The organism is Mesorhizobium sp. AD1-1 (assembly GCF_020164655.1).
In the GTDB taxonomy this organism is placed as follows: domain Bacteria; phylum Pseudomonadota; class Alphaproteobacteria; order Rhizobiales; family Rhizobiaceae; genus Mesorhizobium; species Mesorhizobium ciceri.
In genome coordinates, this window is record NZ_JAIUGP010000023.1 from 1 (window position 1) to 55,069 (window position 55,069).

The following is a 55,069-nucleotide window of genomic DNA, read 5'->3' on the forward strand; positions in this document are numbered from 1 at the left end:
ATTCCCCTATTCCCCTATTCCCCTATTCCCCTATTCCCCTATTCCCCTACCTCGCATTTTCGGGGTTACATCAGTCAAAACTCTTCCCTATAAGGCCCTCCTAGCCTGATACCAGAATCGCGAGCACAACCGGCCGGGTCTTCCCGTCCCGGTTTTTTGTGCAAGCCGCCCGCCGAACGGACCTTTGACATGCCAAGACGCACTGACATCAAGTCGATCCTGATCATCGGGGCCGGCCCCATCGTCATCGGCCAGGCCTGCGAGTTCGACTATTCCGGCACGCAGGCCTGCAAGGCGCTGAAGGAGGAAGGCTTCCGCGTCATCCTGGTCAATTCCAACCCGGCCACCATCATGACCGACCCGGAACTGGCCGACGCCACCTATATCGAGCCGATCACGCCCGAAGTGGTGGCCAAGATCATCGCCAAGGAGCGGCCCGACGCGCTGCTGCCGACCATGGGCGGCCAGACCGCGCTCAACACCGCTCTGTCGCTGCGCCGCATGGGCGTGCTCGAGCGCTACAATGTCGAGATGATCGGCGCCGATGCTACCGCCATCGACAAGGCCGAGGACCGCGCGCTGTTTCGCGAGGCGATGAAGAAGATCGGCCTGGAAACGCCGAAGTCGATGCTGGCCAACGCCACCGACGTCAAGAACACCGACCGCAAGACGCATGAGGCCGAGCGCGCGGCGCTCAAGGCCGAGAAGCCGGCCGATCTCGACGCCGCGCTCGATGCGCTGGAAACCCGCTGGAACCTCGGCGAAGGCGACCGCAAGCAGCGCTATATCAGCCATGGCATGGCGATCGCCGCCCAGGCGCTCGACCATGTCGGCCTGCCGGCCATCATCCGCCCGTCCTTCACCATGGGCGGCACCGGCGGCGGCATCGCCTACAACCGCGCCGAATTCTACGAGATCGTCCAGTCCGGCCTCGACGCCTCGCCGACCACCGAAGTGCTGATCGAGGAGAGCGTGCTCGGCTGGAAGGAGTATGAGATGGAGGTCGTCCGCGACAGAGCGGACAATTGCATCATCGTCTGCTCGATCGAGAACATCGACCCGATGGGCGTGCATACGGGCGACTCGATCACCGTCGCCCCTGCCCTGACGCTGACCGACAAAGAATACCAGATGATGCGCAACGCCTCGATCGCGGTGCTGCGCGAGATCGGCGTCGAGACCGGCGGCTCCAACGTGCAGTTCGCCGTCAACCCGGCCGATGGCCGCCTCGTCGTCATCGAGATGAACCCGCGCGTCTCGCGTTCGTCGGCCCTGGCCTCCAAGGCGACCGGTTTCCCGATCGCCAAGATCGCCGCAAAGCTCGCCGTCGGCTACACGCTGGACGAGCTGGAGAACGACATCACCGGCGGCGCGACGCCAGCCTCGTTCGAACCGAGCATCGATTACGTCGTCACGAAGATCCCGCGTTTCGCCTTCGAGAAATTCCCCGGCGCCGAGCCGGTGCTGACCACCGCCATGAAGTCGGTGGGCGAAGTCATGGCCATCGGCCGCACCTTCCAGGAATCGCTGCAGAAGGCCCTGCGTGGACTTGAAACCGGCCTCACCGGTCTGGACGAGATCGAAATCCCCGGTCTCAGCCATGGGGGCCTCGGTTCCGCCAACCATGCCGACGACCGCAACGCCATTCGTGCAGCGCTCGGCACGCCGACGCCCGACCGGCTGCGCATGGTGGCGCAGGCGATCCGCATGGGCACCTCGTTGGAAGACGTGCACGCCATGTGCAAGATCGACCCGTGGTTCCTCGAACAGATCGCCGGCATCGTCGCCATGGAAGCCCGCATCCGCGAGCACGGCATTCCCGAGGATGCCGTCAACCTGCGCATGCTGAAGGCCATGGGTTTCTCCGATGCCCGCCTCGCGTCGCTGACGAAGACCGACGCCGAAGTGATTCAGAAAGCTCGCGAAAAGCTCGACGTTCATCCTGTTTATAAACGCATCGACACTTGTGCGGCCGAGTTCGCCTCGCCCACCGCCTACATGTACTCGACCTATGAAGTGCCGTTCGCCGGCGCGCTGGCCAACGAGGCGCAGGTCTCGTCGCGCAAGAAGGTCGTCATCCTCGGCGGCGGCCCCAACCGTATCGGCCAGGGCATCGAGTTCGACTATTGCTGCTGCCACGCGGCCTTCGCGCTGCGCGATGCCGGCTATGAAGCGATCATGATCAACTGCAACCCGGAGACGGTCTCGACCGACTACGACACCTCGGACCGGCTCTATTTCGAGCCGCTGACGGCGGAAGACGTGCTGGAGATTCTGCGCGCCGAACAGGCCTCGGGCGAACTGGTCGGCGTCATCGTCCAGTTCGGCGGCCAGACGCCGCTGAAGCTGGCGGACGCGCTGGAGAAGGCCGGCATCCCGATCCTCGGCACCTCGCCCGACATGATCGATCTCGCCGAAGACCGCGACCGCTTCCAGAAGCTGCTGCACAAGCTCAACCTGAGCCAGCCGAAGAACGGCATCGCCTATTCGGTCGAGCAGGCCCGCCTCGTTGCCGGCGAGCTTGGCTTCCCGCTGGTGGTGCGCCCGTCCTATGTGCTGGGCGGCCGCGCCATGCAGATCATCCATGACGAGGGCATGCTGCAGACCTACCTGCTCGACACCGTGCCCGGCCTGGTGCCGGAGGACATCAAGCAGAAATACCCCAACGACAAGACCGGTCAGATCAACACGCTGCTGGGCAAGAACCCGCTGCTGTTCGACACCTATCTCAGTGGTGCCATCGAGGTCGATGTCGACTGCCTCTGCGACGGCAAGGCGACCTTCGTCTCCGGCATTCTGGAACACATCGAGGAAGCCGGCATCCATTCGGGCGACAGTGCCTGCTCGCTGCCGGTGCACTCGCTGCCTTCCGAGCTGGTCGACGAGCTGGAGCGCCAGACGGCGGCCCTTGCGCGCGCGCTCAATGTCGGCGGGCTGATGAACGTGCAGTATGCGATCAAGGACGGCACGGTCTACGTGCTGGAGGTCAACCCGCGCGCATCGCGCACCGTGCCCTTCGTCGCCAAGACCATAGGCCGGCCGATCGCGAAAATCGCCGCCCGCATCATGGCCGGCGAAAAATTGGAAGACGCCTTCGCCCATTACGGCGCCATGCCGGACCCCAGGAACCCCGGCCACATCGCGGTCAAGGAAGCCGTGTTCCCCTTCGCCCGCTTCCCCGGCGTCGACATATTGCTCGGCCCGGAAATGCGCTCGACCGGCGAAGTCATGGGCCTCGACCGCGACTTCGCGCTCGCCTTCGCCAAGAGCCAGCTCGGCGCCGGCGTCGACCTGCCGCGCTCCGGCACGCTGTTCGTCTCGGTGCGCGACGAGGACAAGAAAGGCATCCTGCCGGCGGTCAAGCGCCTCGCCGGCCTCGGCTTCAAGGTGCTGGCCACCTCAGGCACCGCCCGCTTCCTCGCCGAAAACGGCGTCGACGCCCAAAAAATCAACAAGGTGCTGGAAGGCCGCCCCCACATCGAAGACGCCATCCGCAACCGCCAGGTGCAGATCGTCTTCAACACCACGGATGGCCAGAAGGCGGTATCGGACTCCAAGTCGCTCCGCCGTGCCACGCTGATGCAGAAGGTGCCGTATTACACGACGCTGTCAGGTGCGGCGGCGGTGGCGGAGGCGATTGCGGCGCTGAAGGCGGGGAGTCTCGAAGTGAGGCCGCTGCAGGAGTATTTTGCTTAGCGTTATCTTCTCCTCGTTGGAAAGAGACAAGATGTAGACGTCGACGCAAAAGCAGGAAAGCGTATACCTAGCTCCTGCGTTGTCTTGCCATATCCCTCATGCTTTCACGACGTACTGCAGCCTGCGAACTTTGAACCGGCAACGATTTGTCGGTCGCTGAAATGATTGCCTCTACGGATTTGAAAATTAGATCAAACGCTGAAAATGCCTCGTCCGGCAACTTCGGCACGACAGTCTTGGCAAACACCATTTTTGAGTTTTCATCAATTGCTTGAACCTCAGTCCCTCCCTCTAGCGGGACTCTCACAGTCCCACTCCCTAACTTTCTGGACGCGGTCAGCGGTGTCAACACCAGCCGCCGACCATCGACAACCGTTGCTAAGTATTCATCGGAAAACAAGAATTCAATTGGAAGATTCTCATTTTCGGCACATGCCTTTCTAAACTCGGGAACAGGGAGGAGAAGACCAAATGAGCGACCGTTCTTGGAAGACTTTACATCCGAGAAAAGGTCATTTGCGACAAAGTTATTATCCAACTTCCACTCTTTAGCGCCAGCCTCATCTCGGTCGAATAACCCAATTACTACATGCGGATTATCAGCTGCAACAGCCCTCAGGCAAAGAGATAACTTGGATGCCCCAGCAGCACCACCGCCACTTCCGTCACCAGTGTCGCAACTCTTTATACGAAACGTCTGCTTCGTATTTCGGATTCTCTTCCAAGCTTCAACGAGCATGATCTCATCTGTTTTCCCTTCTGTAAGCAATATAGGAGATTTTATTTCGAACATTTCCTTACGGACATCGTCGATTTCCTCCTTAAATCTTATCATCTCCAATTGCTGCGCCGAATATGACTCAAGCGCCTTGGCCACTGCTGGCAGATAAAAGCCCTCTCCAACCGCAGCTGCCGCATCAAACCGATCAAGGTTCTTACCTTGGACAATTTTTGCAACACCGTCCTGCGTGTCTCTTGTTACATAAAATCGAGATATATTTTCGGAGGTTAAATTATAAAAGGAAGGGCTATGTGTCGTTGTAAATATTTGAACCCCGTCGCCTTCGGCAATTTTCAAAAGGCGAACAGCCTCCGCCTCCGCAGCAACAAAATCCAGGGAGTTCTCGGGTTCCTCAAAACCCCAGATATGGAACTGAAAACGATCTCTCTTTGAAATGAAGTTGAGCAGCTCAGGTATGTGGCGAGCTTTTATGCCATCACCTCTCTGCGTGGTGAGAGATTTTGAAATCCCGCCTGCATTACTAATCGTTTCGAAATCCAAAGTTTGAAAGAGCTCATCCATTCTGCTTGGGGAGGAAATTTTGGTCTCGTGAGCTATCTCCTTGGGAAGTCCCTCAAAAAGACTGCTAGTTAGACCCTGCACCCTGCCGGCAAAATCCCCAACTGTAGATACGAATTCGTCGGAATCAGACAGAGTTTCGTAAATATTGAAGAGCAAGCTTCTAAATATCGACGGGTCCTTTATGGCCGGTATATAGATAAATCTAAAGAGATTTATGAATCTCGTAACAATATGCCTCTGATTCTCACGGATGTGAGATGATACCTCTTCATGATAATCGCCGCCACGCGAAACAGTCCATTGCCTTTTTACATAAAAACTTTCACCGAGAGACCTTTGATAATTCTTCGGTGTTGCAAACGTTATTTTAACATATATAAATTTCCTAACGTCGTCAGAATTCTGCGATTCAACGAGGCGTCGATCGGAAAAATCAATACCAAAGTTGTATTCATTTATATGGTCAGTTTTATTGTTAAAAAATAAATTTAGAGCTCTGACTATGTTTGATTTTCCCACGTCATTTTTACCAAATATTATATTTAAATGGTTACACTTATATAAAGTCACTTTATAAAAGCTTCGAAAATAGGCAATTTCAATTTCTTGGATGAGATTCACGGCTGTTTCCCCTGCCATCGCCAAAATCAAGCTACTACACATTTTAGCCGTCGAACAACTCGCCCCGCCATATACAAAGGCCTATTTCTTTGTTCCATGCCGTTCGAGAGTCCCTGTTCTGCTATTCTGCAGTCCAAACGAGGCGTCAGCCCACCGCCACACACTCAACTCAATATCAAACTCCATCGGCCACGACGCCACCGGCACGAAACTCCGCGTCGGCGGGTTGACGCTGGAAATAGGCATAGACCCGGTTGATGGCGTTGTAGAAGCCGGCATTGGCGGCGTAGATGCGCCAGGGCCGAGACGGTTGAGGGTGTTCCAGCGGAGTGAGACGTTGGTGCTCTCTGGCCCTCTCATCTGACCGAGCTTCGCTCGGCCACCTCCCACAAGGGGACAAGGAAGATCAAGCCACAGCCACACACTCAATCTCGATATCAAACTCCATTGGCCACGACGCCACCGGCACAAAACTGCGCGCCGGCGGGTTGGTCGAAAAATACCTGGCATAAACACGGTTGATGGCGTTGTAGAAGCCGGAATTGACGGCGTAGATGCGCACCATCACCACATTGTCGAGCGAGGTGCCGGCCGCTTCCAGGCAATGTTTCAGCGCCTTCAGCGACGCCTCGGTCTGCACCTCGATGTCGCCGCGCACCATCTCGCCGGTCACCATATCCACCGGCGGCGTCGCCGAGATGAACACGAAGCCGTTGGCCTTGACCGCTGTCGAGCAGGGAAGGCCGAGCGCCCGCACCTTGTCCGACATGACGGGGACTTCGATGATTTCTTTCTTCATGGCAAATCTCCCTTGTTTGCAAGGAGCTTATCCCCGCACTGGCGGAACGCCAGCGCCGTTCTTCCCTTCTCCCCTTGTGGGAGAAGGTGGATCGGCGCGATAGCGCCGAGACGGATGAGGGGTGTTCCAGCGGAATGAGGCGGCGGCGTTCCCTGGAACACCCCTCATCCGACCTCGCTTCGCGAGGCCACCTTCTCCCACAGGGGGAGAAGGCCAGTGCGGCGCTAGAGAAATCCGATGAACCGTCCGGCGAAAAGCACCGAAGTCCACAGCAGTATCGAGAGCACAGCCAGGATGGCGCTGCCTGCCGGCTCGTCACCGCCTCTCGCGCGGCGAAAGCGCAGGAAGGCGAGGAAATTGACACCGGCGAGAAGGATGAGTGCCATCTTGGCGAGGAAAACCGGCATCGCCGCATAGGTGCCCGCCTTGACCGAAAACAGCAGCGAGCCGGTGACAAGCGCACCCGCGAACGCACTTAATGCAATGCGGCGCAGCAGCGCGACGAATGCGGCTTGCGGCAGCGAACGGAAGGCGCCGCAGATCCTGAGGTCCATGAGAACGACGCTGGTCAGCAGCGCACCGATCGACATGATGTGGAGCGCATTGACTATGGGATAGGCAATGAAGGAGGCCTTCAGCCACCGCACCAAGGCGAGTTGCTCGATGCCGGCGAGGAACTCGGCCATTTACGCCGGCGGCACTCGGTCGGGATAGACATCATAGGTTTTCCCGCCGACGATGACGCGGACAGCTTTCATGCGCTTTTCGCTCGCCTCCACCGAGCGGTTGCCGATCGCGGTCACCTCGTCGCCGACCTTGGCCACCTCCTCCGTGAAGCCGGCGGCGATCGTGCGTGATGGCGGCGCCATCTCCACCCGCCAGGCCTCACCCTCCGCGTCGACATCCAGCGTGGCGTGCGGATTGCCGATATAGATGGCCGTGATCTTGCCCTTGAGTTCGAAAAGCCCATCCTGTGTCCACGACCAGCCGTGATGGGCATAGGCCGCGGTGCCGGCGGCAAGCATCACGGCCGCTGTCAGCGCGACGCTGCGAATTGCGTTGAACTGCATCGCTCGTCTCCTCGGTTCATCCCGCAGGCACTTGAGAGTAGGACACGGCGCGGCAACGTCAAATCATATCGAGCGAAAGACCGGACCGCCAAGCGCCCGCCCAATCGCCGGCATGACGCCTTGTTAATGACACCCATGCGCGCCACTCTCTCTTTCCTGGCCGTTCTTCCCCTGGGCTGAAGATCGGACTCCCGTCGGAAACGAGGCGAACCATGAGCAGCATGAGAGACCGTCAGGAAGGCTTCGAAAAGAAGTTTGCGATGGACGAGGAAACGAAGTTCAGGGCCATGGCGCGCCGCAACAAGCTGCTCGGCCTGTGGGCCGCCGAACAGCTCGGCAAATCCGGTGCGGACGCCGACGCCTATGCCAAGGAAGTAGTGCACGCGGATTTCGAAGAGGCAGGCGACAACGATGTGTTCCGCAAGGTCCGCGCCGACTTCGACGCGGCAGGCATTTCTCTGTCGGATGCCCAGATACGCAGCGCCATGGAAACCCTGCTGGTGACCGCGGTCGAGCAGATCAGATCGCCCTGAGCATCGCTCAGCTTTGATCGGTATAGGGCGTGCCGTGCTTAAGGCACAGGGCCATATTGTGGTGTTGGTTGGCCAAGCGGGCTGGCTTCCATCGTAGCGCTCTACGGCGCCCCCCTCTGTCCTGCCGGGCAGGACAGAGGGGGGCGCCATAGTGAACCGCCCTCACCCCTGATGCGCGGCGGCCAGTTCCTTCACGTGTTTTTCGTGCATCTGCAGCGTCGGCAGGGTTTTCTTGGCGAATTCCTTCATTGCCGGGTCGTCGCCGGATTTCGCATAGCCGCTGAACAGCGCGACGGCTTCCTTGTGAGCGTTGGTCTGCATCTCGATGTATTTGGCCTGGAATTGATCGCCGCTGGCACTCTTCAGCTCATCGAGCATCTTTTGCTCCTTGGGCTGCAGGGCCGGACCGGACGGTGCGGTGGCCGAGGTTGTCTGGCCCTGGGCAAGCGCCGCCTTGAATTCCTCGCCGGCCTTGGTGTGATCGGCGATCATCTGTTTGGCGAACGCCTTGACGTCGGCGTCGGTTGCCTGTTGCTCGGCGAGCTTGCTGGACTCGATCTCGAACTCATTGGCGCTCGGCACCGTCTTGATGAAGGTCGAAGTGTCGACCTTCGTCGTGGCGGCGAGCGGCGTGGTCGTGGCGGTCGTGTTCGACTGGGCAAAGGCCGGCGCGCCGGCAAGCAATGCTGCTGCGGTCAGAATGGTAAGCGTCTTCATGGCATGTCTCCGGTTGGAATTGTCCCTCGGACAATCCAACGTCGCTTGGGCACTCCGGTTGCAGGTCATGAGGAAGAAGCCTGCGCGTGTCGCCTCGATTACCCGAACCGCGGCGGCTGACCAGAGCTACCTTTCAGTGGCAGCAAGCCTCGCCATATTGCAGCTGCTCGTTCCAGTTCGGGCGGCCTTCAGGCGTGAAATCCATCAGGTTCCAAAGCGTTTCGCAGGTGCCGAGGCCACGCGGATCCTGACCGGGCTCCGTCGGTGCGAAATCCAGTTCCGAACTCCAGAAATGGCGTATGCCGTCGGGGTCGCGGTGAAACACCGACAGCAGCGGGATCTGTGAGCCGTCGGCCGCCTCCGCATTGTAGTCGCGCTTGAAGCTGTTGGCCGCCGAAGACACCAGCCGCATGTTGCGCCAGCCCCGATCTCGACCGAGCGTGACCAGGTTTTCGAGCGCGGTCTTGCCCACCACCGCGAAATTGAAGCCGGCCGCCTGGAGATGCCCGACCGCGCCGTCGAACTGATCGAGCAATGCCGTGCAGGACGGACATGGCTGGTCCGGTCGGGCGAGCTTCGCCGTGCCGCCGCTGGTCGCCACATCGCGCTTCTCCTGCGGGTGGCGCGGGAACATCATGTTGTAGAGGATCAGGCTGTCCTTGCCGGGCGCGAACAGCTCCGACAGCCTTGTCTTCGCGGGCTTGCCCTGGGCATCCAGTGCGTCGAATTCATAGTCCTGGCGGATCGGCCCGCCCGGCGGCAGCGCGCGCCGGGCCTCGGCGACCTCTTCCATGGCGCGGCGCAGCTCGATTTCCTTCTTCAGCAATTTTTCGCGCGCGGTGCGGTATTTCGCGGATTCGTTGGGAAAGGTGATCATGATCGGCTCCTTCAAGTCGCGGCGCCGGCGTCCCGGCGCGGTTGCTCTGCGACCCAAGGACGTTTGGCGGTGATCGGCTCCGACATTTATTGCGCATGGTGATATGTCGTAATCCCTGTTCGGGCAGCGTGATCCGGGGGACGAAATGCACGACGACGAGACCGATCTGCGCTGCCCGCAAGTGGTGGCCGACAATGCCGCCAAGGGCCTCAGACTGCGCGGAGAATTCGGCCGCGGCGGCACCGAGATCGGCGTCGCCCGCGCCACCGAACTGAAGAACCGGGAAAAGCTCGCGCCCTCCACCATTCGCCGCATGGTCAGCTATTTCGCCCGCCACGAGGTCGACAAGCGCGGCAGGAACTACGGCAATGAGCAGAACCCTTCGGCCGGCTACATCGCCTGGCTGCTGTGGGGCGGCGATGAAGGCCGCACCTGGGCGCTTGATCTCAAGCAGAAGATCGGCAACGCGCCGGACATCTGACAACGGTCCGCACTACGCTGACCGCTCCTCACCCCTTGACCCCGCCGGCGGTCAGGCCGGAGACGATCTTGCGCTGGAAGATCAGCACCAGCACCACCAGCGGCACCGTGACGATCACCGAGGCCGCCATGATGTTGCCCCAGGGGATCTCGAACTGCGAGTTGCCGGAGAGCAGCGCGATCGCGACCGGCACGGTCCGCTGTGCGTTGTTGGAGGTGAAGGTCAGGGCAAACAGGAACTCGTTCCACGCACCGATGAAGGCCAGCAGGCCGGTGGTCGCCAGCGCCGGCCACATCAGCGGCAGGAAGACCCGGGTGACGATGATCCACGGCGTGGCGCCGTCGAGGATCGCCGCCTCCTCGACCTCGACCGGCAGGTCGCGGACGAAGGTGGTGAGCACCCAGACGGTGAACGGCAAGGTGAAGATCATGTAGGAGAAGATCAGCGCGAACAGCGAATTGTAGAGGCCGAAGATGCGGACCAGTTCGAACAGCCCGGCCAGCAGCGCCACCTGCGGGAACATCGACACCGACAGGATGATGAACAGCAGGGCCGAGCGGCCGCGGAATCGAATGCGCGCCAGCGCGTAGGCTGATGTGACGCCGAGCAACAGCGACAGCGCGACGACTGCGCCGGAGACGAAGAGCGAGTTCGCGAGGTTGCGCACGAAGGCGCCCTCGATCAGCACATTCCGGTAATTGGCGAAACTGATCGTCGTTGGCCACAGATCAGCCCGGAACAGATCGGTCCCGGATTTCAGGCTGGTGACGATCGCGTAATAGAACGGGAACACCGCGACGAAGACGATGACCGCGACCAGCAGGTAAAAGGCCGTGCGCTTCACGATCCACATCTCAGCGGTCCCCGTCCAGGCTGATCCGGCCGATCCGGATGGTGACGATGGTAAGCAGAGCGAGAATGAGGAAGAGCAGGGTCGAGGCGGCGGAGCCATAGGCGAACTTGTCGAACTCGAACAGGTTCTCGCGGGCGAACACCGACATCGACTTGGTGTGCACATTGTTGGGTGTCAGCACATAGACCAGGTCGAAGATACGCAGCGCATCGAGCGCGCGGAAGATCACCGCCACCAACAGCGCGGGGCGGATCAGCGGCAAGGTCACCCGCCAGAAGATCTGCCAGGGGTTGGCGCCGTCGAGCCTGGCGACCTCGATGATCTCCCTCGGCAGCATCTGCAGCGCGGCCAGGATGAGCAGCGTCATGAATGGCGTCGCCTTCCAGATATCGACGATGAGGACCGCCGCCATCGCGGTGTCGGCGTTAGCCGTCCAGGCGATCTTGGTGCTGATCAGGCCAAGATTGAGCAGCACCACATTGATGATGCCGAACTGGTCGTTGAGCATCCATTGCCACATCTTCGCCGAGACGATCGTCGGGATCGCCCAGGGGATCAGGATCGCCGCCCTGACGATGCCGCGGCCTGGGAATTCGGCGTTGAGAACCAGGGCAACGATGGTGCCGAGGATGGTCTCGCAGGTCACCGAAATGAGGGTGAACCGCACCGTGTTCCAGACGGCACGCCACCAGACAGGGTCGACCAGCAACCCGTCATAGAGGGTCCGGCCGCTTGGCATGTGAAGTACCGAAAAGTAATTGGCGAAGCCGACCCATTGGCGCGCGTCGAGATCGGCCAGTGAGGCGTCGGTGAAGCTGAAATAGACCGTGCGGGCAAGCGGCCAGCCGGCCGCCGCGGCGAGCACCAGAAGCATTGGCGCCAGGAAAAGCCACGCCGAGCGAACGCGCTGTGCCCTCAACGGCGCGTGCGCGGCCTTGGCTGTTTCCGGTTTCATCCCTGTCATCTCGCTCCGCTCGCTGCGGTCCCGCCGGCCGGCTGTCCCAGTATCGTCACCAGCCTCGGCCCTTCAGCTTGGTCAGCGTCGCTTCGAGGTCGGCCAGATTGTCGGCGGCAGTGCCGTCGCCCGAGAGCGTGTTGTGAACAGCGTTCCAGAACTGGCTCGACGCCTCGTTGTATTTGATCCTGGTGGCGGCCGAGGGGCGCGGCACCGCATTGAGAAAGATCTGCTTCCAGCGCGGAATAATCGGGTGTTCCATGGCAATGTCGGCATCGTCATACAGCGCCTGGATGGTCGGCAGATTGGACGTCTTCAGCGCGCGGTATTTCTGCATCGCGGGCGAGGCAATGAACTTGACCAGCTCGATCGCGGCATCCGGATGCTTCGAATATTTGGAGACCGCGAGGTTCCAGCCACCCAGCGTCGCGACCGGTCGGGCGCCTTCGCCGGTGCCGGCCGGCAGCGGCGCCACGTCGAACTTGCCCTTGATCGGCGAGCCCTCGCCGTTGCCGAGCGCATAGGCATAGGGCCAGTTGCGCATGAACACCGCGTTGCCGGTCTGCCAGACGCCGCGCGATTCCTCTTCCTGGTAGGCGAGCACGCCGGGCGGCGCGATGGTCCCAACCCAGCCCTTGACCATATCGAGCACCGCCGCCGCTTTTGGATTGCTGATGGAGATGGAGCCGTCCGGCTCGATGATCTGGCCGCCGCCATTCGACATCACCCATTCGAGCGCGTCGCAGGTCAGCCCCTCATAGGCGTTGCCCTGAAAGACGAAGCCCCAGATATCCCGATTGCCGGCTGCACGTTCCTTGTCCATGACCAGCCTGGCGGTGTCCGCCAGTTCCTTCCAGGTGGCCGGCACCTTGGCGCCATATTTGTCGAGGAGATCCTTGCGGTAGTAGAGCGCCGGCGCATCGGTGAAGATCGGCAAGGCGACGAGCTTGCCATTGACGGTCTGCGACCGGATGATCGACGGGAAATGCTCGGCCACGATCTCCCTGGTCGCTGCGGTCAAATCGACGAGCTGGCTGGCGAGCTGCGGCGCCCAGATCACGTCCGTCTGGTAGACGTCGATGTCGCTGTTTCCGGCGGCAAGCCACAGCCGGTACTGGCCGAACTGGTCGGTCCCGGACGTCGGCATGACGACGATGCTGACCTTGTTGCCGCTGTCTTTCTCGTAACGGTCGAGGATCTCGCGCAGCACCTTGATGCCGTCGCCGGTATCGCCCGACACCATCGACAGCTCGACGGCCCGCGCCGGCGTACCAACCAGCATGGCGGCGACGCCGAGCGCCAGGAATGCGTGAGAAAACTTCATGGTGATGGATGTCCCTCCGCAGCCGGCGACAGGAAACACTCCACGCGCCGGCAGCTTGTCGGACCCCGCCTTCCATTGAATGCGAAGCGGCGCTTTGGGTTCCCAAATCGCGCCGTTCCTGCGTGAGGCGACACCCATCAGGGGGTGTTGAGATTCAGGTCAGGCCGAGTCGAAAATGGTGGTTTCCGAGAACCGGAGCGGAGCGTACTTTTGGGCACGTGAGCACCGGAAGCGCAGGAAGCCATCATTTGCAGGCCGGCATCACCTGAATATCAGCACACCCTAGCCTTCCCAGGCGACAGGCATCATACCCAGCCGCTCATAGAGCCGGACGGCGGCGGGATTCTCGACCGTGTTGGTCTTGAGGTCGACATGGTCGGCGCCGCGTTCGCGAAAAACGGCGAAGGCGTGCCACATCAGCGCTTCGGCAACACCCTTGCCGCGCGCCTCGGGATGAACGGCAAGATCCTTGACGAAGGCGCGGGTCCAGCACAGCGCCGCCGCCGCCAGCCGGCCCTTGGCGTCGATGACGAGGAAGCACAGCGCCGGGTCGAATTCGGGATCGTCCGCGATACGCGGCCACCACTCGTCGAACGGACCATCGGCGCCGTCATCGAACACTTCCGTCAAAAGCGCATGCAGGGCGGGCGCGTCACCAGGCTCGAAACTGCGCATGACAAAGCCGTCGGGCCAGTGCGGCGGAACCAGCGTCTCGTCGAGGATCTTGCGCAGCCGGACGTCGTTCAGGGCCGGCGGGCGCGGTTCAGGCATCGCGCTCAGGCGTCGGGTTGCAGGCGACGGCGCTGGCGGTCGCGGCCAAGGCCGGTCGCCTCGAGCAGGCCCTTGCGCTTGGCGTCGTAATAATAGCCGGTCTGATAGAGCCAGTCGGCCTTCTTGGCGTTGCCGCCGGCCACCAGCCAGGCGCCGCGCAGATATTTGACCGCGTATTTCAGATTGGTTTCGGCGTCGAACAGGCCCTTGGCCGGTCCGTCATAGCCCATGCCGCGTGCCGTCGCGTGCTTGATCTGCATCAGTCCCCAATGGCCGTTGTTGTAGGCTTTCGGGTTGAAGGTGCTCTCGCGGTTGACGACATGGCGCACCAGGTCCACCGGCACCTGGTAGATCGCCGCATATTTCTCGATCAGCCGCTCGACATCGCCACGCACGCCCGTCGCGTGTTCTTCTTGCACGGGCCCTGCCGGAAACTGGACCAGGGCCGCCGGGTTCTGCGGCACGACATAGGCGACCTGCTGGACGCCGGGCATGCGGTCGCCCTTGGCGGTTGCCGGCACGATCAGCCCCGCGGTCGTATAAGTCTCGGCCGCCTTGACCGGTTCGTTCGCATTTGCCGGCGGCGGCGCCTGCCAGGCATTGGCGGTCATAACCGCAGGCACGGCTGGTGCCGCCGGTGTCGATCCGGCAAAAGCGGCGGTCGCCGCAGCCGGCTGTGCGGCGGGATCGGGCGGCAGCTCGGCCGTCTGAACGGGGGCGATCCCCGATGATTCCGGCAGCACCGAAACCGTCTCCGGCAGAGGCACGGTGAAGCCGGCATCAGCGCCGGCGGCGGTCGCTGTTTCGGTGAGAGCAGGCGCGGACTTCATCTGCGAGGTCGACGTGCAGCCGCTGATGCCGGCGGCGGCCAGGATTACGCCGATCGCGATAAGGTTGAGTTTTGCTGGCAAGCCGCGCTCGGGTCCGGTTTGTCGGGTTGTTAAGAAATCCCTTACACCAGCGATTCGGGCCGGGCAATCGGGGCGATCAGGTGGTTTTCGGGTGGCGAGACGCAGGCGGCGATGCCATATTGTTCCGGATATGTACTGGGACGAATCCCGGATTTCGCCACTTTGCGGGAAGGAACGCATCATGGTCACGACAGCTTCGATCACGGCCGGCCACGCAGTGTTAGAAACAGTGATCGGTTTCATGGGCATTGCCTGGAGCGAAAAGGGCCTGATCCGGCTCTGCCTGCCCGAACGCAGCCGCGAAGCGGTGGAACGGCGTCTGCTGCGCCATGGCGGTGTTTCCGCCTCCACGGCCCAGCCGCCATGGGTGGTCGAGCTGATCGCAGCGATCAAGGCCTATGCGGCGGGCGAGGATGTCGATTTCTCCGCCGTACCGGTCGATCTCGACGGCGTCGACGATTTCCGCCTCGCCATTTACGACGCGGCGCGAAAACTCTCCTTCGGCGAAACCACCACCTATGGCGAGCTGGCCAAGACCGCCGGCCATGCCGGGCTCGCCCGCGAAACCGGGGCCGCTCTTGGCGCCAATCCGGTGCCGCTGGTCATCCCTTGCCATCGCATCCTTGCCGCCGGCGGCAAGATCGGCGGCTTCTCGGCGCCGGGCGGCTCGGTCACCAAGGAGAAGATGCTGGCCATGGAAGGCGTGCGCGTCGGCCCGCCGCCCCCGGCGCAGGTATCGTTCGGGTTTTGAGCGGCGGCCGGCGCTGGAAGAAGGCCTGGATCAGTACATCGGTCGCTTATTGACCGGGTTGGCGGGCACCGGCTGCATCACGTCCCAATGCTCGGCGATCTTGCCGTTTTCAACGCGAAAAATGTCCACGATGACCGTCTCCGGCATGTTGCCTGCCTTCGGTTGAACGACCTGGGTCATGACGAGGTCGCCTTCGGCGATCACCCGCTTGAAGTCGACTTTTTGTTTTGGCCAATTGGCGACACCCATGCTTTCGAGAAGCTTTTTGACCGAGTCTCGGCCATCCGTCATCGTCGGGTTATGCTGAATGTAAGCCTCGGCCCAATAGCGGTCCAGCGCGGCAAGGTCATGGTCGCCGAACAGCGCCTGATAGGCTTTCAGGACAAGCGTCCTGTTTTTTTGAGTCAATTCATGCTGTTGCAGCACCTGCTTGACCGGCTTGGTGTTTCCCGCATGCGCCGCGGCCGTGAGCGCCGCGACGGCGAAAGCGGCCGCCGCGAAGGATTTAAGTTGCAGCACGGATGTCTCCCTCGGTTGCTTCGGTGTCAGGCCAGTGCGCGCGCAACGAGCACCGTATCGACATACTGCCGCATGCGGATGATCTTGCCGTCCCGCAGTTCGTAGAGATGAGCGAAGGGGGCCGTCATGGATTTTCCCGTCGCCTTATATGTACCGGAATACACGCCGAAGGCCGCCACCCGGTCGCCATCGGCAATGAAGCTGTGCACGTCGGCGTGGTATCCGATCCACTCCGAGCCGAGCCGCTTGAAGACCCCCTGCATCAGGGCCTCGATGCCGACATAGGTGCCGGCATAGGGGAATCCTTCCGCCTCGGTCCATTCGATGTCGGCGGAAAGAACGGCCAGCAGATTGCGGCCGTTCTCCTCGGAAGTTCCCTCGTAGGTTCCACGGATCAAATCGAGGTTCGTCGCCATATCAGCCCCACTTCATCTCGCCCTTGGCGACCTTGGATCCGACATCGAGGGCGACGCCCATACCGAGGCCGGGGAAGCGGGTCTCCATGGCGGCCTTCAACGCGGCGCTGTCTGCCGCCTTGTCCAGTTCTTCCTCGAAGGTGAGGAGATAGGACTTGGTGAACTCCACCGCCGAAGGGCCGATCGCGGCATCGGGGGCCATGTGGCCGGGCACCACGACAGCGGGCCTGCGGGCGGCAATCGCGTCCAGCGTCTTGATCCAGGCGGCACGGCTTTCCCTGGTCTGCGTGTCGGCGGTCCAGACGTGAACGCCCGAGAAGATCATCACCCCGCCGAAAACGGCATTGAGCGACGGCACGAACAGATAGCGGCGGTTGGCCAATCCTTCTTCCGCATTGACGATCTCTACAGTCTCGCCATCGACCGTCAGCGTTGCGCCGTCGAATGCCTCGGGGAGGACGATGTCGGAAAGCGCCTGCGGGCCATTTTCCTTCAGTTGCGGACCCCAGACGGCGAGCTTCTTCTCCACATTGCCCTTGATGGCTTCCAGCGTGGCGGAGGCAGCGATGACTTTTGCCTCCGGGAAGGCGTCCCTCACCGGCTTCAGGCCGAAGTAGTAATCGGGATCGGACTGAGTGACATAGATGGAGGTCAGCTTCTTGCCGGTGGCCTTGATGGCATCGGCGAGCGCCTTGCCGTCCGGATAGGTGAAGCCGCCGTCGATCAACAGGGCTTCGCTCGGCCCCGACAGCAGCACCGGCGCACGGAAGAAACCGTTTGGACCCGCCGGGAAGTGTTTCCAGCCAAGCTTGGCGCCGGCGGCCTGGCCGCTGTCGATGGGCGCGAAAACGGCGGTTGCGCCGAGGGCCAATGAGGTCTTCATGATCTGTCTCCTCGTGAACATGGAATATCTCCGTTGAATGAAAGGGGATCGGGTGCGGCTACGGGCCCGCAGGGCGGACGGTAGACGGCACGGTAAGCCCTCTGGATTAATCAATAAATTGGCCGTAATAATACAAACTGTATGTTGAAAGCTTACAATGAGCCTTCGTGGTGGAATCGATAAACCTCAATCGCCTCGCCTATTTTGCCACCGTGGTCGACGCAGGTTCCTTTACCCGCGCGGCCGAGCGGCTTGGCATCACGAAAACAGTCGTCAGCCAACAAGTCGCTCGCCTCGAGGCTGAGCTGCGGACCACGCTTCTCGTGCGCACGACGCGAAGGGTCGAGCCGACGGAAGCAGGCCGTCTTCTGCATGCACGCTGCGTTCTGATCCTGCGGGATGTCGAAGAAGCCGTCGCCGAGGTTGGCGAGGCCAACGCCGAGGTGGCCGGTGTGCTGCGTGTTTCCGCGTCCAATGACTATGGCGCGATCGTGCTGGCCCCGATCGCCGCCCGCTTTCGCCAGAGATTTCCGGCCTGCGGCGTCGAACTGGTCATTTCCGATGCCATAATTGACTTGATCGGCAACAAGATCGACCTGTCCATCCGGGTTGGCTGGCTGGATGACTCCAGCCAGCAGGCGCGACGCATCGGCACCTTCCGGCAAATCCTGGTCGCGTCGCGGGATTTCGCGGCCGGGATCAGGGTGGACAAGCCGGAAGATCTTTCTTCCTTGCCGCTCGTTGCCAATGCCGTGCTTCGCAAGCCGTTCACCTGGAACTTCACCCGAGGCGATTCCGAGCCGCGCACCATCACCCTGCGCGAGGCGTTCTCCATCAACTCGACGCCCGCCGTACTGGAAGCGACGCTCGCCGGCGGCGGACTGGCAGTTCTGCCGGACTATCTGGTCGTCGGCGATCTATCGCAAGGCCGCCTCGTCCACGTGCTCCCCGACTGGGCGCTGCCCTCCGGCGGCATTCACGTGGTCTATCCGGCGGCGCGCTTTCGCCCGCAAAAGGTGACGCAATTCGTGTCCATGCTCACGGAACATATCCGGGATTGAGAGCAATGGCTGCCGGTCGACAAGCGCTAGTTGTTATGGAAGAACCGCCGGCGGAAATGCCGGTCGTTGTCCGGCCGCTTGCAGTTGTAGACCGGGCAGGACGTTGTGTCGGCGCTCGGCACGTAGGCTCGTGTCCTCACCTCGCCCATGCTGCAGAATCGCTGGCTCTGCACATAGCGGTCGTAGAGCGGCAGTCCCGGCACCCGCTTCGACTGGTAGCGCAGGATGACCGCCCCCTGCCGGGCGATCGTCGCCTGAACCTTGCCGCAGCTCATACGCGTCGGGTCGTAGCGCGAGATCGCCTGAGCCTGAGCGGCGACAAGCGTCAGGCAGGCGGCAAGCAGAATGGTTTTCATGGTCCTCTCCCTGATCCGCCGCCCAGGGACGTCGCGATCCGTCGTGACGCTCTCACGCGATTGGGGCGGCCATTGGGCAGCGCCCTGATCACGGCTCTCTCACACAGTCTTGTTTTTTGTGCGAAAGCAGCCTATATGCCTTCCATTGATATTTCGGCCGATCGATCCGGGCCTCGCGATAATCGCGTTTGCTGACGTCTATCTCCAAAATCTCGATGCACACCGGCTGGACCTCGGTCCGGTCAATCTAAAGCAAATGTGAAGGACTATCTAAATGGCAACTGGAACGGTCAAGTGGTTCAACGCCACCAAGGGCTTCGGCTTCATTCAGCCTGACGCGGGCGGCGCGGACGTATTCGTCCACATCTCCGCTGTCGAGCGTGCTGGACTGTCGACCCTGGTCGAAGGCCAGAAGATCAACTTCGAGATCGAGCAGGACCGCCGCACTGGCAAGTCGTCCGCTGGATCTCTGAGCAAGGCAGCCTGATTTTGCGATAGCGCGCGCCGGGCGAGAGTTCGGGGCGCGCGGCAAGTCACGGATGTACTGACAGTCGCGCGAGAAGCGCGCTGGAGCGGAAAGACCCGACAAGCTGGATCAGCAGATAGCTGCCAGCCCGGACCGGACGCTCCCGATCAGGCTACCAAGCATGGGAAGGCGGGATTTATCCCGCCTTTTTTGCTGTCTGGGTTAGGTGGCGCAGCCTGCACTATGGTTCCAACTTGTGGTACTTTTAGCCCAGTGGTGGTACCATTCGGCCATGACCAAACTTGAGCAGATCGAAAAATCCGTCGCCGAACTGAGCCCCGAGGAACTGAAGGCGTTTGCCGCCTGGTTCGAGGCGCTCCAGGCGGATATGTGGGACCGGCAGATGGAAGCCGACGCGAAGGCGGGCCGTTTGGACAGGCTTGCCGAACAGGCGCTGGCTGACCATCGCGCTGGTCGGACGCGGCCTCTGTGAACCACGTCGCCTCTCCATCGTTCTGGGAGGCTTATGAAAAACTGCCATCGTCAATCAGAGCAAAGGCGGACAGGCGTTTTGCCCGACTGCGTTCGATCCTTTTCATCCCTCACTGCATTTCAAACAGGTCGGTCGCTATTGGTCGGCGCGAGTTGACGAAAACTATCGGGCTGTTGCCATACGCAACAATGAAGATGTGATCTGGTTCTGGGTCGGCACCCACGCCGACTACGACCATTTGTTGAAATAGCCCCTCCTTCAGGAGGAGAAGGCTACCCCACCCACTCGATCGGCACATGCCCCGGATCCGCTTCCACGCGGCCAAGCCATGCCGACACCGCCGGATAGGCGTCGAGCTGGAAACCGCCCTGCTCCGCCGTATGCGTATAGGCATAGAGCGCGATGTCGGCGACGCTGAGCGCGCTGCCGGCGAAGAAGGCATTGTTTTCCAGATGCCTGTTCATCACGCCGAGCGCCTTGTTGCCGCGCTCCAGCGTCACCGCCAGCCGCTCCGGGGTCGCATCCCCAGCACGTTCGGGAAAGGTCAGCAGCGCCTTGCGCACGGCGATGTAGGGCTCGTGGCTGTATTGTTCGAAGAACAGCCATTGATACGCGAGCCCACGCTCATACCTGTCCGCCGGCAGGAAGCGTGTGCCTTCGGCGAGATAGAGCAGGATGGCGTTGGATTCGGCCAGCCGCCGGCCATCGTCGAACTCGAGCAGCGGCACCATGGCGTTCGGGTTCTTGGCGACAAAGTCGGCTTTGCGTGTGTCGCCTGTGTGCGAACTCACCTCGACGTTGGTGAAGGCCAGGCCAAGCTTCGCCATCAGCAGGCGCGGCTTGTAACAATTGCCGCTGTCGATCATGCCGTAAAGTATCATGGCTGTTCCCCCGAGCACTGTCTCCGCGCGATTATCGCAGCGGCGGCGGACTCAACCAATGATTTGTTTTGTCGCGACGATCAGCGCCGCTGATGTGTGAATAGTGGCGCCCCTAGCCGAACAGCGGGACGACATTGCCGCCGGTACCCAGCAGCGTGTCGATGTTCAGTGGCTCTTCCTCGAAAACGGTCCCCGCCAAGGCTGGGCGGGCGAGGAGAAAACCCTGCAGCAGGTCGACGCCGCCTTCGAGCGCGACGCGCAGATGGGTGGGCTGCTCGATGCCTTCGACCAGCACCTTGGCGCCGCGGTCATGCAAGCTGGAAACCAGCGGGCGGAAGAACCGTTCAGCGGCAGCGTGGCGACAGAACTCCGCGAACCAGGTGCCGTCGATCTTGACGATGTCGGGCTTGAGCAGGCTCACCCGCTCCTCGGTCGAGTGCCCGGTGCCGAAATCATCGATGGCGATGCGGATGCCGTCGCGCCGCATTTCGCGCACCAGCCGCGCGAGAAGCGCGTCGTCCGCCGCCTGTTCGGTGATTTCGCAGACCAGCATGGCCGGCGCCAGGCCGAACTCGCCGAGATGCCTGGTCATCAGGCGAATCTCGGCCAGTGCCCGCCCGGCATGGTCGTTGATCAACGGATTGTAGTTGAAGAACAGGTCGAGCCCGTCGACGCCGATATTGCGAAAATTCCTGAGATGCAGCGCCCGGCACGTGGTTTCCACAAACAGCCGGTCCGAGACGGCAACGCTTTCGAAGAACATCTTTGGCGCGCCGGGGCGGCCCGCACGGTGCGGCTCGATCAGGGCTTCGGCCGCGACCGCGTGAAGGAACCGGCCGCGCGGCGCGAAAATCGGCTGATAGGCGCTGCGCAGCCGGAACTCGCCATACATGCCGTATTCGATGCCGACTTCGTCGACCCGGATCGCATCGCCGACATTGCGCCGCCGATCACCTCTCATGTCGCCACGCGGCGCCCAAAGGCCTTGACCGGCCGCGCCGAAGGCGTTGCCACGGCAGCAGCCGACGTGTCGACGGCGGCAGCGACAGGCGCCTGCCCGGCCTTGTCGAAGACGCCAAAGCTGGTCGGCGCCAATTCGGGTCGCGCCAGCACGAAACCCTGCACCATCGACGCACCCGATTTCTCGGCGAGCTCCAGTTGCCAGCCCTCCTCGATGCCTTCGAACACCGTATGGATGCCTTGCTCCTCGAAGTTCTTCACCATGGTGGTCAGCAACGCGAAGCCGGCGCCGGACTCCATCAGCTGCGTGATCCAGTAGGCATCGAACTTGACGATATCCGGCCTCAACTCCTTGACCCGGTTGATGTCGGAATCGTCGGCGCCATAATCGTCGACGGCGATGCGGAAACCGTTGGCTCTCAGTGCCGCGACGAAACCGTGCAAGGCTTCCTGCGACGCCGATCGCTGCTCGGTCACCTCGCAGACGACGCGGCGCGGGTCGATGCCGGCCTCGTGCAGCACGAGCCGCATTTCGCGCAAGGCAGCGTCGGCAACAGTGCGTTCGGTGAACACCGACGGGTCGAAATTAACAAAGATCGACGCTTCCCGCGGCAGGCAGGCACCGGCGTTGAGAAGATGCAGCGTCCTGGTCAGCGCCTCGATATGCAGCCGGTCGGCGGCCGGACAGGTCGAGAAGAAATTCATCGGCGATTGTGGCTCGCCGTCGCGGAACGGTCGGATCAGCCCTTCGAACGCGACCACCGACAGCTTGCCTTCCTTGAAGGCGAAGATCGGCTGGAAAGCGCTTTGCAACGTGTAGATGCCCCAGACACCGGTGGAGGTGCCGTCGTCCTGACGGATGATGTGGGCAAGCCCGACGCTGCGCGACACGGTTCCTCGCTCCGCAATTGGTCTGCGATCCTGCCACTCAAGCCTCTACCGCTCGTTAATGAATTTATTGTTGCCGACCCCGGGTCCGATCACAGCTCCTTGAGACCTGGATCAGCCGACAATGCTTGCGTTGCGCGAAATCATGCGACATGAGAAGCGCCGCGGTCGCTCCTGGCCGCGCCGATCTTCCATGGAGACGTCAAGCTCATGGCCTTTCTTGCCGACACCCTTTCGCGCGTGAAGCCTTCCGCCACCATCGCGGTCACGCAGAAAGCGCGCGAGCTGAAAAATGCCGGCCGTGACATTATTGGCCTCGGCGCCGGCGAGCCGGATTTCGACACGCCCGACAACATCAAGAATGCGGCAATCGAGGCGATCCGCCGCGGCGAAACCAAGTATCCGCCGGTTTCGGGCATCGTGCCGCTGCGCGAGGCGATCGCAAAAAAGTTTAAGCGCGAGAACAATCTCGACTACAAGCCCGAGCAGACCATCGTCGGTACGGGCGGCAAGCAGATCCTGTTCAATGCCTTCATGGCGACGCTGAACCCCGGCGACGAGGTCATCATTCCTCGCCCCTACTGGGTCAGCTACCCCGAGATGGTGGCGATCTGCGGCGGCACCTCCGTGTTTGCCGACACCTCGATCGACAACGGCTTCAAACTGACCGCTTCCGTGCTGGAAAAGGCGATCACGCCGAAGACCAAATGGCTGCTGATGAACTCGCCGTCGAACCCGTCGGGTGCCGCCTATACCGAGGCCGAACTGCGCGCTCTGGCCGACGTGCTGTTGAAGCATCCGCATGTCTGGACGCTGACCGACGACATGTACGAGCACCTGACCTATGGCGATTTCGTCTTCAAGACCATCGCCGAGGTCGAGCCTAAGCTCTACGAGCGCACGCTGACCATGAACGGCGTGTCGAAAGCCTATGCAATGACCGGCTGGCGCATCGGTTATGCGGCGGGCCCGGTCCAACTGATCAAAGCGATGGACATGATCCAGGGTCAGCAGACATCGGGCGCCTGCACCATCGCGCAATGGGCATCCGTCGAGGCGCTGAATGGCCCGCAGGATTTCATCGCCAAAAACAAGGCGATCTTTCAAGGCCGTCGCGACCTCGTCGTCTCGATGCTCAACCAGGCGCGCGGCATCACCTGTCCGTCGCCGGAAGGGGCCTTCTATGTCTATCCCTCCTGCGCCCAGTTGATCGGCAAGCAGACCAAGGCCGGCAAGCCGATCGACACCGACGAAACCTTCTGCTCGGAATTGCTCGAAGCCGAGGGCGTCGCGGTGGTGTTCGGCTCGGCCTTCGGCCTCGGCCCCAACTTCCGCATCTCCTACGCCACCTCGGAGACGCTTCTGGAGGAAGCCTGCACGCGCATCCAGCGCTTTACGGCTTCGCTGACCTGAGCGGCGCACTTTGAACGCAGAACCCGGCTTCACTGCCGGGTTTTCAATGGGCCGTCAGCCTCACGCCTCGTGCTTGGTCTCTTTGGCCGAGCGCGCTTCGGCCGGCGCCAGCACGGCAACCAGCAGTGCGGCGGTGAGGAACGCGCCGATCGCTGCCGCCAGCATGGCGGCATGGAAGCCGCCGGCATAGGCGGCAGCATAGAGTTCATGCACGCCGCTTACGCCCATCGCCGCATCGGTTGCGAAATCATGCCGCGAAATTGCAGCACGGGCGACCGCTTCCGCGTTGGCGACACCGGCATCGCCGAGATACCCGGTCAAAAGGTTGGTTGCCCGCATGCTCATCAAGGCGCCGAGCAAGGCGATGCCGATGGCAAGACCGCTCTGGCGGGTGGCATTGATGACCGCCGACACCATGCCCGAGCGTTCGCGCGGCGCATAGGACATGGCGGCAGCGCTGCCGGTCGGGATTGCAAGCGCATTGCCGAGGCCGCCGATGGCGAACAGAAGGCACAGCATCGCGTAGGACGTCGAAGGACCGGCCCAGCACATGCCGAGCATGGACAGGCCGATAGCAACATAGCCGATGGTCATCAGCGCGGAGTGACCATAGCGCGCGCTCAGCCTGCCGATCCACGGCGACACCACGATCTGGACGATGAAGGTCGGCGCCATGCGCAGGCCGGTCTGCGTCGGCGACCAGCCCTGCACCTGCTGCAGGAACATCGAGAAGAAGAAGACGCTGGAATAGGAGGTGAAGCCGAGCGCGAACGAAGCGACATTGGCGACGGCAAAGCGGACGTCACGGAACAGGCCAAGCGGCAGCATCGGCCGTGCCGTGCGCGCCTCGAAGCCGAGGAAAGCAGCCAGGCCGACGACACCTGCGATGAGCGCCGTGACCGTCCTTGGCTCGCCCCAACCATTCTCGCCGGCCGAGATCAGGCCAAAGGTCAGCGCCCCCAGCCACAGGATGCTGAGAGCCAGGCCGACGAGATCGAGATGGGCATGTTCGGGATGCGCCGTCTCGTTGATCGAAGCAGCACCGAGCGCGATCGTGATCAGACCAAGCGGCAGGTTGATCAGGAAGATGCTTTGCCAGCCGACGGTCTCGACCAGGATGCCACCGAGGACGGGACCAACGAGCAGAGAGGTGGCGGCGAACGACGCCCAGCCGCCAATGACGCCGGCGCGCTGGCGCGCATCGGGAAAGGCTTGCGTCAGGATCGACAGCGCGCCTGGAATGAGCAGCGAGCCGGCGATGCCCTGTACGACCCGGCCGGCCAGCAGCACCGGCAAATTGGGCGCGACGGCGCAGATCAGCGAGCCGGCCACGAAGATGCCGACGCCGGCCAGCCATGAGCGCTTGCGGCCATAGCGGTCGCCGATCAGGCCGGACGACAGCATGAAGGCCGACAGGCACAGCGTGTAGGCGTCGACCACCCATTGCAGGCCGCCGAAATCGGTTTGCAACGCCTGCTGGATGGTCGGCAGCGCGACATTGACGATGCTGACGTCGAGCAGAGCCACGAACGAACCAAGATAGACAGCGGCGACCAGGGGCAAACGGTGCTTTGACATGGCTAGTCCGGACGTGAGTTTCGCAAATTACTGACCGACGGTCAGTTGAACGGGCGGCATGGCGCTGTCGATCCGGCGATTGAGTATGGCCTGCGCGATGGTACGGGACTCGCCGCGAGTCGCCCTCTTCTAATAATATCGCGGCTGAATAGAAGCCGGGTTCCTGCGGACTGAGCATTCAGCCGTCATATTGTTCCGATGTCACCGCTTCCAGCCAGTCGGCATGGACATCGTCGAGCGCCTCCTGCATGGCGATATGCGTCATCGCCGATTTCGGCGCCGCGCCATGCCAGTGTTTTTCGCCAGGCGCGAACGAGATGACGTCGCCCGCCCTGATCTGCTGGATCGGGCCGCCCCACGTCTGGGCAAGCCCGGCGCCCACCGTCACGTAGAGCGTCTGGCCAAGCGGATGCGTATGCCAGTGGGTGCGCGCGCCCGGCTCGAAGCTGACCAGCGTGGCTCGTAGCCGCGCCGGCGCCTCTTTCTCGATGATCGGCGTCTGCAGCACCCGGCCGGTGAAGTATTTTTCCGGCGCGATGACGGTCGGCACGCTGCCGCAGGCAATGATCTTCATGGGTCGATGGTCCTTCAAAACAGCGGGCGACGGGTCGCCTGCTTCAGTTTCCGCCGATATCGGCCGACGTGCAACAGCTTCCGGCTGCCAGCCCCCTATATGGCCAGCACGGGTCCACGGCCGAGCAAAGGATTTCTATTTTCCTTGCCCTGCCGGCAAACAAGTGGGACGATAGCTTTGGGCAGGTGGACTTGAAAAGAACCCCGCCCGCGACGGTCGAACAGGCCGGCCGCCGCTCAGGACCGGTTGACCACGCCTGAACCATGCATGCCAGTCGGTCCTGCGGGAAACGCCTGAGTGGAGGTCAGTCATGGGTACTCGCGCCGGAGGACGACGCACGGGACCGAAATGCATTGCCATAGTCGGTCCCTTCGCAAGCGGTAAGACGACACTTCTCGAAGCCATATTGGCCCGTACGGGCTCAATTCCCCGACAAAATCCCGTTTCATCAGGCAACACCGTTTCAGATCATTCGCCCGAGGCGCGCGCCCACGCCATGAGCGTCGAGGCGACGATCGCCACCACCGAATTCATGGGCGAGCAGATCACCTTCGTCGACTGTCCCGGCTCCATCGAATTCTCTTTCGAAGCCGAACCGGTGCTGGCCGCCTGCGACCTCGCGGTAGTCGTGGCCGAGGCCGATGAAAAGAAGATCCCTGCCCTGCAACTGATCATGCGCAAGCTCGACGATCTTGGCGTGCCGCGCATCCTGTTTCTCAACAAGGTCGACAAGGCAATCACCGGCGTGCGAGACACGCTGAAGATGCTGCAGCCGGCCAGTGCCGTGCCATTGCTGCTGCGCCAGATTCCGCTGCGCAAGGACGGCGTCGTCATTGGTTCGATCGACCTGGCGCTGGAGCGCGCCTACATCTATCGCGAATATGCCGAAAGCGAGGTGGCGCAGATTCCCGGCGACGAGAAGGCGCGCGAGCTCGAAGCGCGTTTCTCGATGCTGGAGACGCTGGCCGACCATGATGACCAGTTGATGGAACAGCTGCTCGAGGAGATCGAACCGCCAAAGGACGCGATCTTCGACGATCTCGCCGCCGACCTGCGCGACGGCGCGGTGACCCCGGTGCTGATCGGCACCGCCGAGAAAGGCAACGGCGTGCTGCGTCTCCTGAAGGCGATCCGCCACGACGCGCCCGACATCGAGGCGACCCGCAAGCGGCTCGGTGCACCCGACGGCGCGGCTACCCTGGTCCAGGTGATGAAGACCATCCACACCTCGCATGGCGGCAAGCTGTCGGTGTCGCGCATCCTCTCCGGCCAGGTCGTCGACGGTTCCGAACTCTGGCTGCCCGGCGGCGACACGGCCAAGGTTTCCGGCATCTACCGGATGCTCGGCAAGGACCAGTCCAAGCTCTCCATCGCCAAGGCCGGCGATACGGTCGCGCTGGGCAAGCTGGACGAGGTCAAGACCGGCCAGACGTTGAGTTCGGCCAAGGGCGGCATCAAGCCGCTCGTCCAGTTCGAGCCGCCGCAGCCGGTCTTCGCCTTCGCGCTCCGCCCCAAGGAGCGCAAGGACGAAGTGAAGATGTCGGCTGCCATCCAGCGGCTGGCCGAGGAGGACCCCTCGCTCAGCCTGCGCCACAACCAGGACTCGGCTGAAACCGTGCTGTCGGGCCATGGCGAGATGCATCTGCGCGTGGTGCGCGAGCGGCTGGAAGGCAAGAACCAGATACCGGTCGAAGGCCATCCGCCGGCGGTGCCCTATCGCGAGACGATCCGCAAATCGGCGCAACAGCGCGGCCGTCACAAGAAACAGTCCGGCGGACATGGCCAGTTCGGTGACGTGGTGATCGAGATCAAGCCGCTGCCGCGCGGCTCCGGCTTCCAGTTCACCGACACCATCACCGGCGGCGTCGTGCCCAAGACCTACATCCAGTCGGTCGAGACCGGGGTGCGCGACTATCTGAAATCCGGGCCGCTGGGCTTTCCGGTCGTGGATGTCGCAGTCAACCTGTCGGACGGCTCCTACCATGCGGTCGATTCCTCCGACATGGCCTTCCAGATGGCGGCCAGGCTGGCAATGAAGGAAGGCATGGCCGCGTGCTTGCCGGTGCTCCTGGAGCCTGTGATGAAGGTCGAGATCGTCACACCCTCCGACGCCACCTCGAAGATCATCGCTCTCATCCCGCAACGGCGCGGCCAGATACTCGGCTACGACGCGCGGCCTGGCTGGCCAGGATGGGATGTCGTCGAGGCAACCATGCCGCAAGCCGAGATCGGCGACCTGATCATCGAGCTGCGCTCGGCGACCGCGGGCGTCGCCAGCTACCGTGCCGTCTTCGACCACATGGCCGAACTCACCGGCCGTCTGGCCGACGAGGCGATGAACACCAACGGCAAGGCTGCCTGATGGCGTGGCGTTCCTCTCGAACCTGATTCGAGGGGGACAAAAGAAAACGACGTCCGGCGGGGACCGGACGTCGTTTTGTTCGCGGACCGTTTCCTTGGGAGGTAAAACGGCAGGTCCGCCGCATTTGGTGCCGCCGAGTTCGGCGGAAAAAACGGTTCGGACGCGGTAGCCGCCTGAGCCCGGGCCGTACGAGTGATGCCCCCATCTCCCGTCCGAACCACACCGCGTCCTATGATCCACATAGCAGGTCGCGGGCGTCCGGGCTATGTTACCAGAGGTTACATGTCACCGTTACGTGGCAATTGTGATGGAATTTTTTGCCGGCCCAGCAGAGCACAGGCAACAAAAAAGCCGGATCAATGAAGATCCGGCTGAGTTTGATTGGAGTGCCTGTTAAGGCTAACCTCCAGAGGGGAACACTCGAGGGCGCTAATGGGAGGAGAACGCGCCCAGGAGATGATCTATATATGTGCTCATCATGCTCAAGAAACAAGCATCTATTTTGCAACACACGCATGCAAAAAGACGCAGGCTGTGGTCTAACCCATTCCAGAAGCCAATAGGACCAGCAGAATCGTCGAAATGGGCCGCCGAATCGGGCAATTGCAACTACAGAATCGCCGATCTCGGCTGGCTTTCGGCTCAAAATGCCAAAACCGGGCAATGATGTGGAAGCAGGCAGCAGGCGTGCATTTCTAAGGCAATCGGGGAGGAAGCAGCCAATGCGGACGTTTTCGGCGATCGCCGGCAGTGCGGCCTTCTTCATCGCGGCGCCCTGCGTGGTTGCCGGGCTGGTGCCCTGGCTGTTGACCGATCGCTGGGGCTTGCCGTGGTCTGGTCTGCCGGGCTTTGTCCCTGTCGGCGGGCTTCTGATCGCCGTCGCGATCGCAGCACTGCTGCATGCCTTCGGTCGATTCGCGCTTGAGGGCCTCGGCACGCCCGCTCCGGTCGCGCCAACCGAGAGGCTGGTGATCGGCGGCATCTACCGTCATGTCCGCAACCCGATGTATGTCGCCGTGCTGTCGATCATCCTCGGCCAGGCATTGCTGTTCTCGAGCTGGACGCTGGCCGCTTATGCGGTCATCGGCGCGATCGCCATGGGCTCTTTCGTGCGGTTCTACGAGGAGCCGACTTTGGCTCATCGGTACGGCGCCGAATACGACGCCTACCGCCGCAACGTACCGGGCTGGTTGCCTCGACTGTCGCCCTGGCGGGGGTAGGTGAAACCGGCAGCGCCGTCTCAGGGCATGTTGAGGCTCAGGTCGGGCCAGGCAATCGACATGTCCTTAGAATGACCAGCTTCTCGCCTTGGCGATGATAAAGTCCCGGAACACGTGCAGCTTGGCCTGGTTCTTCATCGCGTCCGGATAAGCAAAATAGGTGTCGAAAGACGGCACCTCGGTCTCCGGCAGCAGCTGCACGAGGTCGGAGTCCTTGCTGATCACATAGTCGGGCAGCATGGCGATACCGGCACCGCCCTGCACCGCCCGCTTGATCGACAATATGTCGTTGATCTGCAGCGTCGGCACCCTTTGCCCGCCTTCGAAATCACCGACCGTTTCCAGCCAGTTCAGCTCCGACAGATGCGACGGCACCGGCACGCCGAAGGTGACGATGCGATGGGCCTTCAGCTCGGCGACGGAAGACGGCCTTCCATGCTTGGCGACATAGGATGGGGCCGCGTAGAGGTGGAAATGCACGGTGAACAGGCGGCGCTGGATCAGGTCCGGCTGCTGCGGCTGGCGCAGCCGAATGGCGCAATCGGCCTGGCGCATGGTGAGATCGAGCTCCTCGTTGGCGAGGATCAACTGCAGGCTGATTTCAGGATAGAGTTCGATGAATTCCTGCACCCGCTCGGTCAGCCAGCCGGCGCCCAGCCCCACCGTCGTCGTTACCCGCAGCACGCCCGACGGGCGATCCTTGGTCTCGGTCAGCCGGGACTTGATGGTCTCCAGCTTCATCAGCACGTCATGCGCCGTGCGAAACAGCATCTCACCCTGCTCGGTCAACACCAGCCCGCGGGCGTGGCGGTTGAACAGCGGCACGCCGACATCATGCTCGAGCGCGCTGACCTGCCGCGAGATCGCCGATTGTGACAGATGCAATGTCTCGGCCGCATGGGTAAACGACCCCGCCTCCGCCGCAGCGTGAAACACGCGTAGCTTGTCCCAGTCCAACGCCATGATTCCCCTCGTTCTGTTTTGGCGTCTGAATGAAAAATCAGGCTTTTACACGGCGTTTCTAAGCCGCTCTCTGAACTCTCTACTCGGCCGCTTCGCGATGCACTTCGATGCCGGCCAGATACTTCTCCGCCTCGAGTGCGGCCATGCAGCCAAGCCCCGCTGCCGTCACCGCCTGGCGGTAGATATCGTCGGTCACATCGCCGGCCGCGAACACGCCCGGCACATCGGTGCGGGTCGAATCCGGCGCCGTCCACAGATAGCCGTTCGGCTTCTGCTTGAGCTTGCCGGCGAACAGTTCAACCGCCGGCGCATGGCCGATGGCCACGAACACACCGTCGATCTTGAGGTGCGACACCTCGCCGGTCACCGCATGCTTGAGCTTCAGTCCTTCGACCGAGGGCGGCAGCGGCGTCTTGCCGGGCCGACCGGTGATCTCGTCGACGATCGTGTCCCAGATGACGCGGACATTGTCCTTCTTCAGAAGCCGCTCGCGCAGGATACGTTCGGCGCGAAAATCGCTGCGCCTGTGGATGACCGTCACGCTCTTGGCGAGATTGGACAGATAGAGCGCCTCTTCCACCGCCGAATTGCCGCCGCCGATCACCGCGACATCCTTGCCCCGGTAGAAGAAGCCGTCACAGGTGGCGCAGGCCGAGACTCCAAAACCCATAAAGTCCTGCTCGGTCGGGATGCCCAGCCATTTCGCTTGCGCGCCGGTGGCGATGATCAGCGCGTCGGCGGTGTAGGTGGTGCCGGAATCGCCCTTGGCACGGAACGGTCGCACGTTGAGGTCGACCTCGGTGATGATGTCGTTGATGATGTCGGTGCCGACATGCTCGGCCTGTTTCAGCATCTGCTCCATCAGCCACGGACCCTGGATCGGGTCGGCGAAGCCGGGATAGTTCTCGACATCGGTGGTGATCATCAACTGCCCGCCCTGCTGCAGGCCGGCGACCAGCATCGGCTTCAGCATGGCGCGGGCGGCGTAGACCGCCGCCGTATAGCCGGCCGGGCCGGAACCGATGATGAGAACGGGCGCGTGCTTGGTGGTCATCTAAAGCCTCTGCGGAGGGCTGCCGGCAATTGCGGCATGGAAAACTCGATCATTGTCGCGCGTAATGTAAGTGTTGCCCACGACGCCAGCAAGGCAAGTTGGAGTTCGTCCCCGGAAAGCTTTGTCACACCCTGTCGCCCGCGGATCCCGCGAAATATTCCGGGCGAAGGATGGAATGGACAGCGAAGTCGTTTAATTACAAAATCACGCAAGATTCTTGCGTGTTGCCCCTCATGATCGAGAGCCCTCATGCCGCTCAAGGCCGACCTCGACGCCATCGACTGGAAGATCCTGCGCGAATTGCAGGGCGACGGCCGCATGACCAATGTCGAACTGTCGAACCGCGTCGGCATTTCGGCACCGCCATGCCTGCGCCGCGTCAAGCGCCTGGAGGAAGCCGGCATCATCCGTGGCTACCGCGCTCTGCTCAACGCACCAGCGCTCGGCCTTGATGTCGTTGCCTTCTGCCTGGTCGGCCTGCATCATCAAGCCGATGCCGAGCTGCGCACCTTTGCCGAGCGCACCCGCGGCTGGCCGATCGTACGCGACGCCTGGATGGTGTCGGGCGAATCCGATTTCCTGTTGCATTGCGTGGCGAGCGACCTCGGCGCCTTCCAGACCTTCGTCATCGAGGAACTGACCTCGACCCCGAATGTCGACACGGTGCGAACCGCGCTCACCATCCGCCGGGTCAAGGACGAAGGCTTGGTCTCGTTCACACAGCCTTGAGCTGGTTGAACCGCAACCGGCTTTCGCCGATGCGGCTTGAACGCCTCGCCATATCAGCGCCGCTTTAGCGTTCGATAGGCACTTCTGTGAGGCCGGATGTCCTGCCGTAGCCGCCTTGCTGGTTTCCTAGAGCAATTCCAGAAAAAGTGTGTAACGGTTTTCCTGGGAAAAGCGCATAGCGCTTTCGGGATTGCATAATACAGGTGGCGCAGGGCAGCCCAATTCCGAGAACAGTGTGCCGTGGGGTGGGACGATGACTCGATTTTCTAGCCCGGTTTCGGCGCTGGTCATCTGTATGAACGAGGCCGACATGATCGGCGAATGCCTGGAAAGCGTCGACTTCTGCGCCGAGATCATCGTCGTCGATTCAGGCTCGACGGACAGCACTCTGGACGTCGTCAATGGGTTCATCGCCAAGGGCTACCCGATAAGGCTGTTTCACAATGATTGGCCGGGCTTTCCTCGTCAGCGGCAATTCGCGCTCGATCAGGCCACGCAACCGTGGTGCCTTTCGATTGAAGCCGACGAGGCCATCGATGACGTTCTCAGGCAGTCGATCATGAGTGTGACGCAGCTTGGGAATGACGCTTTCGACGGATGGTATATCAGGCGCCGCGACAAGCTGAAGGGTTACGGCTATGCGCACCGCTGGGTGCTTCACAACAGGCTGCTGCGTCTTTTCCGGCGCGACAAGGCGACCATGGACCTCAATCTGCGGGTCCATGAGTCGTTCGAGGTGCCGGGCGAAACCGGCACCATAGAAAATGGCGTGCTGCTGCATCGCCGCGAAATGACTATTGCCGAGGATCTGGCGAGAGCCAACACCTACTCCAGCCTCAAGGTCGCCACGCTGGTCGAACGAGCCAAGAAGCCTGGCCTGATAAGACTGGTGCTGTCGCCGCTTGGCAACTTCCTGAAGTTTTACCTGGCCAAGCGCTACTTCCTGTGCGGCCGGCACGGGTTCGTCTATTCGATGCTGGTGATGGTGTATTCGTTCGCCACCGAGGCCAAGCTCTATGAAGCCTGGCGGGACAACGATCGGGTATAAACCGTTAGGGCGCGCCCGAGGCGGCCCCAAGTGCAGCTATTGCGGCGAGCAGGCCGTCGAAGTCCGCGCGGTCGCACCAAGGCCGAATTGTGAAGCCCCGTCGGACAGCCGCTTGCCCGTCCACCAGCCAGCCCTGCGAGAGGCCGGCGCGTTGTCCCGCCTCCATGTCGGCCTCCTTGTCGCCGACGATCAGCGAACGCCGCAGATCGAGCCCGAAGCGCCTGGCCGCCTCCAGCAGCATGCCCGGATTGGGCTTGCGCATCGGATGATCTGCGGCCGCGAGCGGGCCGGAGCCCGCCTCGTGATAGGCGCAGGCAAGGACCATGTCGACGAACGCATTGTCGGCGCGTAGCAGTTCGAGCACGCGGCCATTGACGGCGGCGAAATCGCTCCAGCCGAAATAGCCGCGCGCGATGCCGGACTGGTTGGTGACGACGATGACGGGAATGCCGGCCCCGTTGGCGGCGGCTATCACCGCGGCTATATCCGCGCGCAGCACCATTTCGCCAGGATCATCCGGATAGCCCGTATCGATATTGATGGTGCCGTCGCGGTCGAGGAACAGCGCCGGAGAGCCGGCGGCGAACACCTTTGAGCCGACCTGCTCGACCCACAGGCCCGGCTCAGCCAGCGGATAGCGGCCAGAGGTCGTGGGATCAGCCATTGCTGAGGCGCGCTTCGACCACCTCGCACAGATGATGATAAAGGCACAGATGCCCCTGCTGGATGATCGGCGTCGAGGTCGACGGAACGTTGAGCAGGATATCGGACAGAGGCTTCAGCTTGCCGCCGGTATCGCCGGTCATGCCGATCACCGTCATGTCCATCCTCCGTGCCTGTTCGGCGGCGGCGAGGATGCTCGGCGAATTGCCGCTGGTCGAGATTGCCAGAAGCACGCCGCCGGCCGCGCCATGTGCCTCGACCTGGCGCGAAAACACCGTGTCGAAGCCATAGTCGTTGCCCCAGGCGGTCAGCACCGCCGCATTGGCCGGCAGCGCGATGACATTGTAGGCCTTGCGCTCCTTGAGAAAGCGGCCGACCAGTTCGCCGGCAATGTGGATGGCGTCGCTGGCCGAGCCGCCATTGCCGGCGATGAGCAAGGCCTTCCCCGACGAAAGCGCCGTCACCACCGCGCTCGCTGCCCGCTCCATCTCACCGGTCAGGTCCCGTTCGACCATGGCTGATATGGCAGCCGCCGAGCGGACAAGGTAATCGTTCAAGTCGGACATGAAACCCTCAGTTTGTGGTGCCGCCGGCGCGTAATTTGCCAATGGTGTTGGTGGTGCTTTTTCCAGCGACGAGATCGACCAGCACGACGCGTCCGCCGGCCTTCTGCACCACATCGGCGCCGACCACGGTATCGAGCGTGTAATCGGCGCCCTTGACCAGTATGTCGGGCAGCAGCGCTTCGATCAGCGCCAGCGGCGTATCTTCCTCGAACACCACGACCGCGTCGACCGAGGCGAGCGCTGCCAGCACGCAGGCGCGGTCGTGCTGGTCGTTGACCGGCCGGCCGGCGCCCTTCAGGCGCCGCACCGAGGCATCGCTGTTGAGGCCGAGCACCAGCCGGTCGCACTGGCTTCGCGCCGCGTGCAGCAAGCTGACATGGCCGGCATGCAGGATGTCGAAGCAACCATTGGTGAAGCCGACGCTCAGGCCCTCTTCCTTCCACGCCGCCACCATGCGGGCGGCCGATGTGGCGTCGAGGATGGCGTCCTTGTGGGCGGTCGGCCCATGTGAACGGAACAGCGCGCCGGTGAGTTCCTCGACCGTCAGCCGCGCTGTGCCGCGTTTTCCCACAACGACGCCACCAGCGGCATTGGCGATCGAAGCGGCCATGACCGTATCGGCGCCTACGGCCAGCGCCAGCGCGAAGCTCGCGATGACCGTATCGCCGGCGCCCGAAACGTCGAACACTTCGCGCGCCTGGGTGGCGATGTGGCGCGCCTCGTCGGGGCCGACCACGCTCATGCCCTTTTCGCTGCGCGTCGCAACGACGAAATCGAAACCATGTGCCGAAATCAGCTGGCGCGCGGCAGCCACGATCTCGTCATCGGCGAACACCGCATGGCCGACGGCCTCGCCGAGTTCCTTGCGGTTGGGGGTGATGGCGGTCGCCCCGGCATAGCGCGCGTAATCGCGGCCCTTCGGGTCGACCAGCACCGGCTTTCCAGCCTCGCGGCAGATGGCGATCAAGTCGCCGGCGACGCCGTCGAGCAGGATGCCCTTGCCGTAATCGGACAGGATGACGATGTCGGCGTGCGCCAGCGCGGCGCGGAAATGCCGGATCAGGCCGGCTCGCTCCGCGGCGCCGAGCGGCTTGATCTCCTCTTCATCGAAACGCAGCACCTGCTGGTTGAGCGCGCTGAAGCGGCTTTTGGATGATGTCATGCGACCACGCTCCTGCGCGAGGCCCGCCGTATCGGCGCCAAGTTCCCGCAGCATCCGCACCAGACTGTCGCCCGCCAGATCGGCGCCGATTACGGAAACGGGGACAGCGGCGGCGCCGAGCGAAACGATGTTGGCCACGACATTGCCGGCGCCCCCCATGGTCGAGGTCTCGCCGCGCCCATGCAGCACCGGGATCGGCGCTTCCGGCGAGATCCGCTCGATGACGCCGTTGACGAAACGATCGCGGATGAAGTCGCCGACCACCAGCACGGTGGCTTGGCCGAACCGCGCAATGGCACGGTGCAATGGTTCTGGAGAAAGCGGATTGTGCTTGATCATGTCACTGGCAACGCGAGGGTGAGGCAAATCTCAATCGTGATGAAAATTGTCAATTTACGGGCCGGATCGTTCATGCCTGCCGATATACCGCAAATCCACGCAGCGCAACGTCAGGACATGACCCGCGACTGTCCGATGCGTCAGCTCTTCTGCAGGGCAACATGGACGCCCAGCCCGACCAGCACCGCCCCTCCCGCCCGCTGCATCAGCCGCTGGGCGCGGCTCGAACGCCGCAGGCGGCCGATCACGGCGCCCGCCAGGAACACGCAGACGATATCGGCCGAGGAGAACATCAGATTGACTATCGTGCCGAGCACGACGAACTGCAGCCAGACCGGAAACGCCGCCGAGGCGTCGATGAATTGCGGCAGGAACGCCATGAAGAAGATCGCTGTCTTCGGATTGAGCACCTCGACGGTGATGCTCTCGAAAAAGGCGCGCCGCGCCGATTTGCGCTCGATCGCGGGCAGCGCCGCATCGCCGTCTGCGCGCTTGCGAAACAGCGAGATGCCAAGCCAGATCAGATAGAGCGCACCGACCAGCTTGACCGCCAGGTAGAGCGTCGGCACGGCATGAAACAGCACCGACAGCCCGGCGGCCGCGGCGAAAACATGCACGTAGCCGCCCAGATGAATGCCCAGCGCCGCCGTCAGGCCGGACCAGCGGCCGCGCGCCATCGTCTGCGCGGCGGCATAGAGCATGGCCGGGCCTGGAATGTAGGCGAAGATCGCCGTGGTGGCGAAAAACGCGATGAGCAGTTCGGTCGATGGCATTTTTGGTCCCTCACGATCGTGCTCTGCCCTGTCGATTCAGTCCGCGCGCGGGATTGCTTTGGACTGACCCGTGCGGACAACCGCAGTAAAAGCGAACATAATTTTCTTGTGAAATGACGGGCTGAACGCGCCAATTCGCGCACCCGGCTCGAAATAGGCCGACGCTTCCAGGATATCATGATTGTACTCGTCGACCATGACCCAAAGGAGCATAGGATCGAGGCCCGCACGGTGGCGTTCAATTTCCGGGATGCTGACGGCAACGCGATCACGGCCCGGCTGTGTGGAAGTGATTGCAAGTATGAAGAGGTTGGTACCCCCGGCCTTCCCAGGAAGGACAGCCACAAAGGCCACAGGCCGTGACTTCCGGCCTTCGGTCTCGCCGTCTCCGTGTTGGCGATGCCAAAGATATGGATATCGCCAGACGTCCGCAGCAGCGGGTTTAATCACGGTCCAATTCCGCGGCGTACTCCTCGAGCATCTCGACATGTTCGGTCGGGGCGTCCTTCGCAGCGTAGACGCGGCGGCTGTCGTTGCCGAAGCGCGCTTCGTAGGCCTCGATGCTCATCAGGACGTATCTCGGCTTGTTGTGGCGAGTGATGGAGACCGGCTGCTGGCTGGCAGCTGCAAGCACATCTCCAAGATTCTGTTTCAGATCGGTCGACGGATAGTTTTTCATGGGATACCCTGTTTTGTCCATAATAGACAAAATGGACAAAACAGACAAGCGCATAAAATGGCAGGACAGGCGCATGCACCTGGCTTTGTCGACAGCCCGGCTAGCCTCCCCTATAAGGACCGGAATCGCAAAGCAACCAGAGGTCCTTCATGATCATCGTCACGGGCGGCGCCGGCATGATCGGCTCCAACATCGTCGCCGCGCTGAATGCCGAAGGGCATGACGACATCCTCGTCGTCGACGACCTTACCGACGGTCACAAGATCGTCAATCTTGCCGATCTCAAGATCGCCGACTATCTCGACAAGGACGATTTCCTGCCCCGCATGGAGGCCGGCTCGCTCGGCCGCATCGAGGCCGTGTTCCACCAGGGCGCCTGCTCGACCACCACCGAGTGGAACGGCAAATTCATGATGGAGGTGAATTACGCCTTCTCGAAACGGTTGCTGCATGCAAGCCAGAGTTTGCGCGTGCCTTTCCTTTATGCCTCCTCGGCTTCCGTCTATGGCGGCGGCTCGGAGTTCCTCGAGGATCCCGCGTTGGAACGGCCGCTCAACGTATACGCCTATTCCAAGAAGCTGTTCGACGACCATGTCAGGCGAACCGTGTTCGCCGGGCAGGCCGACCATTCACAGGTCGTAGGCTTGCGCTACTTCAACGTCTATGGCCCGCGCGAAGCGCACAAGGGCGCCATGGCCTCCGTCGCCTTCCATCTGTTCAACCAGGTCGAGCGAGGCGAGAACCCGAAACTGTTCGGCGCCTATGACGGATTCGGACCCGGCGAACAAAGCCGTGACTTCATCCATGTCGGTGATGTCGCCGACGTCAATCTGTGGCTGTGGAAACGGGGCTCAAGCGGCATCTTCAATTGCGGCACCGGCCGTGCCCAGCCCTTCCGCGCCATCGCCGAAACGGTGATCGACACGTTGGGTAAAGGGGAGATTGAATTCATCCCCTTTCCCGACCATCTCAAGGGCAGCTACCAGAGCTTTACGCAAGCTGATATGTCCCGTTTGCGCGCGGCCGGTTACAATGGCCAATTCCGGACAGTGGAAACCGGTGTCAGAGACTATGTCGAATGGCTGAAAGCCCAACGATCCTCGTGATCGGCCCACGCTGGGTGGGCGACATGGTGATGGCGCAGTGCCTGTTTTCGGCGCTGAAGGAGTTGCATCCCAACGCCGCCATCGATGTGCTGGCGCCGGCCTGGGCAGCACCGCTGGTCAAGCGCATGCCCGAAATCCGCCAGCAGATCGATTTTCCGCTCAAACCCGGCGCGCTCGAATTCACCCATCGCCGCCGCTTCGGCCGCCTGCTGCGCGGCCGCTACGACATGGCCTATATCCTGCCGGGCAGCTGGAAGTCGGCGCTGATTCCGTTCTTTGCCCGCATTCCGCGCCGTGTCGGCAATCTGCGCGAGATGCGCTATGGCTTGTTGACCGACGTCGTGCCATTGCCCGACAGCATCAAACGACGCACCGCGCAGGCCTATTTCGGCCTTGCCCAGGGCGGCAGTTTCCGGGCGCCCCGGCTTAGCGTGGACACGAAAAACCAGGTCGACCTGCTCGGCCGTTTCGGGCTGGCGCCGCAGAAATTCGTGGCCCTGATGCCCGGTGCGGAATTCGGCCCTGCCAAGCGCTGGCCCAGCGAAAGCTATGCCGGGCTTGCCAGCGGTTTCATGGGCAAAGGCTTGAAGGTTGCGCTGTTTGGCTCGAAGAACGACCGCGACGTGACGGCGGAGATCGCAGCCCTGGCCCCCGGCGTCGTCGACCTCGCCGGACAGACGCGGCTGGAGGACGCCATCGACCTGATATCCGCCGCCAGGCTGGCCGTGTCCAACGACAGCGGACTGATGCATGTCGCGGCCGCCGTCGGCACGCCGATCGTCGCCGTCTACGGCTCGACCTCGCCCGAAAACACGCCACCGCTGGCGGAGCGCCGCGAGCTGGTCTGGCTCGGCCTGTCGTGCTCGCCCTGCCACGAGAAGGTCTGTCCGCTCGGCCACCTCAACTGCCTGAAGACGCTGGAAGTCGGCCAGGTCGCGGCAGCGGCGGACCGGCTGCTGGAAATTCCGGCCGCGGCATGAAGGTGCTGATCGTCAAGACGTCGTCGATGGGCGATGTCATCCACACCTTTCCGGCGGTCGAGGATGCCCGTCGCCACCGCCCGGACCTGACCTTCGACTGGTGCGTCGAAGAGGCATTCGCCGGAATCGTCGCGCTTCACCCGGCGATCGACAAGATTCATACGGTGGCGATCCGGCGCTGGCGCAAGGCGCTGCTTGACGGCGCCACCTGGCGCGAGGCGGCCGCCCTGCGCCGCACCTTGCGCAATTGCCGCTACGATCTGGTCATCGACGCGCAAGGCCTGCTGAAATCGGCCCTGGTGGCAAGACAGGCGGGCTCCCCCATTGCCGGCTTCGACCGTTCGAGCGCGCGCGAACCCTCGGCCACGTTGTTCTACGATGCCACGTATGCCGTCCCGCGCGATCTCCACGCCATCGAACGGACGCGGCGGTTGTTTGGCCTGGCGCTCGCCTATCAACCCGATCTTTCGACGCTGGACTCCGGCATCGTGCCGCCCGCCGGCACCCTGGCGGGCATTTCTGGAAAAACCGCCTTCCTGCTGCACGGAACCAGCCGCGAAGACAAGAAATGGCCGGCCGAAGACTGGATCGGAACCGCCCGCCTCCTGATTGAGCGGGGGATGACGCCGGTCACGACCTGGTCGAACGAGCGTGAGAAAACCGTGGCCGAGGCAATCGCAGGCGCCGTGCCGTCAACGATCGTGGTACCGAAATCGCCGCTGTCCGAAATCGCCGCGACTATCGGCGGCTCGACGCTGGTTATCGGCGCCGACACCGGGCTGACCCATCTTGCCAGTGCCTTTGGCCTGCCGACGGTCGCAATTTTCCTGGCAACAGAGCCGGGTCTGACCGGCCCGCGCGGACGCTACGCATCGACACTGCTGGCCTCGCATGGGGGGCGTGTTGTGCCGGTGGAGGTAGTGGCGGAAGCAGAAAAGCTATTGGCACTTAAACTACAAGCGCCGGCATAGGACCTTTCAGAATTCGCTCTGGCGAGTCGAATAGCGTGGTTCTTCGAGAACCGGAGCGGCGCGTACTTAAAGTACGTGAGCACCGGAAGCGCAGAAAACCGCCCGCGCATGACCCCGAAAATCGTAATTGATTTTCGGAAAGGGATCATGCGCTAACTGAAAATCCTACAGCGTCCTTTGCGCGTCCGAGAGGACGCGCGGCGCTGTAGTCGGCCGCCACAGTAGAATTATCAAAGGTCCTAGATGAACTGCACCTGGACGATCTCATACCCCCTGGCGCCGCCAGGCGCGTTGACCTCGATGGCGTCGCCGACTTCCTTGCCGATGAGCGCACGCGCGATCGGCGAGGAGATCGAGATGCGGCCGGACTTCACGTCCGCCTCCTGGTCGCCGACGATCCGGTAGGTCTTCTTTTCCTCGGTGTCCTCGTCGACCAGCACCACGGTGGCGCCGAACTTGATCTTGTCGCCGCTGAGCTTGCTGACGTCGATCACCTCGGCGCGCGCAATATAATCTTCAAGCTCGTTGACGCGGCCCTCGTTGAGGCTCTGCGCCTCTTTGGCGGCATGATATTCGGCATTTTCGGACAGGTCGCCATGCGAGCGCGCTTCGGAGATCGCCTCGATGATGCGCGGCCGCTCTTCCTGCTGGCGCCAGCGCAGTTCTTCCTTCAATGACGCGAACCCCTCGCCTGTCATCGGGACCTTGTTCATGATGCCTGCCTTTCCTGCTGCCACCCCCGCGTATCGGGGAAAGCCTTGTCGATGGGTACAAAAAGAAAACGGGTCCGGCAGCCTCGAGCTTACGGAACCGTTTCACCGCAATTTCCCTGAATATAGCAATGTCAGCGGGTTTTTCACGCCCAAAAATCGGTTTTGCTAAAATCATCCCCGTTTTCATCAGTCGGGGGCGATGAATGAGACGGGGGGCAACAAAAAACGGCCGCGATCGCTCGCGGCCGCTTGGAAGAGCCCTGGGATCTTTTCAGCTTCTCATGAAATGGTCGATCTGCTCGGCCAGCATGCCATATTCACGCGAACCCTTGCCGGTCCGCTTCTCGATTTCCATCAACTGCTGCTGGGCGCCGGCCAGATCGCCGATCTGCAGATGCGCTTCGCCGAGATATTCGCGCACCAGCGTGTAGTTCGGATCGATGCGCAGCGCTTCCTCGTAATAGCCGAGGCCGACGGTGACGCGGCCGGAATGGCGGTGCGAATAGCCGAGATAGTTGAGGATGCGCGGATCCTGCTTGTTGGCGGCGAGGCTGAGCACGGCAATCGCCTCGTCATAGCGCCCGGCCATCGCCAGCGCGTGGCCTGCATCATAGATGCTGTCGTCGTCGAGCATGCCTTCCTGGGGCGCGACGCACTTTTTCTTCTTCTTGTCCCAGACCTGGCCCTTCTTGCACTGGGTGACGGTTTCGTCACCGCCGCTGCCGCCGCTGCCGGCGGCGTACACGGGAACAGCGAGGAACTGCAGCGCGAGAAGCGCGGTCGCAGCCTGGATCAGCATTCTTTTATGCATCGAAACCTCCTGGAGGGGTGAGAATGCAATACTAACGCCGGTCGGCTTGCGTTTCATCCCGGAAAAATGCGGGCGGGAGAACATCAGGTGACGGATGCCACGAATCCGCTATCATCCGGCAAACGACCTGAGGGAGACGGCCCTTGCAGCGGCGGCTTGAAAAGGACTGGGAGCTTTCGATCGGCCCCGACACGGTGCGCCTGTTCATCCTCAAGGCCAAGGCACTGAGTGCGGCCGTCAATGAAGACTATGCCGATGGCGCCGAGCACGAGGTCGAACTCGACGGCGAGTCCCATGTCAACCATCACCATGACGGCCTTGCCGAGGAAAGCTCCGAGAACCTGACCGAAGAAGAGCTGCGCGAGCTGATCAACGACCTCAATGTCGATGAAGCAGCCGAGCTGATCGCGTTGGCCTGGGTCGGTCGCGGCGACTACGACGCCACCGAATGGGCGGACGCGCTGGCCGCCGCGCGCGAACGCGCCAATAAGCGCACCGCGAAATACCTGCTTGGCATGCCGCTGCTCGCCGACTGGCTGGAGGAAGGGCTGGAAGCGATCGGTGCGTAACGGAGCGGTTACCGTTCGTGATGCGGCCAAGGCAACCACCTTGCGTCGGCGCCGTTGAGGGCGATGGGGTCGATCGTCTTTTCCCGAATATGCAGGATTGCGTTGACCGTGGCCGTCACGGCCTTGCTGGTGATGCCGGTCGAGGCGAGACATCGCCATTGGCATCATAAGCCCCCGACGCCGCGGGTCGAGCAGCCGCTGACACCACGAGCCGACCAGCCCCTGAAACCAAGGGGCGGAAAGCGTTTGAAACCACGGCGCCACCGGCAGGTCACGCCAAAGCAGACACAGCAGAAAACGCAGACATCGCTGCCCTCGCCTGCCGATGTTGCCGTGCCCGAACCCGGCACTCCGATAACCCAACCCGGCATTCCGGTGCCCGAACCACGCCCGGCGGACGCACCAAAGGCTGAAGCTGCAAAGACCGAGGAGCAAAAGCGCGTAGGGCCGAAGGCCGCGGAAGCGCCCGACCGTTTCAAGGAAGAAAAATCCCACCAGGAAAAGCAGGCACGTCCCGAGCCATTGGCTCCGGAGCCATCAACCGGGGAAAACGAGCCGGAGCCGCCGGACGTCGCGCCAACGCCGACACGAAAGCCTGACATTGCAGAACCCGAGGCCCAGCCGCCAACCGTCGCCCCGCAGCCACCGCAAAAGCCGGCGGACGCGGACGAGGAGAAGATGCTGCCCGATCCGCGCTCGGCCGACGTGCCAGATGAAAAAATGCCGGCCGAGGAAGTCGCATGCCGCGAACGGCTAAAGACGCTCGGCGTCGAATTCGAAGAGCACAAGGCGGAAAGCCAGCCCGAAATCGGCTGTTCGATTCCCTACCCCATCGTGCTGAAGACCCTTGGAAAGTCGATCGCGATTGCCCCAGGCACCGAGCTCAACTGCAAGATGGCCGAGGCGACGGCGCGTTTTGCCGCCGATGTCATCCAGCCGGCGGCAAAGGCCGAATTCGGTGCGGACCTGAAATCGATCGGCCAGGCATCGGCTTTTGTCTGCCGGCCACGCAACGGCACACGAAAACTGTCGGAACACGCGTTCGGCAACGCGCTCGACATCGCCAGCTTCACGCTGTCGGACGGCAAGAAGATCGAGGTCGGCCCGGCGCCGCCGGAGAAAGACGCCAAATTCCTCAACAATGTTCGCAAGGCCGCCTGCGGACCCTTCAAGACGGTGCTCGGCCCAGGCGCCGACGCCGATCATTCCCTGCATTTCCATCTCGATCTCGAACCGCGCCGTCATGGCGGAACGTTCTGCCAGTGATCATGGCTGATCCAGGCCGCGTGCCGCAATTCGGCCGCAGGCATGAACGCGGACGCTGAGTTTTCCTTTACCCTTGATCGTTAAAATGCCGGATATCCATCAACGGGATTCCGCCAATGGCCGGCAAATTTCGGGCCGTGTTTTTCGCCACCGCGCGCCAGTCAAAATATGCAGCAATGCTGACCGCCGGTCTGGCGCTGGCGGCGCTTTCCGCCTGCAACACCGGCAGTGTGCTGTCGCTGCAGCCGGCCGTCGACGTCGGCGCGCAGACGGCTGCCGTGCCGCAATATGCCGGCATGCAGAAGCTTGTCCCTTCCAATCCGTACATGACGCAGGCCGCTTATCCGCGCATGGACGAGCCGATGTCGCCCGTCGAGCAGATGCCGGCCAGCGAAACCGACTGCCGTCAGCAATTGAAGCGCCTCGATGTCGCCTACACCGATCTGGCGCCGATCCATGAAGGCCAGTGCGGCATCGATTATCCGGTCAAGGTCTCGGCCATCGGCAACATCCAGATGAAACCCGCCGCAACCCTGACCTGCGACATGGCAGCTACCTTTGCCGGCTGGACGAAGAACGAACTCGTTCCCTCCGCCCGCTGGCGTTATTTCTCCGGCGTCAGGACCATACACCAGGGCTCCAGCTATTCCTGCCGCCGGATTGCCGGCGAAGGCGTCCTGTCCGAACACGGCAAGGGCAATGCGCTCGACGTCATGAGCATCGAGCTCAACAATGGCGACGACATCGACGTGCGCAAGCCCGGCCTGTTCGCCTTCCGCACCCGTGGCTTCCTCAACAATGTGCGCGCCGACGGCTGCCAGTACTTCACCACCGTGCTCGGCCCCGGCTACAATTACGACCACCGCAACCATTTTCATTTCGACATCAAGAACCGCAAGAACGGTTATCGCGCCTGCCGTTAGATCGGTGCCGGGTATCCTTTGCCTGAATGCCATGACAACGCCTAATGTGATGCCGGAACATTTGAGCGGCATTCATGAGTCAACGAAGCGTTCGGCGACGCATTATGATCTGGGCGGCGACCTTGTTGGCCGCGTATCTGGCGCTCGCCTATTTCGCCGCACCGGAATTCTGGACGTTTCGCGATCGAGGTTTTCGCACGCATCGGTTCGAGATGCTGACGCACACGCCGCAAGGCATTCCGGGCGACCCGATCAATGTCGGCCTTGTCGGCACGCAGAAGGAGGTGGTCCACGCCTTTGCCGTCGCCGGCTGGGACACCGCCGACGCCGTCACCCTGAAGACCGCGATCGAGATCGGTGAAAGCGTGCTGTTCGACCACCCCTATCCCGATGCGCCGGTCAGCAGGCTGCTGTTCGATGGCCGTGCCCAGGATCTCGCCTTCGAAAAGCCGGAGGGCATCAGCGCCGACCGACGGCATCATGTCCGCTTCTGGCAGACCGATGCAAGCGGCGACGATGGCCGGCCGCTGTGGCTGGGCTCGGCCAGCTTCGATCGCGGCGTCGGCTTCAGCCACGACACCGGCGCCGTCACCCACCATATCGGCCCCGACATCGACGCCGAGCGCGATTTCCTGATGCGCGACCTGGCCACTGCCGGCATGCTGCTCTCGACCAGCGACATATCGGGCGTCGGCGCCACCAAGGCGGGACGCAATGGCGGCGGCGATCCCTATTTTACGGACGGCGAGGCAATTGTCGGCGTGTTGAAGCAGTTGCCATGACATCGCAAAAGTCAGGTCGTGGTGATCACGATCTTGCCGAACGGCCCTTTCTCCAGATGTTGCAAGGCCTGCGGCACCTCATCGAAGCCAAAAACCTTGTCGATGACCGGCTTGATCGCCAGCGCCTCGATCGCCTGATTCATGCGCTCGAAAGCACGGCGATGGCCGATCGACAGGCCCTGCACGGTGATGCGGTTGCGCATGAAGGGCAGGATGGGAAAGCTGAGCTCCATCGCGCCCAGCAGGCCGATGATCGACAGCCGGCCGTCGGCGGCCAGCGCGTTCAGCGATCGCCGTGCATTGTCGCCGCCGACCATTTCCAGCACGTGGTTCACGCCCAGCCCGTTCGTCAGCTCACGCGCGGCATCGTCCCAGGCCGGTTGCGTGCGGTAGTTGATCCCTTGCCAGGCGCCAAGCTTTCTCGCCCGCTCAAGCTTTTCATCACTGCTTGAGGTGACGATGGCGCGCAGGCCGAACGCAGTGGCGAACTGCAGCGCAAACAGCGACACGCCGCCGGTGCCCTGGATCAGAATGGTCTGACCCGGCACCGGTTTGGTCGCCTCGGCCATGGCGAACCAGGCCGTCAGCGCCGCGATCGGCAATGTCGCGGCCTCGATGTCGCCGAGCGACAGCGGCGCCAGCACCGCGGCGTCCTCGCCGAAGATGACATGATCGGAAAGCATACCCGACAGCGACGACCCCAGCGTGTGCTTATGCAGCACCGGCGGTGCGTCGCCATCCGGCCAATCGGCGATCACCTGGCCAAGCACGCGCTGGCCGACCTGAAAGCGGCTGACCGCACTGCCGACGGCCACCACTTCGCCCACCGCGTCGGATGTCGGCACGAAGGGAAAGGCAAGGTCGGGGATCAGCACGCCGTCCACGATCATCTTGTCCTTGTAGTTGAGCGATACGGCCTTGGTCCGCACCAGCAAATCGTGCGGCCCTGGCTCGGGCACCTTGCCTTCCACCTGGCTTAGCCTCGACAGGCCAAAACCGCTCATCTGCCAGGATCTGTTGATTGGGGTGCTCATGTCGTCTCGCGCTCCGTGCATTGATGCCAGGCGGGACATTTATGCCTTTCGACTATAGAAAATAGTGCTTCCGTGCGGTATAATTTGACACTGATTGCGGACTAAAAGTCGACAATAGGGAATCGCCATGGAAACGGCCGACCTGCAAGGCACCGTCGCGTTTGTTCAGGCGGTGGAGGCCGGCAGCTTCACTAGCGCCGGCGAGCGGCTGCATGTGACGAAGTCGGCGATCGGCAAATCGATCGCGCAGCTGGAGCAGAGGCTCGGCGTTCGCTTGTTGAACCGCACCACCCGCAGTCTCAGTCCGACCAGCGAAGGCATCAGCTACTATGAAGCCTGCGTCCGGGCCCTGGCCGAGATCGAAGCCGCACAGTCGCTGCTCGCCTCGCGTCGGCAGGTCCCGTCTGGCCGGCTTCGGGTCGACGTGCCGCTGGCCTTCGGCCGACGCTGCGTCGCTCCCGTGCTGTTCGAGATTTCGAGGAAATTTCCGGACCTGACGGTGGAAGTCTCCTTCAATGACCGCCGCGTCGACCTGATCGAGGAGGGTATCGACCTGGCGATCCGCATGGGCGAACTCGACGACAGCCTGTCGCTAGCGGCCAGGCGCCTCTACGCTCAGCGCTCGGCCATATGCGCGGCTCGCGACTATCTCGACAGGCATGGCCGGCCGCAATCGGTCGAGGATCTCGCCGATCACAGCGTCATTGGCTACGGTCGCGAGGGCATCGTCCGCCCCTGGGTGATCAGACATTCCGACGGCCATCTCGCAACCTTCGTGCCCAAGGCGCGGCTCGTTCTCGGCCATGGCGAACCGATGCTGGATGCGGCGCTCGCCGGCTGCGGCATCGCCTTCCTGCCGACATGGCTGGCCGCCGACAGCCTCAAAAGCGGCGATCTCGAAATGGTGCTGTCGGAATGCCTGGTCGAGAACATCGTCGTGCATGCCGTCTGGCCGGTGACGCGCGCGCTCACGCCAAAGGTGCGGGTTGTCGTCGACGCCCTCGTCGAACATTTTTCGGCGCCGCCCTGGGATGCCGCGTGAGCGAAATACCGGTCATTTCTCAAAAATCACGCCGGACTATTTTCGAAGACCGCGCCACAATGCTATTGACCGCTCATGTTATACGTCGAAATCGCTATCGTGGTCGTCCTCATCTGCGTGAACGGCCTTTTGTCGATGTCCGAGCTCGCCATCGTGTCGTCGCGCCCGGCCAGGCTGAAAGCGATGATCGACCGCGGCACCAATGGCGCCGGCCGCGCCCTTGATCTTGGCTCAAATCCCGGCAAGTTCCTGTCCTCGGTGCAGATCGGCATCACCTTGGTCGGCGTCCTCTCCGGCGCCTTTTCCGGCGCCACGCTCGGCGAACGGCTGGCGCAGTTCCTGGCTTCGACCGGCATCCGCGAGACTGTCGCCGACCCGCTCGGCGTCGGCATCGTCGTTGCTATCATCACCTATTTCTCGCTGATCGTCGGCGAGCTGGTGCCCAAGCAGATCGCGTTGCGTGATCCCGAGCGGGTCGCCGCCAGGGTCGCTCCGGCGATGACCATCCTCGCCACGGTGTCGGCGCCGCTGGTCTTCCTGCTCGACTTCTCCGGCCGTACCATATTGTGGCTGCTCGGCCAGCGCGGCGAAAGCGAGGAGAAGGTCACCGACGAGGAGATCAAGATGCTGGTCGCCGAGGCCGAGCATCACGGCACCATCGAATCCGACGAGCGGCGCATGATCGCCGGCGTCATGCGGCTTGGCGACCGCGCCGTGCGCGCGGTGATGACGCCGCGCACCGAAGTCGACTGGATCAATCTGCAATCCGACGAGGCGGCCATCCGCAAGCTGCTCATGGAAACCCAGCATTCGCGCCTGCCGGCAGGCGACGGCGGCGTCGACGTCATGGTCGGCGTCGTCCAGACGCGTGATGTGCTGGCCGCACTGCTTGCCGGCCGCGTGCTCGATCCGCGCAGGCATGTGCGCGCAGCCCCCATCGTCTACGACCAGGCCGACGCGCTCGATGTGCTGCAGAAGCTAAAGGAATCCGACGTGCCGATGGCGCTGGTGCATGACGAATACGGCCATTTCGAAGGCATCGTCACCCCGGCCGACATTCTGGAAGCCATCACCGGCGTGTTCCGCGCCGACACCGACGCCGGCGACGAGGAAAACGCGGTCAAGCGCGAGGACGGCTCGTGGCTGCTCGCCGGCTACATGCAGGCCGACGAGATGGCCGACATTCTCGGCATCGACCTGCCGGAAAACCGCGATTACGAAACCGTCGCCGGCTATGTGCTGTCGCACATGCACCATCTGCCGGCGACTGGCGAGTGCGTCGACGCGCAGGGCTGGCGCTTCGAGGTGGTCGATCTCGACGGCCGCCGCATCGACAAGCTGATCGCCACCCGCCTGGCCGGCGCCCCTCGCGAGGCGGTGCGCTGACGGTCGACGCGATTTGCGGCATTTCGCTCTATCGTTCCCAGAAGGACTTGGCGATCTCTCCCTCGACCTGCTGTATCGTCAGGCCGATATCGTCGATCAGATGCGGATTGTCCTTCGACATTTGCCTGAGCTGCCAGCGAAAGCGTATCCGCTCGCGCCAGGTCCGATCGTGCCAGCTCGCGATGATGCTTCGCAGGGTCTTTAGGAGCCGGCGCGATGCCGGCCGCACGGGCGTTCCCGGCCGCGCTGCACAAGTGAGGGTATTGGTCATGGCAACCTCCATATGGTTTGAGGGCCTAGGGCTCTCGATGAGGTTGAATTCTGCGCGATACGGACGGCGCCGTAATTAAGCCCTCCCAAATAGTTCCCAAAACTTCCAAACGAGCTAGAGCGGCCCTATAGATGCGCCTATGCAGGGATCGCGTTTTGCCTTTGGTCCGTTCGTGCTTGATCCGCATGCGGGAACGCTGCTTCGGAACGATGTCCCCGTTGCCGTCGGCTATCGCGGGCTGAGCCTGCTTGCGGCACTCGTCGGGCGGCCCGGCGAAATCCTCGGAAAAGCCGAACTGATGGACGCCGCGTGGCCGGGCACGGCCGTCGAGGAAGGCAATCTCACCGTCCAGATCGCGCAGCTGCGCAAGCTGCTTGGCCCCGTCGGCGACAACGGCGAATGGATATCCACCGTTCCGCGCGTCGGCTACCGTTTCACTGGGGCCGTCGAACAGCTGGGCGAGGCCAGGCGAAAACCCTTGCCGCTGCCCGACAAACCGTCGATAGCCGTGCTGCCCTTCGTCAATTTCAGCAACGATCCCGAGCAGGATCCCTTCGTGGATGGGTTGACGGAAGACCTGATCACCGACCTGTCCAGAATCTCCGGCCTGTTCGTCATCGCCCGCAACTCGACCTTTGCCTACAAGGGAAAAGCGATGGACGTGCGCGAGATCGCCGGGGATCTTGGCGTGCGCTACCTGTTGGAAGGCAGTGCAAGACGCGCCGCGGGGCGCGTGCGCATCAACGCACAGCTGGTCGACGCGATGAGTGGCGATCATCTGTGGGCGGAACGCTTCGATCGCGGCCTGGAGGATATCTTTGCCGTTCAAGACGAGGTGACGGCCAAGATCGTGGAAGCGCTGCTTGGCCGGCTGCGCGCGCCGCCGCCGCGCAATCGGCCGCGAAATCTGGAGGCCTACGACCTCTGCGTGCGGGCGCGAAAGCTGATCGACGACTCGCCGCAGATGGCGCAGGAAGCGCATCTGATGCTGACGCGCGCGGTGTCGCTCGATCCTGATTATGCCGAGCCCTATCGTTGGCTTGCCATGAACCACTGGATGGGACAGGTGCATTGGGGCGGACCAACCGAGGCTGCCCGCAGCGTTGCCCTGGAGCTGGCGCGCAAGGCGGTGGCGATCGATCCCAACGATGCCGGCTGTCGCTGGATCCTGGCTTATCTGCTTGCCTATGAGCGCAGCTTCACTGAAGCGGATGCGGAATTCGCCAAAGCGATCGAGCTCGACCCGAACGAGGCCGACACCTGGGCGGCATTGTCCGACATCGCGGTCCTGGCCGGACGGGTCGAAGAGGGCCTCGAGCACATCGGCAAGGCGTTCCGGCTGAACCCGTTTCCGGCGAGCTGGTACTATCTGACGCTCGGCCAGGCGCAATATGCGGCGCGCGACTACCAAGCCGCTATCGAGACGTTGCGCCGTGACGAGACCTATCGCACAAGCTCACGCCGTTTCCTGGCGGCAAGCATGGCCCAACTCGGCCGGCTCGACGAGGCGCGCGCAGAGGCTGAACTGTTCCTCGTCGGCAACCCGCATTTCACAACCCATCACTGGGCGACGACCGAGCCATTCCGCGACGCCGCTACGCTCGAGCATTTCGTCGATGGTTTTCGCAAGGCCGGTCTTCCGGAGTGACGCGCCGGCATCCGGCCCGCCCGCAGCAAAGGCGACGTGGTGCGCTAACCCAGTCTAGACGTCGGTATGATCTCGGTGGCGCGACACCTTCTCGCGGTTGCCGCAGGTGCGCATGCTGCACCAGCGCCGCTTGCCGCCTCGCGACGTATCGAGGAAAAGCCAGCCACAGCGAGGGCAGGAATGCAGCCTGTCGCGCGGCAGGGTGAAGAACGCTTCGATGGACAGCATGGCCAGCAACGCGGTGACGGCGTCCGGATCGCGCCACCGGCCAAGGGCAAGCTCCGGCCTGGTGCCATCCAGCTCGATAGACCCGGCGGCAAGCGAGCTTGCCGTGCGCGAGAACAACACGCCGAGCGGTTCGACCGCAGACGGTTTGCCCGCGGCGATTGGATCGAAAACCTGAAATGACGCCTCCCGCATTTCGCGGACCCCTTCCACGAACCGCCCATCCGCTATCTCGGCAACGGCCTGCGCCTGACGATCGTCGGCAAGCCCTGAGGCGCTGAACCAGTTCGCAACATCCCGGACGGACTTGAAGAGTTCATTGTCTGTTGCCGGCGCCCGCCGGTCGAACACGGCGTTCGACAGGTCCAAAGCGGGATGCCCGCCTATGAAGCGATCCGGTACCCATTCGGTGTATTCATCGCCCATGGAACATAACCTCATTAACCGGATTATACGGTTACATGATGTAACCACTATCATACGGATACGTGGTGTCAAAGCCAGCGCGTCGCCAGATCGGCGCGGAACCCCTGGGAGGGAGAGGATGTGCAGCAATCGTTACAAGACCCGCCACGAAACCATCAATGTCGACGGCCTCGACATCTTCTACCGTCATGCCGGCGATCCCGGCAGACCGGCAATCCTGCTGCTGCACGGATATCCGACTTCGTCGCACGTCTATCGCAATGTCATCGAACCGCTGGCGGAGACAGCCTATGTGGTGGCGCCGGATCTGCCCGGTTTCGGCTTTTCGTCCGCCCCTTCCACCGATGCCTATGACTACACGTTCGACAACCTGGCCAGCACGATCGAAGCCTTCATCGAGGCCCTCGGCCTCCAGCGATTCTTCCTCTACATCACTGACTTCGGCACGCCCGTCGGCTATCATCTCGCCACACGGCGGCCGGATTGCATCCTCGGCCTGATCGCCCAGGACAGCAACGCTCATGACGAGGGGCTGGGACCGGAATGGGACGCGCCGAAGGCGTTCTTCGCCGAACCGACTGAAGAAAACCGCGCCAGACTGCCGGACTGGATGAATTTCGAGGGGACCCGAAATCAGTATATCGGCGGTCTCCCCGAGCGTCTGAAAGTGTTGTTTCCGCCCGAGGGTTGGTATCTCGATACGGAGCGCCTGGCGAGGCCCGGCAACACCGACATTCAGTTCGAACTCTTCACCGATTATGGTTCGCACATCGCGCGCTTCCCGGCCATCCAGGCCTATCTCCGCGACCAACAGCCAGCATGCCTGGTGCTGTGGGGGCGCCACGACGCCTTCTTCGCGCTGGACGAGATCATGGCCTACAGCCGCGATCTCGACGCCGTCGAAATCCATGTCTTTGAGAGCGGGCACATGCTTCTCGAAACGCATCATCGCCAATGCGCGGCTCTCATCGCTCACTTCATGCACGAGGTGGAGACTGGGGTACTTCGCGATCCTGCGGGGCGTTGAACGTCGACGTTCAAACCGCCACTTCGATGGGCTCGGCAAGCCTGGGATTGGCCCGCGCGGCGATCAGGCAGCCGGCGACGATCAGGCACGCTCCCGTCAGCGTGGTCCAGGTCGCCTCCTCGCCGAAGAAGAACCAGCCAAGCGCGACCGCCCAGATGAAGGCCGAGTATTCCGTCGGGATCAGATATTGCGCTTCGGCGCGGGCGTAGGACCAGCTCATCAGGAATTGCCCGGCGAGCGACAGCACCGTCACCCCGGCCAAAGGAAGCCAAAGATCGCTCGGCAGGGCGACGGCAAGCCAGGGTGCCGCGAGGCCGAGCAGGATGGCAACGCAAAGGTTCTGGAACAGCATGATCTCGATCGGCTTGGCCAACTGCGCCTGTTGCCGGGCGAGGATCAGATTGTATCCGTAGAACACGGTTGATACGAGCACCGCTGCCGTGCCGAGCATGGCGTCCTGCGAATAGTCTGCCTGCCCGAACTGGCCGGCCATGATGATGGCGACGCCGGCGATGCCGGCCAACGATGCCCAGACAGCCTGGCGTCGGATCCGTTCGCCCAGCAGCAGCGCGGCGAGAAACAGCGCAAACAAGGGCGCCACGAAGCTGAGCCCGATCGCCTCCGCGAGCGGCAGCCTGGCCAAGCCCCAGAAGAAGGATATCAGCACGACGCCGACAATTGCGGCACGCAGCGCATGCAGCCTCAGCACCGGAATGGTCGGCTTTAAGCGTGGTCCCGCCAACCAGGCTGCGCCCGCGACCACGGCCGCGACCATGCTGCGCCACAGCAAGGTGTTGTAGACCCCGACCGCGATGACCAGGATCTTCATCGCCGCATCCATCCCGGACAGCAGGAAGATCGCAAGCGCGCATACGAGCACCGGGATCATCGGGGAAACGGCGCCGGTCGGGCTGGATGTCTTCACGGCTTCACTCATGTGACGGATCGCAGCCGGATATATCAGGGCAAAGGGCGCGACCAGATGGCAGCCCGGTCGATGTAGCAGTCCAACCCCGATTGGGCCGAGGCTATCGTGACATCAGGGTATCAGCACCATGCCGGCGAGTTGAACGAAACGGACCGCCTCGCCGACTGCATCATCCGGCCACGGCAGGCGACGCACGCACACATGGCACAGATCGAATTGACGGGGCGGGTTGCCGACGCAGCTGGCCCGTCGCATGTTGTCGATTGTCTACAGACGGATCGGAAAAAATGCACCGCATAGCTTCAGGCGGCCTTTATCAGACCTACAATCTTGGTGACTTGCGCATCATCTCCTTGCGCGATGGCTATGTCGACATGCCGATCGGACGGCTTCGGCAACGCGGCGACAAGCCATTTGGCGATGAATTGCCGCAACAAGTCACGTTGGTTGATGGTCAACTCAGGCTTTCCGTCAATGCCTTCGCGATCGACGATGGAAACGGGATCATCCTGATCGATACCGGCGCCTCGAACGCCTGGCATCCGACCATGGGCCGACTTCCCGAGGCACTGGACGAAGCTGACATCGATGCCGGACGAGTCCGTACCGTCTGCTTCACCCACACGCATCTCGACCACATCCATGGTCTTGTGCTTGCCGACGGCCGCGACGCTTTCCCGCGCCTGACGCGCTTGCTCGTTCCCGCGGAAGAGCTCGGCTTTTTTCGTGCCGAAGCGCGGCTCGAACGATTTCACGGCATGGCGGAACCCTTCGAAGCCGGAGACCGTATCGGGACACATGTCGACATTGTCGACGCTCATGGCCATGAAGCGGGACACAGCTGCTTTCGTGTTTCTGGCGGCGGCGAACGCCTCCTGATTTGGGGCGACACCGTTCACGTCCCATCGCTTCAGTTCGATCGACCTGAGGTGACGTGGGAATTCGATGCCGATCAGGACCAGGCGCGCGAAAGCCGGTTGCGGTTGCTGGCGCTTGCTGCCGACGATCATTGTTTCGTTGCCGGCGCGCACCTGGATTCGCCCGGTGTTGGCCGCGTCGTCCGATCCGGCGCCAGCTTTCGATTCGAGCCGCTATAATTGAAAAGGGCGGCGCAAGCGCCGCCCCATATCCTTGGGAGGATAAATCGAACCGGCGGTCAGGCCGCCTTGACTTCCTCGGCGACGGCATCGGCCTGACGCGCTGCCTTGAGCACCTTGGCCCACCACGCAACATCGTTGACCAGCGCCGTGGCG

General features: G+C 62.5%; 59 protein-coding genes and 2 pseudogenes (1 of these 61 cut by a window edge). 25 read left to right on the forward strand and 36 right to left on the reverse strand.

Going from position 1 to position 55,069, the window contains the following annotated elements; all coding sequences use genetic code 11:
• The first annotated feature begins 189 nt into the window (after positions 1–189).
• Entirely contained in the window at positions 190–3,696 is a 3,507-nt protein-coding gene (gene carB / locus LB519_RS29295; protein WP_027162088.1) for a carbamoyl-phosphate synthase large subunit, read from the forward strand.
• Between the two features lie 67 nt (positions 3,697–3,763).
• Here the strand turns inward: carB and LB519_RS29300 are convergent, their stop codons facing one another.
• The 5 genes and pseudogenes from LB519_RS29300 to LB519_RS29315 all read right to left on the reverse strand — a co-directional run bounded on the left by LB519_RS29300 (position 3,764) and on the right by LB519_RS29315 (position 7,489).
• Positions 3,764–5,620 (reverse strand): ATP-dependent nuclease, encoded by a 1,857-nt coding sequence (locus tag LB519_RS29300; RefSeq protein ID WP_224621782.1) that lies wholly within the window; start codon positions 5,618–5,620, stop codon positions 3,764–3,766.
• A gap of 145 nt (positions 5,621–5,765) precedes the next feature.
• Positions 5,766–5,915 (reverse strand): annotated as a pseudogene (locus tag LB519_RS31455) (RidA family protein); the annotation flags it as partial.
• Positions 5,916–6,026: 111 nt separating this feature from the next.
• Positions 6,027–6,419: a Rid family hydrolase gene (locus LB519_RS29305; protein ID WP_013530107.1), complete on the reverse strand. Its 393-nt coding sequence runs from the start codon at positions 6,417–6,419 to the stop codon at positions 6,027–6,029.
• A gap of 224 nt (positions 6,420–6,643) precedes the next feature.
• Positions 6,644–7,105 carry a DUF6644 family protein gene (locus LB519_RS29310; RefSeq protein ID WP_224621783.1) on the reverse strand — a complete coding sequence of 154 codons (462 nt, stop codon included), beginning with the start codon at positions 7,103–7,105 and terminating at the stop codon, positions 6,644–6,646.
• Positions 7,106–7,489: a DUF6152 family protein gene (locus tag LB519_RS29315; RefSeq protein WP_224621784.1), complete on the reverse strand. Its 384-nt coding sequence runs from the start codon at positions 7,487–7,489 to the stop codon at positions 7,106–7,108.
• Positions 7,490–7,701: 212 nt separating this feature from the next.
• Here LB519_RS29315 and LB519_RS29320 point away from each other — a divergent pair, with 212 nt between their 5' ends.
• Positions 7,702–8,022 (forward strand): DUF1476 domain-containing protein, encoded by a 321-nt coding sequence (locus LB519_RS29320; protein WP_224621785.1) that lies wholly within the window; start codon positions 7,702–7,704, stop codon positions 8,020–8,022.
• 162 nt (positions 8,023–8,184) lie between these two features.
• On the opposite strand, the gene LB519_RS29325 is transcribed toward LB519_RS29320, so the two are convergent.
• Entirely contained in the window at positions 8,185–8,739 is a 555-nt protein-coding gene (locus LB519_RS29325) for a DUF4142 domain-containing protein (RefSeq protein ID WP_013530103.1), read from the reverse strand.
• A gap of 133 nt (positions 8,740–8,872) precedes the next feature.
• Entirely contained in the window at positions 8,873–9,616 is a 744-nt protein-coding gene (locus tag LB519_RS29330; protein ID WP_224621787.1) for a DUF899 family protein, read from the reverse strand.
• 145 nt (positions 9,617–9,761) lie between these two features.
• Here LB519_RS29330 and LB519_RS29335 point away from each other — a divergent pair, with 145 nt between their 5' ends.
• Positions 9,762–10,097: a hypothetical protein gene (locus LB519_RS29335; RefSeq protein WP_024504134.1), complete on the forward strand. Its 336-nt coding sequence runs from the start codon at positions 9,762–9,764 to the stop codon at positions 10,095–10,097.
• A gap of 28 nt (positions 10,098–10,125) precedes the next feature.
• Here LB519_RS29335 and LB519_RS29340 read toward each other — a convergent pair whose 3' ends face one another.
• From LB519_RS29340 to LB519_RS29360, 5 genes are all read right to left on the reverse strand, one after another.
• Positions 10,126–10,950 carry a carbohydrate ABC transporter permease gene (locus LB519_RS29340; RefSeq protein ID WP_027162096.1) on the reverse strand — a complete coding sequence of 275 codons (825 nt, stop codon included), beginning with the start codon at positions 10,948–10,950 and terminating at the stop codon, positions 10,126–10,128.
• 1 nt (position 10,951) lies between these two features.
• On the reverse strand, positions 10,952–11,905 hold the full coding sequence (locus LB519_RS29345) for an ABC transporter permease subunit (RefSeq protein ID WP_032899369.1): 954 nt from the start codon (positions 11,903–11,905) through the stop codon (positions 10,952–10,954).
• A 55-nt stretch (positions 11,906–11,960) separates the two neighbouring features.
• Complete coding sequence (locus tag LB519_RS29350; RefSeq protein ID WP_224621788.1) at positions 11,961–13,229, reverse strand: ABC transporter substrate-binding protein; 1,269 nt, start codon at positions 13,227–13,229, stop codon at positions 11,961–11,963.
• Between the two features lie 282 nt (positions 13,230–13,511).
• Entirely contained in the window at positions 13,512–14,000 is a 489-nt protein-coding gene (locus LB519_RS29355) for a GNAT family N-acetyltransferase (protein WP_224621789.1), read from the reverse strand.
• Positions 14,001–14,005: 5 nt separating this feature from the next.
• Positions 14,006–14,911: a lytic transglycosylase domain-containing protein gene (locus LB519_RS29360; protein ID WP_013530096.1), complete on the reverse strand. Its 906-nt coding sequence runs from the start codon at positions 14,909–14,911 to the stop codon at positions 14,006–14,008.
• A gap of 181 nt (positions 14,912–15,092) precedes the next feature.
• Here LB519_RS29360 and LB519_RS29365 point away from each other — a divergent pair, with 181 nt between their 5' ends.
• Positions 15,093–15,662 (forward strand): methylated-DNA--[protein]-cysteine S-methyltransferase, encoded by a 570-nt coding sequence (locus LB519_RS29365; RefSeq protein ID WP_013530095.1) that lies wholly within the window; start codon positions 15,093–15,095, stop codon positions 15,660–15,662.
• Positions 15,663–15,692: 30 nt separating this feature from the next.
• Here LB519_RS29365 and LB519_RS29370 read toward each other — a convergent pair whose 3' ends face one another.
• The 3 genes from LB519_RS29370 to LB519_RS29380 are packed head-to-tail and all read right to left on the reverse strand — an operon-like array spanning position 15,693 to position 17,501.
• On the reverse strand, positions 15,693–16,181 hold the full coding sequence (locus LB519_RS29370; RefSeq protein ID WP_013530094.1) for a nuclear transport factor 2 family protein: 489 nt from the start codon (positions 16,179–16,181) through the stop codon (positions 15,693–15,695).
• Positions 16,182–16,207: 26 nt separating this feature from the next.
• Complete coding sequence (locus tag LB519_RS29375) at positions 16,208–16,597, reverse strand: nuclear transport factor 2 family protein (RefSeq protein WP_013530093.1); 390 nt, start codon at positions 16,595–16,597, stop codon at positions 16,208–16,210.
• A 1-nt stretch (position 16,598) separates the two neighbouring features.
• Entirely contained in the window at positions 16,599–17,501 is a 903-nt protein-coding gene (locus tag LB519_RS29380) for an MBL fold metallo-hydrolase (RefSeq protein WP_224621791.1), read from the reverse strand.
• 149 nt (positions 17,502–17,650) lie between these two features.
• Here LB519_RS29380 and LB519_RS29385 point away from each other — a divergent pair, with 149 nt between their 5' ends.
• Complete coding sequence (locus LB519_RS29385; RefSeq protein ID WP_224621793.1) at positions 17,651–18,541, forward strand: LysR family transcriptional regulator; 891 nt, start codon at positions 17,651–17,653, stop codon at positions 18,539–18,541.
• A gap of 26 nt (positions 18,542–18,567) precedes the next feature.
• Here the strand turns inward: LB519_RS29385 and LB519_RS29390 are convergent, their stop codons facing one another.
• Entirely contained in the window at positions 18,568–18,897 is a 330-nt protein-coding gene (locus tag LB519_RS29390; RefSeq protein ID WP_224621794.1) for a hypothetical protein, read from the reverse strand.
• 274 nt (positions 18,898–19,171) lie between these two features.
• On the opposite strand from LB519_RS29390, the gene LB519_RS29395 reads away from it, so the two are divergent.
• From LB519_RS29395 to LB519_RS29405, 3 genes and pseudogenes are all read left to right on the forward strand, one after another.
• On the forward strand, positions 19,172–19,384 hold the full coding sequence (locus LB519_RS29395; protein WP_010910991.1) for a cold-shock protein: 213 nt from the start codon (positions 19,172–19,174) through the stop codon (positions 19,382–19,384).
• 271 nt (positions 19,385–19,655) lie between these two features.
• Positions 19,656–19,856: a hypothetical protein gene (locus tag LB519_RS29400; RefSeq protein WP_013530089.1), complete on the forward strand. Its 201-nt coding sequence runs from the start codon at positions 19,656–19,658 to the stop codon at positions 19,854–19,856.
• Positions 19,853–20,106 (forward strand): annotated as a pseudogene (locus LB519_RS29405) (type II toxin-antitoxin system RelE family toxin). The gene LB519_RS29400 and the pseudogene LB519_RS29405 overlap by 4 nt, the downstream one beginning before the upstream one ends.
• A gap of 22 nt (positions 20,107–20,128) precedes the next feature.
• Here LB519_RS29405 and LB519_RS29410 read toward each other — a convergent pair.
• From LB519_RS29410 to LB519_RS29420, 3 genes are all read right to left on the reverse strand, one after another.
• On the reverse strand, positions 20,129–20,737 hold the full coding sequence (locus tag LB519_RS29410) for a glutathione S-transferase family protein (protein ID WP_013530087.1): 609 nt from the start codon (positions 20,735–20,737) through the stop codon (positions 20,129–20,131).
• 112 nt (positions 20,738–20,849) lie between these two features.
• A complete protein-coding gene (locus LB519_RS29415; RefSeq protein ID WP_064994528.1) occupies positions 20,850–21,698 on the reverse strand; it encodes an EAL domain-containing protein in 849 nt (282 codons plus the stop codon).
• Complete coding sequence (locus tag LB519_RS29420) at positions 21,695–22,588, reverse strand: EAL domain-containing protein (RefSeq protein WP_064994527.1); 894 nt, start codon at positions 22,586–22,588, stop codon at positions 21,695–21,697. The genes LB519_RS29415 and LB519_RS29420 overlap by 4 nt, the downstream gene beginning before the upstream one ends.
• Positions 22,589–22,795: 207 nt before the next feature.
• Between LB519_RS29420 and LB519_RS29425 the strand changes: the two genes are divergently transcribed.
• Positions 22,796–23,998 (forward strand): pyridoxal phosphate-dependent aminotransferase, encoded by a 1,203-nt coding sequence (locus LB519_RS29425; protein WP_224621796.1) that lies wholly within the window; start codon positions 22,796–22,798, stop codon positions 23,996–23,998.
• 60 nt (positions 23,999–24,058) lie between these two features.
• On the opposite strand, the gene LB519_RS29430 is transcribed toward LB519_RS29425, so the two are convergent.
• Positions 24,059–25,576 carry an MFS transporter gene (locus LB519_RS29430; RefSeq protein WP_224621798.1) on the reverse strand — a complete coding sequence of 506 codons (1,518 nt, stop codon included), beginning with the start codon at positions 25,574–25,576 and terminating at the stop codon, positions 24,059–24,061.
• A 178-nt stretch (positions 25,577–25,754) separates the two neighbouring features.
• Positions 25,755–26,150 (reverse strand): cupin domain-containing protein, encoded by a 396-nt coding sequence (locus LB519_RS29435; protein ID WP_024504148.1) that lies wholly within the window; start codon positions 26,148–26,150, stop codon positions 25,755–25,757.
• A gap of 310 nt (positions 26,151–26,460) precedes the next feature.
• On the opposite strand from LB519_RS29435, the gene LB519_RS29440 reads away from it, so the two are divergent.
• The gene (locus tag LB519_RS29440; RefSeq protein ID WP_013530081.1) at positions 26,461–28,512 is read left to right on the forward strand and encodes an elongation factor G; all 2,052 of its coding nucleotides are present in this window, start codon (positions 26,461–26,463) and stop codon (positions 28,510–28,512) included.
• Between the two features lie 722 nt (positions 28,513–29,234).
• Positions 29,235–29,732, forward strand: a complete 498-nt coding sequence (locus tag LB519_RS29445) for a methyltransferase family protein (RefSeq protein WP_027162108.1) — start codon at positions 29,235–29,237, stop codon at positions 29,730–29,732.
• A 66-nt stretch (positions 29,733–29,798) separates the two neighbouring features.
• Here LB519_RS29445 and LB519_RS29450 read toward each other — a convergent pair whose 3' ends face one another.
• The gene (locus tag LB519_RS29450; protein ID WP_013530079.1) at positions 29,799–30,695 is read right to left on the reverse strand and encodes a LysR family transcriptional regulator; all 897 of its coding nucleotides are present in this window, start codon (positions 30,693–30,695) and stop codon (positions 29,799–29,801) included.
• Positions 30,696–30,774: 79 nt separating this feature from the next.
• Entirely contained in the window at positions 30,775–31,749 is a 975-nt protein-coding gene (gene trxB, locus LB519_RS29455) for a thioredoxin-disulfide reductase (RefSeq protein WP_013530078.1), read from the reverse strand.
• 249 nt (positions 31,750–31,998) lie between these two features.
• On the opposite strand from trxB, the gene LB519_RS29460 reads away from it, so the two are divergent.
• Both LB519_RS29460 and LB519_RS29465 read left to right on the forward strand, forming a co-directional pair.
• Positions 31,999–32,478 (forward strand): Lrp/AsnC family transcriptional regulator, encoded by a 480-nt coding sequence (locus LB519_RS29460; protein WP_224621799.1) that lies wholly within the window; start codon positions 31,999–32,001, stop codon positions 32,476–32,478.
• A gap of 253 nt (positions 32,479–32,731) precedes the next feature.
• Positions 32,732–33,526, forward strand: a complete 795-nt coding sequence (locus LB519_RS29465; protein ID WP_224621801.1) for a glycosyltransferase family 2 protein — start codon at positions 32,732–32,734, stop codon at positions 33,524–33,526.
• Positions 33,527–33,530: 4 nt separating this feature from the next.
• Here LB519_RS29465 and LB519_RS29470 read toward each other — a convergent pair whose 3' ends face one another.
• The 6 genes from LB519_RS29470 to LB519_RS29495 form a co-directional block, all read right to left on the reverse strand.
• Positions 33,531–34,190, reverse strand: a complete 660-nt coding sequence (locus LB519_RS29470; protein ID WP_224621802.1) for an HAD family hydrolase — start codon at positions 34,188–34,190, stop codon at positions 33,531–33,533.
• Complete coding sequence (locus LB519_RS29475) at positions 34,183–34,755, reverse strand: SIS domain-containing protein (RefSeq protein WP_024504153.1); 573 nt, start codon at positions 34,753–34,755, stop codon at positions 34,183–34,185. Before LB519_RS29475 ends, LB519_RS29470 begins: the two co-directional genes overlap by 8 nt.
• 7 nt (positions 34,756–34,762) lie before the next feature.
• Positions 34,763–36,256, reverse strand: coding sequence for a D-glycero-beta-D-manno-heptose-7-phosphate kinase (gene rfaE1, locus LB519_RS29480; protein WP_224621803.1), 1,494 nt, complete (start codon positions 36,254–36,256; stop codon positions 34,763–34,765).
• 140 nt (positions 36,257–36,396) lie between these two features.
• Positions 36,397–37,029: a LysE family translocator gene (locus LB519_RS29485; protein WP_024504155.1), complete on the reverse strand. Its 633-nt coding sequence runs from the start codon at positions 37,027–37,029 to the stop codon at positions 36,397–36,399.
• 36 nt (positions 37,030–37,065) lie between these two features.
• Positions 37,066–37,479: a hypothetical protein gene (locus tag LB519_RS29490; RefSeq protein WP_224621805.1), complete on the reverse strand. Its 414-nt coding sequence runs from the start codon at positions 37,477–37,479 to the stop codon at positions 37,066–37,068.
• Positions 37,472–37,708 (reverse strand): type II toxin-antitoxin system Phd/YefM family antitoxin, encoded by a 237-nt coding sequence (locus tag LB519_RS29495; RefSeq protein WP_024504156.1) that lies wholly within the window; start codon positions 37,706–37,708, stop codon positions 37,472–37,474. Before LB519_RS29495 ends, LB519_RS29490 begins: the two co-directional genes overlap by 8 nt.
• A 149-nt stretch (positions 37,709–37,857) precedes the next feature.
• Here LB519_RS29495 and rfaD point away from each other — a divergent pair, with 149 nt between their 5' ends.
• The 3 genes from rfaD to waaC are packed head-to-tail and all read left to right on the forward strand — an operon-like array spanning position 37,858 to position 40,765.
• The gene (gene rfaD / locus LB519_RS29500; protein ID WP_224621807.1) at positions 37,858–38,814 is read left to right on the forward strand and encodes an ADP-glyceromanno-heptose 6-epimerase; all 957 of its coding nucleotides are present in this window, start codon (positions 37,858–37,860) and stop codon (positions 38,812–38,814) included.
• Positions 38,787–39,794 (forward strand): lipopolysaccharide heptosyltransferase II, encoded by a 1,008-nt coding sequence (waaF, locus tag LB519_RS29505; protein WP_224621808.1) that lies wholly within the window; start codon positions 38,787–38,789, stop codon positions 39,792–39,794. The genes rfaD and waaF overlap by 28 nt, the downstream gene beginning before the upstream one ends.
• Entirely contained in the window at positions 39,791–40,765 is a 975-nt protein-coding gene (gene waaC / locus LB519_RS29510) for a lipopolysaccharide heptosyltransferase I (protein ID WP_224621810.1), read from the forward strand. The genes waaF and waaC overlap by 4 nt, the downstream gene beginning before the upstream one ends.
• Before the next feature lie 239 nt (positions 40,766–41,004).
• Here waaC and greA read toward each other — a convergent pair whose 3' ends face one another.
• Positions 41,005–41,478: a transcription elongation factor GreA gene (gene greA / locus LB519_RS29515; protein WP_013530066.1), complete on the reverse strand. Its 474-nt coding sequence runs from the start codon at positions 41,476–41,478 to the stop codon at positions 41,005–41,007.
• 271 nt (positions 41,479–41,749) lie between these two features.
• Entirely contained in the window at positions 41,750–42,289 is a 540-nt protein-coding gene (locus LB519_RS29520) for a tetratricopeptide repeat protein (protein ID WP_013530065.1), read from the reverse strand.
• Between the two features lie 143 nt (positions 42,290–42,432).
• Here LB519_RS29520 and LB519_RS29525 point away from each other — a divergent pair, with 143 nt between their 5' ends.
• The 4 genes from LB519_RS29525 (at position 42,433) to LB519_RS29540 (ending at position 45,829) form a co-directional block, all read left to right on the forward strand.
• Positions 42,433–42,858, forward strand: a complete 426-nt coding sequence (locus LB519_RS29525) for a DUF3775 domain-containing protein (RefSeq protein ID WP_013530064.1) — start codon at positions 42,433–42,435, stop codon at positions 42,856–42,858.
• Between the two features lie 132 nt (positions 42,859–42,990).
• The gene (locus LB519_RS29530) at positions 42,991–44,124 is read left to right on the forward strand and encodes an extensin family protein (protein ID WP_224621819.1); all 1,134 of its coding nucleotides are present in this window, start codon (positions 42,991–42,993) and stop codon (positions 44,122–44,124) included.
• Positions 44,125–44,240: 116 nt separating this feature from the next.
• Positions 44,241–45,047 (forward strand): extensin family protein, encoded by an 807-nt coding sequence (locus tag LB519_RS29535; protein ID WP_027162117.1) that lies wholly within the window; start codon positions 44,241–44,243, stop codon positions 45,045–45,047.
• 74 nt (positions 45,048–45,121) lie between these two features.
• On the forward strand, positions 45,122–45,829 hold the full coding sequence (locus LB519_RS29540) for an LssY C-terminal domain-containing protein (protein WP_063172909.1): 708 nt from the start codon (positions 45,122–45,124) through the stop codon (positions 45,827–45,829).
• 11 nt (positions 45,830–45,840) lie between these two features.
• On the opposite strand, the gene LB519_RS29545 is transcribed toward LB519_RS29540, so the two are convergent.
• On the reverse strand, positions 45,841–46,863 hold the full coding sequence (locus LB519_RS29545; protein ID WP_127367787.1) for a zinc-dependent alcohol dehydrogenase family protein: 1,023 nt from the start codon (positions 46,861–46,863) through the stop codon (positions 45,841–45,843).
• Between the two features lie 127 nt (positions 46,864–46,990).
• Here LB519_RS29545 and LB519_RS29550 point away from each other — a divergent pair, with 127 nt between their 5' ends.
• Together LB519_RS29550 and LB519_RS29555 are read left to right on the forward strand one after the other, a co-directional pair.
• A complete protein-coding gene (locus LB519_RS29550; protein ID WP_027162120.1) occupies positions 46,991–47,905 on the forward strand; it encodes a LysR family transcriptional regulator in 915 nt (304 codons plus the stop codon).
• 75 nt (positions 47,906–47,980) lie between these two features.
• Entirely contained in the window at positions 47,981–49,291 is a 1,311-nt protein-coding gene (locus LB519_RS29555) for a hemolysin family protein (protein ID WP_024504164.1), read from the forward strand.
• A 28-nt stretch (positions 49,292–49,319) separates the two neighbouring features.
• On the opposite strand, the gene LB519_RS29560 is transcribed toward LB519_RS29555, so the two are convergent.
• The gene (locus LB519_RS29560; RefSeq protein WP_013530057.1) at positions 49,320–49,562 is read right to left on the reverse strand and encodes a DUF1127 domain-containing protein; all 243 of its coding nucleotides are present in this window, start codon (positions 49,560–49,562) and stop codon (positions 49,320–49,322) included.
• Positions 49,563–49,701: 139 nt separating this feature from the next.
• Here LB519_RS29560 and LB519_RS29565 point away from each other — a divergent pair, with 139 nt between their 5' ends.
• Entirely contained in the window at positions 49,702–51,210 is a 1,509-nt protein-coding gene (locus LB519_RS29565) for a winged helix-turn-helix domain-containing tetratricopeptide repeat protein (RefSeq protein ID WP_063168818.1), read from the forward strand.
• Positions 51,211–51,264: 54 nt separating this feature from the next.
• Here LB519_RS29565 and LB519_RS29570 read toward each other — a convergent pair whose 3' ends face one another.
• On the reverse strand, positions 51,265–51,804 hold the full coding sequence (locus LB519_RS29570; RefSeq protein ID WP_245470941.1) for a CGNR zinc finger domain-containing protein: 540 nt from the start codon (positions 51,802–51,804) through the stop codon (positions 51,265–51,267).
• Between the two features lie 175 nt (positions 51,805–51,979).
• On the opposite strand from LB519_RS29570, the gene LB519_RS29575 reads away from it, so the two are divergent.
• Positions 51,980–52,888, forward strand: a complete 909-nt coding sequence (locus LB519_RS29575) for an alpha/beta fold hydrolase (RefSeq protein WP_224621813.1) — start codon at positions 51,980–51,982, stop codon at positions 52,886–52,888.
• Positions 52,889–52,898: 10 nt separating this feature from the next.
• Here LB519_RS29575 and LB519_RS29580 read toward each other — a convergent pair whose 3' ends face one another.
• Positions 52,899–53,825, reverse strand: a complete 927-nt coding sequence (locus LB519_RS29580; protein WP_024504166.1) for a DMT family transporter — start codon at positions 53,823–53,825, stop codon at positions 52,899–52,901.
• A gap of 365 nt (positions 53,826–54,190) precedes the next feature.
• Between LB519_RS29580 and LB519_RS29585 the strand changes: the two genes are divergently transcribed.
• Entirely contained in the window at positions 54,191–54,913 is a 723-nt protein-coding gene (locus LB519_RS29585) for an MBL fold metallo-hydrolase (protein ID WP_224621820.1), read from the forward strand.
• A gap of 59 nt (positions 54,914–54,972) precedes the next feature.
• Here LB519_RS29585 and LB519_RS29590 read toward each other — a convergent pair whose 3' ends face one another.
• On the reverse strand, positions 54,973–55,069 hold the final stretch of the coding sequence (locus tag LB519_RS29590) for an NADPH-dependent FMN reductase (protein WP_064994510.1). The gene runs 509 nt beyond the window's last position; 97 of the gene's 606 nt are visible here — the last part of the coding sequence; its start codon lies off the right edge, out of view; it ends in the stop codon at positions 54,973–54,975.

Excerpts from the sequence above, each read along its gene's own strand:
- carB (WP_027162088.1), top strand. The coding sequence starts at position 190 with ATGCCAAGACGCACTGACATCAAGTCGATCCTGATCATCGGGGCCGGC.
- LB519_RS29305 (WP_013530107.1), bottom strand. The coding sequence starts at position 6,419 with ATGAAGAAAGAAATCATCGAAGTCCCCGTCATGTCGGACAAGGTGCGG.
- LB519_RS29310 (WP_224621783.1), bottom strand. The coding sequence starts at position 7,105 with ATGGCCGAGTTCCTCGCCGGCATCGAGCAACTCGCCTTGGTGCGGTGG.
- LB519_RS29315 (WP_224621784.1), bottom strand. The coding sequence starts at position 7,489 with ATGCAGTTCAACGCAATTCGCAGCGTCGCGCTGACAGCGGCCGTGATG.
- LB519_RS29320 (WP_224621785.1), top strand. The coding sequence starts at position 7,702 with ATGAGCAGCATGAGAGACCGTCAGGAAGGCTTCGAAAAGAAGTTTGCG.
- LB519_RS29325 (WP_013530103.1), bottom strand. The coding sequence starts at position 8,739 with ATGAAGACGCTTACCATTCTGACCGCAGCAGCATTGCTTGCCGGCGCG.
- LB519_RS29330 (WP_224621787.1), bottom strand. The coding sequence starts at position 9,616 with ATGATCACCTTTCCCAACGAATCCGCGAAATACCGCACCGCGCGCGAA.
- LB519_RS29335 (WP_024504134.1), top strand. The coding sequence starts at position 9,762 with ATGCACGACGACGAGACCGATCTGCGCTGCCCGCAAGTGGTGGCCGAC.
- LB519_RS29340 (WP_027162096.1), bottom strand. The coding sequence starts at position 10,950 with ATGTGGATCGTGAAGCGCACGGCCTTTTACCTGCTGGTCGCGGTCATC.
- LB519_RS29345 (WP_032899369.1), bottom strand. The coding sequence starts at position 11,905 with ATGAAACCGGAAACAGCCAAGGCCGCGCACGCGCCGTTGAGGGCACAG.
- LB519_RS29350 (WP_224621788.1), bottom strand. The coding sequence starts at position 13,229 with ATGAAGTTTTCTCACGCATTCCTGGCGCTCGGCGTCGCCGCCATGCTG.
- LB519_RS29355 (WP_224621789.1), bottom strand. The coding sequence starts at position 14,000 with ATGCCTGAACCGCGCCCGCCGGCCCTGAACGACGTCCGGCTGCGCAAG.
- LB519_RS29365 (WP_013530095.1), top strand. The coding sequence starts at position 15,093 with ATGGTCACGACAGCTTCGATCACGGCCGGCCACGCAGTGTTAGAAACA.
- LB519_RS29375 (WP_013530093.1), bottom strand. The coding sequence starts at position 16,597 with ATGGCGACGAACCTCGATTTGATCCGTGGAACCTACGAGGGAACTTCC.
- LB519_RS29380 (WP_224621791.1), bottom strand. The coding sequence starts at position 17,501 with ATGTTCACGAGGAGACAGATCATGAAGACCTCATTGGCCCTCGGCGCA.
- LB519_RS29390 (WP_224621794.1), bottom strand. The coding sequence starts at position 18,897 with ATGAAAACCATTCTGCTTGCCGCCTGCCTGACGCTTGTCGCCGCTCAG.
- LB519_RS29395 (WP_010910991.1), top strand. The coding sequence starts at position 19,172 with ATGGCAACTGGAACGGTCAAGTGGTTCAACGCCACCAAGGGCTTCGGC.
- LB519_RS29400 (WP_013530089.1), top strand. The coding sequence starts at position 19,656 with ATGACCAAACTTGAGCAGATCGAAAAATCCGTCGCCGAACTGAGCCCC.
- LB519_RS29410 (WP_013530087.1), bottom strand. The coding sequence starts at position 20,737 with ATGATACTTTACGGCATGATCGACAGCGGCAATTGTTACAAGCCGCGC.
- LB519_RS29415 (WP_064994528.1), bottom strand. The coding sequence starts at position 21,698 with ATGAGAGGTGATCGGCGGCGCAATGTCGGCGATGCGATCCGGGTCGAC.
- LB519_RS29425 (WP_224621796.1), top strand. The coding sequence starts at position 22,796 with ATGGCCTTTCTTGCCGACACCCTTTCGCGCGTGAAGCCTTCCGCCACC.
- LB519_RS29430 (WP_224621798.1), bottom strand. The coding sequence starts at position 25,576 with ATGTCAAAGCACCGTTTGCCCCTGGTCGCCGCTGTCTATCTTGGTTCG.
- LB519_RS29435 (WP_024504148.1), bottom strand. The coding sequence starts at position 26,150 with ATGAAGATCATTGCCTGCGGCAGCGTGCCGACCGTCATCGCGCCGGAA.
- LB519_RS29440 (WP_013530081.1), top strand. The coding sequence starts at position 26,461 with ATGGGTACTCGCGCCGGAGGACGACGCACGGGACCGAAATGCATTGCC.
- LB519_RS29445 (WP_027162108.1), top strand. The coding sequence starts at position 29,235 with ATGCGGACGTTTTCGGCGATCGCCGGCAGTGCGGCCTTCTTCATCGCG.
- LB519_RS29450 (WP_013530079.1), bottom strand. The coding sequence starts at position 30,695 with ATGGCGTTGGACTGGGACAAGCTACGCGTGTTTCACGCTGCGGCGGAG.
- trxB (WP_013530078.1), bottom strand. The coding sequence starts at position 31,749 with ATGACCACCAAGCACGCGCCCGTTCTCATCATCGGTTCCGGCCCGGCC.
- LB519_RS29460 (WP_224621799.1), top strand. The coding sequence starts at position 31,999 with ATGCCGCTCAAGGCCGACCTCGACGCCATCGACTGGAAGATCCTGCGC.
- LB519_RS29465 (WP_224621801.1), top strand. The coding sequence starts at position 32,732 with ATGACTCGATTTTCTAGCCCGGTTTCGGCGCTGGTCATCTGTATGAAC.
- LB519_RS29470 (WP_224621802.1), bottom strand. The coding sequence starts at position 34,190 with ATGGCTGATCCCACGACCTCTGGCCGCTATCCGCTGGCTGAGCCGGGC.
- LB519_RS29475 (WP_024504153.1), bottom strand. The coding sequence starts at position 34,755 with ATGTCCGACTTGAACGATTACCTTGTCCGCTCGGCGGCTGCCATATCA.
- rfaE1 (WP_224621803.1), bottom strand. The coding sequence starts at position 36,256 with ATGATCAAGCACAATCCGCTTTCTCCAGAACCATTGCACCGTGCCATT.
- LB519_RS29485 (WP_024504155.1), bottom strand. The coding sequence starts at position 37,029 with ATGCCATCGACCGAACTGCTCATCGCGTTTTTCGCCACCACGGCGATC.
- LB519_RS29495 (WP_024504156.1), bottom strand. The coding sequence starts at position 37,708 with ATGAAAAACTATCCGTCGACCGATCTGAAACAGAATCTTGGAGATGTG.
- rfaD (WP_224621807.1), top strand. The coding sequence starts at position 37,858 with ATGATCATCGTCACGGGCGGCGCCGGCATGATCGGCTCCAACATCGTC.
- waaF (WP_224621808.1), top strand. The coding sequence starts at position 38,787 with ATGGCTGAAAGCCCAACGATCCTCGTGATCGGCCCACGCTGGGTGGGC.
- waaC (WP_224621810.1), top strand. The coding sequence starts at position 39,791 with ATGAAGGTGCTGATCGTCAAGACGTCGTCGATGGGCGATGTCATCCAC.
- greA (WP_013530066.1), bottom strand. The coding sequence starts at position 41,478 with ATGAACAAGGTCCCGATGACAGGCGAGGGGTTCGCGTCATTGAAGGAA.
- LB519_RS29520 (WP_013530065.1), bottom strand. The coding sequence starts at position 42,289 with ATGCATAAAAGAATGCTGATCCAGGCTGCGACCGCGCTTCTCGCGCTG.
- LB519_RS29530 (WP_224621819.1), top strand. The coding sequence starts at position 42,991 with ATGCCGGTCGAGGCGAGACATCGCCATTGGCATCATAAGCCCCCGACG.
- LB519_RS29535 (WP_027162117.1), top strand. The coding sequence starts at position 44,241 with ATGGCCGGCAAATTTCGGGCCGTGTTTTTCGCCACCGCGCGCCAGTCA.
- LB519_RS29540 (WP_063172909.1), top strand. The coding sequence starts at position 45,122 with ATGAGTCAACGAAGCGTTCGGCGACGCATTATGATCTGGGCGGCGACC.
- LB519_RS29545 (WP_127367787.1), bottom strand. The coding sequence starts at position 46,863 with ATGAGCACCCCAATCAACAGATCCTGGCAGATGAGCGGTTTTGGCCTG.
- LB519_RS29550 (WP_027162120.1), top strand. The coding sequence starts at position 46,991 with ATGGAAACGGCCGACCTGCAAGGCACCGTCGCGTTTGTTCAGGCGGTG.
- LB519_RS29555 (WP_024504164.1), top strand. The coding sequence starts at position 47,981 with ATGTTATACGTCGAAATCGCTATCGTGGTCGTCCTCATCTGCGTGAAC.
- LB519_RS29560 (WP_013530057.1), bottom strand. The coding sequence starts at position 49,562 with ATGACCAATACCCTCACTTGTGCAGCGCGGCCGGGAACGCCCGTGCGG.
- LB519_RS29565 (WP_063168818.1), top strand. The coding sequence starts at position 49,702 with ATGCAGGGATCGCGTTTTGCCTTTGGTCCGTTCGTGCTTGATCCGCAT.
- LB519_RS29575 (WP_224621813.1), top strand. The coding sequence starts at position 51,980 with ATGTGCAGCAATCGTTACAAGACCCGCCACGAAACCATCAATGTCGAC.
- LB519_RS29580 (WP_024504166.1), bottom strand. The coding sequence starts at position 53,825 with ATGAGTGAAGCCGTGAAGACATCCAGCCCGACCGGCGCCGTTTCCCCG.
- LB519_RS29585 (WP_224621820.1), top strand. The coding sequence starts at position 54,191 with ATGCCGATCGGACGGCTTCGGCAACGCGGCGACAAGCCATTTGGCGAT.